This is a genomic window from Gemmobacter denitrificans (assembly GCF_036964905.1).
GTDB classification, from domain to species: Bacteria; Pseudomonadota; Alphaproteobacteria; order Rhodobacterales; family Rhodobacteraceae; genus Gemmobacter; species Gemmobacter denitrificans.
Window position 1 is genome coordinate 568,198 of sequence record NZ_JBALHR010000001.1, and the last position, 57,236, is coordinate 625,433.

The 57,236-nt window shown below is 63.4% G+C and carries 49 protein-coding genes, 4 tRNA genes and 2 pseudogenes (2 of these 55 only partly in view); 24 read left to right on the forward strand and 31 right to left on the reverse strand.

All coding sequences use genetic code 11. The features are described 5' to 3' along the window. The 3 genes from V6590_RS02710 to V6590_RS02720 all read right to left on the reverse strand — a co-directional run. Positions 1-388: the beginning of a DUF6902 family protein gene (locus tag V6590_RS02710; RefSeq protein ID WP_335419130.1), read on the reverse strand. The gene continues 695 nt to the left of window position 1, outside the view; the window shows 388 of its 1,083 coding nt (coding positions 1-388); its start codon is at positions 386-388; its stop codon lies off the left edge, out of view. A 94-nt stretch (positions 389-482) separates the two neighbouring features. Beyond that, positions 483-737, reverse strand: a complete 255-nt coding sequence (locus tag V6590_RS02715) for a hypothetical protein (RefSeq protein WP_335419133.1) — start codon at positions 735-737, stop codon at positions 483-485. Positions 738-1,253: 516 nt separating this feature from the next. Beyond that, positions 1,254-1,327 (reverse strand) — tRNA-Cys (locus V6590_RS02720). 200 nt (positions 1,328-1,527) lie between these two features. On the opposite strand from V6590_RS02720, the gene cobS reads away from it, so the two are divergent. The 11 genes from cobS to V6590_RS02775 all read left to right on the forward strand — a co-directional run bounded on the left by cobS (position 1,528) and on the right by V6590_RS02775 (position 14,995). Continuing rightward, a complete protein-coding gene (gene cobS, locus V6590_RS02725) occupies positions 1,528-2,514 on the forward strand; it encodes a cobaltochelatase subunit CobS (RefSeq protein ID WP_335419381.1) in 987 nt (328 codons plus the stop codon). 186 nt (positions 2,515-2,700) lie between these two features. Then, positions 2,701-4,572: a cobaltochelatase subunit CobT gene (gene cobT / locus V6590_RS02730; RefSeq protein ID WP_335419135.1), complete on the forward strand. Its 1,872-nt coding sequence runs from the start codon at positions 2,701-2,703 to the stop codon at positions 4,570-4,572. Positions 4,573-4,678: 106 nt separating this feature from the next. Continuing rightward, a complete protein-coding gene (locus V6590_RS02735; protein WP_335419138.1) occupies positions 4,679-6,475 on the forward strand; it encodes an aminopeptidase P family protein in 1,797 nt (598 codons plus the stop codon). A 115-nt stretch (positions 6,476-6,590) separates the two neighbouring features. After that, complete coding sequence (locus tag V6590_RS02740) at positions 6,591-7,682, forward strand: AI-2E family transporter (RefSeq protein WP_335419141.1); 1,092 nt, start codon at positions 6,591-6,593, stop codon at positions 7,680-7,682. Further along, complete coding sequence (locus tag V6590_RS02745) at positions 7,679-8,344, forward strand: P-loop NTPase family protein (RefSeq protein WP_335419144.1); 666 nt, start codon at positions 7,679-7,681, stop codon at positions 8,342-8,344. The genes V6590_RS02740 and V6590_RS02745 overlap by 4 nt, the downstream gene beginning before the upstream one ends. A 52-nt stretch (positions 8,345-8,396) precedes the next feature. After that, on the forward strand, positions 8,397-10,583 hold the full coding sequence (locus V6590_RS02750) for an RNA degradosome polyphosphate kinase (RefSeq protein ID WP_335419148.1): 2,187 nt from the start codon (positions 8,397-8,399) through the stop codon (positions 10,581-10,583). Positions 10,584-10,656: 73 nt separating this feature from the next. After that, positions 10,657-12,207 carry a Ppx/GppA family phosphatase gene (locus tag V6590_RS02755; RefSeq protein ID WP_335419383.1) on the forward strand — a complete coding sequence of 517 codons (1,551 nt, stop codon included), beginning with the start codon at positions 10,657-10,659 and terminating at the stop codon, positions 12,205-12,207. 15 nt (positions 12,208-12,222) lie between these two features. After that, entirely contained in the window at positions 12,223-12,834 is a 612-nt protein-coding gene (locus V6590_RS02760; protein ID WP_335419151.1) for a VOC family protein, read from the forward strand. Positions 12,835-12,914: 80 nt separating this feature from the next. Further along, on the forward strand, positions 12,915-13,610 hold the full coding sequence (locus V6590_RS02765) for a TerB family tellurite resistance protein (protein WP_335419154.1): 696 nt from the start codon (positions 12,915-12,917) through the stop codon (positions 13,608-13,610). After that, a complete protein-coding gene (locus V6590_RS02770; protein ID WP_335419157.1) occupies positions 13,607-14,626 on the forward strand; it encodes an endonuclease/exonuclease/phosphatase family protein in 1,020 nt (339 codons plus the stop codon). Before V6590_RS02765 ends, V6590_RS02770 begins: the two co-directional genes overlap by 4 nt. A 135-nt stretch (positions 14,627-14,761) precedes the next feature. Next, a complete protein-coding gene (locus V6590_RS02775; RefSeq protein ID WP_335419159.1) occupies positions 14,762-14,995 on the forward strand; it encodes a hypothetical protein in 234 nt (77 codons plus the stop codon). A 67-nt stretch (positions 14,996-15,062) separates the two neighbouring features. On the opposite strand, the gene scpA is transcribed toward V6590_RS02775, so the two are convergent. From scpA to V6590_RS02820, 9 genes are all read right to left on the reverse strand, one after another. Beyond that, positions 15,063-17,192: a methylmalonyl-CoA mutase gene (scpA, locus tag V6590_RS02780; RefSeq protein ID WP_335419162.1), complete on the reverse strand. Its 2,130-nt coding sequence runs from the start codon at positions 17,190-17,192 to the stop codon at positions 15,063-15,065. A gap of 108 nt (positions 17,193-17,300) precedes the next feature. After that, positions 17,301-18,545 carry a Y-family DNA polymerase gene (locus V6590_RS02785; protein WP_335419165.1) on the reverse strand — a complete coding sequence of 415 codons (1,245 nt, stop codon included), beginning with the start codon at positions 18,543-18,545 and terminating at the stop codon, positions 17,301-17,303. A gap of 74 nt (positions 18,546-18,619) precedes the next feature. Then, a complete protein-coding gene (locus tag V6590_RS02790; protein ID WP_335419168.1) occupies positions 18,620-20,623 on the reverse strand; it encodes an acetyl-CoA carboxylase biotin carboxylase subunit in 2,004 nt (667 codons plus the stop codon). 122 nt (positions 20,624-20,745) lie between these two features. Beyond that, positions 20,746-21,036, reverse strand: coding sequence for a hypothetical protein (locus tag V6590_RS02795; protein WP_335419171.1), 291 nt, complete (start codon positions 21,034-21,036; stop codon positions 20,746-20,748). A gap of 355 nt (positions 21,037-21,391) precedes the next feature. Next, the gene (locus V6590_RS02800; protein ID WP_335419174.1) at positions 21,392-21,790 is read right to left on the reverse strand and encodes a hypothetical protein; all 399 of its coding nucleotides are present in this window, start codon (positions 21,788-21,790) and stop codon (positions 21,392-21,394) included. A 72-nt stretch (positions 21,791-21,862) separates the two neighbouring features. Further along, on the reverse strand, positions 21,863-21,991 hold the full coding sequence (locus tag V6590_RS02805; protein ID WP_335419177.1) for a hypothetical protein: 129 nt from the start codon (positions 21,989-21,991) through the stop codon (positions 21,863-21,865). 226 nt (positions 21,992-22,217) lie between these two features. After that, positions 22,218-22,619 carry a DUF6497 family protein gene (locus tag V6590_RS02810; RefSeq protein ID WP_335419182.1) on the reverse strand — a complete coding sequence of 134 codons (402 nt, stop codon included), beginning with the start codon at positions 22,617-22,619 and terminating at the stop codon, positions 22,218-22,220. Next, on the reverse strand, positions 22,609-23,376 hold the full coding sequence (locus V6590_RS02815) for a class I SAM-dependent methyltransferase (protein ID WP_335419185.1): 768 nt from the start codon (positions 23,374-23,376) through the stop codon (positions 22,609-22,611). Before V6590_RS02815 ends, V6590_RS02810 begins: the two co-directional genes overlap by 11 nt. Before the next feature lie 27 nt (positions 23,377-23,403). Further along, positions 23,404-24,936: an acyl-CoA carboxylase subunit beta gene (locus tag V6590_RS02820; RefSeq protein WP_335419187.1), complete on the reverse strand. Its 1,533-nt coding sequence runs from the start codon at positions 24,934-24,936 to the stop codon at positions 23,404-23,406. A 191-nt stretch (positions 24,937-25,127) separates the two neighbouring features. Here V6590_RS02820 and V6590_RS02825 point away from each other — a divergent pair, with 191 nt between their 5' ends. The 3 genes from V6590_RS02825 (at position 25,128) to V6590_RS02835 (ending at position 28,224) form a co-directional block, all read left to right on the forward strand. After that, on the forward strand, positions 25,128-25,478 hold the full coding sequence (locus V6590_RS02825; protein WP_335419190.1) for a DMT family protein: 351 nt from the start codon (positions 25,128-25,130) through the stop codon (positions 25,476-25,478). A 62-nt stretch (positions 25,479-25,540) separates the two neighbouring features. Next, the gene (locus tag V6590_RS02830; RefSeq protein ID WP_335419193.1) at positions 25,541-26,755 is read left to right on the forward strand and encodes a multidrug effflux MFS transporter; all 1,215 of its coding nucleotides are present in this window, start codon (positions 25,541-25,543) and stop codon (positions 26,753-26,755) included. A 71-nt stretch (positions 26,756-26,826) separates the two neighbouring features. Further along, positions 26,827-28,224, forward strand: coding sequence for a helix-turn-helix domain-containing protein (locus tag V6590_RS02835; RefSeq protein WP_335419196.1), 1,398 nt, complete (start codon positions 26,827-26,829; stop codon positions 28,222-28,224). A 36-nt stretch (positions 28,225-28,260) separates the two neighbouring features. On the opposite strand, the gene V6590_RS02840 is transcribed toward V6590_RS02835, so the two are convergent. The 4 genes from V6590_RS02840 to betI all read right to left on the reverse strand — a co-directional run bounded on the left by V6590_RS02840 (position 28,261) and on the right by betI (position 32,315). Beyond that, positions 28,261-28,497, reverse strand: a complete 237-nt coding sequence (locus V6590_RS02840) for an HP1242/YdcH family protein (RefSeq protein WP_335419199.1) — start codon at positions 28,495-28,497, stop codon at positions 28,261-28,263. A gap of 130 nt (positions 28,498-28,627) precedes the next feature. Then, positions 28,628-30,280 carry a choline dehydrogenase gene (gene betA, locus V6590_RS02845; protein ID WP_335419202.1) on the reverse strand — a complete coding sequence of 551 codons (1,653 nt, stop codon included), beginning with the start codon at positions 30,278-30,280 and terminating at the stop codon, positions 28,628-28,630. Further along, a complete protein-coding gene (gene betB, locus V6590_RS02850; protein ID WP_335419205.1) occupies positions 30,280-31,734 on the reverse strand; it encodes a betaine-aldehyde dehydrogenase in 1,455 nt (484 codons plus the stop codon). Before betB ends, betA begins: the two co-directional genes overlap by 1 nt. Next, on the reverse strand, positions 31,731-32,315 hold the full coding sequence (gene betI, locus V6590_RS02855; RefSeq protein ID WP_335419208.1) for a choline-binding transcriptional repressor BetI: 585 nt from the start codon (positions 32,313-32,315) through the stop codon (positions 31,731-31,733). Before betI ends, betB begins: the two co-directional genes overlap by 4 nt. A gap of 104 nt (positions 32,316-32,419) precedes the next feature. Between betI and V6590_RS02860 the strand changes: the two genes are divergently transcribed. The 3 genes from V6590_RS02860 to choV all read left to right on the forward strand — a co-directional run bounded on the left by V6590_RS02860 (position 32,420) and on the right by choV (position 35,319). Next, entirely contained in the window at positions 32,420-33,355 is a 936-nt protein-coding gene (locus V6590_RS02860; protein WP_335419211.1) for a choline ABC transporter substrate-binding protein, read from the forward strand. Positions 33,356-33,430: 75 nt separating this feature from the next. Beyond that, on the forward strand, positions 33,431-34,264 hold the full coding sequence (gene choW / locus V6590_RS02865) for a choline ABC transporter permease subunit (protein WP_335419387.1): 834 nt from the start codon (positions 33,431-33,433) through the stop codon (positions 34,262-34,264). Then, positions 34,261-35,319, forward strand: a complete 1,059-nt coding sequence (gene choV, locus V6590_RS02870; protein ID WP_335419215.1) for a choline ABC transporter ATP-binding protein — start codon at positions 34,261-34,263, stop codon at positions 35,317-35,319. The genes choW and choV overlap by 4 nt, the downstream gene beginning before the upstream one ends. Before the next feature lie 135 nt (positions 35,320-35,454). Here choV and V6590_RS02875 read toward each other — a convergent pair whose 3' ends face one another. The 3 genes from V6590_RS02875 to dprA all read right to left on the reverse strand — a co-directional run bounded on the left by V6590_RS02875 (position 35,455) and on the right by dprA (position 40,082). Next, entirely contained in the window at positions 35,455-36,054 is a 600-nt protein-coding gene (locus V6590_RS02875) for a hypothetical protein (protein WP_335419219.1), read from the reverse strand. Between the two features lie 59 nt (positions 36,055-36,113). Next, positions 36,114-38,738, reverse strand: a complete 2,625-nt coding sequence (gene topA, locus V6590_RS02880) for a type I DNA topoisomerase (protein WP_335419222.1) — start codon at positions 38,736-38,738, stop codon at positions 36,114-36,116. A gap of 171 nt (positions 38,739-38,909) precedes the next feature. Continuing rightward, the gene (gene dprA / locus V6590_RS02885) at positions 38,910-40,082 is read right to left on the reverse strand and encodes a DNA-processing protein DprA (protein ID WP_335419225.1); all 1,173 of its coding nucleotides are present in this window, start codon (positions 40,080-40,082) and stop codon (positions 38,910-38,912) included. A gap of 197 nt (positions 40,083-40,279) precedes the next feature. On the opposite strand from dprA, the gene V6590_RS02890 reads away from it, so the two are divergent. After that, a complete protein-coding gene (locus V6590_RS02890) occupies positions 40,280-41,266 on the forward strand; it encodes a GlxA family transcriptional regulator (protein WP_335419228.1) in 987 nt (328 codons plus the stop codon). A 26-nt stretch (positions 41,267-41,292) separates the two neighbouring features. Here V6590_RS02890 and V6590_RS02895 read toward each other — a convergent pair whose 3' ends face one another. Next, on the reverse strand, positions 41,293-42,159 hold the full coding sequence (locus V6590_RS02895; RefSeq protein WP_335419230.1) for a hypothetical protein: 867 nt from the start codon (positions 42,157-42,159) through the stop codon (positions 41,293-41,295). 209 nt (positions 42,160-42,368) lie between these two features. Between V6590_RS02895 and V6590_RS02900 the strand changes: the two genes are divergently transcribed. Then, positions 42,369-42,458 (forward strand) — tRNA-Ser (locus V6590_RS02900). Between the two features lie 523 nt (positions 42,459-42,981). On the opposite strand, the gene V6590_RS02905 is transcribed toward V6590_RS02900, so the two are convergent. The 3 genes from V6590_RS02905 to V6590_RS02915 form a co-directional block, all read right to left on the reverse strand. After that, positions 42,982-45,633, reverse strand: a complete 2,652-nt coding sequence (locus tag V6590_RS02905; RefSeq protein WP_335419233.1) for a hypothetical protein — start codon at positions 45,631-45,633, stop codon at positions 42,982-42,984. 68 nt (positions 45,634-45,701) lie between these two features. After that, a complete protein-coding gene (locus tag V6590_RS02910) occupies positions 45,702-46,790 on the reverse strand; it encodes a ParB/RepB/Spo0J family partition protein (protein WP_335419235.1) in 1,089 nt (362 codons plus the stop codon). A 10-nt stretch (positions 46,791-46,800) separates the two neighbouring features. Continuing rightward, positions 46,801-48,243, reverse strand: a complete 1,443-nt coding sequence (locus V6590_RS02915) for a hypothetical protein (protein WP_335419238.1) — start codon at positions 48,241-48,243, stop codon at positions 46,801-46,803. A 4-nt stretch (positions 48,244-48,247) separates the two neighbouring features. Here V6590_RS02915 and V6590_RS02920 point away from each other — a divergent pair, with 4 nt between their 5' ends. Beyond that, positions 48,248-48,658: a hypothetical protein gene (locus V6590_RS02920; protein WP_335419241.1), complete on the forward strand. Its 411-nt coding sequence runs from the start codon at positions 48,248-48,250 to the stop codon at positions 48,656-48,658. After that, positions 48,655-49,635 (forward strand): PD-(D/E)XK motif protein, encoded by a 981-nt coding sequence (locus V6590_RS02925; protein ID WP_335419243.1) that lies wholly within the window; start codon positions 48,655-48,657, stop codon positions 49,633-49,635. The genes V6590_RS02920 and V6590_RS02925 overlap by 4 nt, the downstream gene beginning before the upstream one ends. Positions 49,636-49,996: 361 nt before the next feature. Here the strand turns inward: V6590_RS02925 and V6590_RS02930 are convergent. Beyond that, positions 49,997-50,086, reverse strand: a tRNA-Ser gene (locus V6590_RS02930). 117 nt (positions 50,087-50,203) lie between these two features. Here V6590_RS02930 and V6590_RS02935 point away from each other — a divergent pair. The 3 genes and pseudogenes from V6590_RS02935 to V6590_RS02950 form a co-directional block, all read left to right on the forward strand. Continuing rightward, positions 50,204-50,350, forward strand: a pseudogene (locus V6590_RS02935) (transposase); the annotation flags it as partial. Positions 50,351-50,820: 470 nt separating this feature from the next. Then, positions 50,821-51,439, forward strand: a pseudogene (locus V6590_RS02945) (IS3 family transposase); the annotation flags it as partial. A gap of 122 nt (positions 51,440-51,561) precedes the next feature. After that, positions 51,562-51,637, forward strand: a tRNA-Val gene (locus tag V6590_RS02950). Between the two features lie 652 nt (positions 51,638-52,289). Here V6590_RS02950 and V6590_RS02955 read toward each other — a convergent pair. The 7 genes in view from V6590_RS02955 to V6590_RS02985 are tightly spaced (at most 12 nt apart) and all read right to left on the reverse strand, a layout consistent with a single transcriptional unit that may run on beyond the window. Then, positions 52,290-52,484 carry a hypothetical protein gene (locus V6590_RS02955; RefSeq protein WP_335419246.1) on the reverse strand — a complete coding sequence of 65 codons (195 nt, stop codon included), beginning with the start codon at positions 52,482-52,484 and terminating at the stop codon, positions 52,290-52,292. 12 nt (positions 52,485-52,496) lie between these two features. Next, on the reverse strand, positions 52,497-53,033 hold the full coding sequence (locus tag V6590_RS02960) for a M15 family metallopeptidase (RefSeq protein WP_335419250.1): 537 nt from the start codon (positions 53,031-53,033) through the stop codon (positions 52,497-52,499). 7 nt (positions 53,034-53,040) lie between these two features. Next, positions 53,041-53,184 (reverse strand): hypothetical protein, encoded by a 144-nt coding sequence (locus V6590_RS02965; protein ID WP_335419253.1) that lies wholly within the window; start codon positions 53,182-53,184, stop codon positions 53,041-53,043. Then, entirely contained in the window at positions 53,181-53,555 is a 375-nt protein-coding gene (locus V6590_RS02970) for a hypothetical protein (RefSeq protein ID WP_335419256.1), read from the reverse strand. The genes V6590_RS02965 and V6590_RS02970 overlap by 4 nt, the downstream gene beginning before the upstream one ends. Next, complete coding sequence (locus tag V6590_RS02975) at positions 53,552-54,019, reverse strand: hypothetical protein (protein WP_335419260.1); 468 nt, start codon at positions 54,017-54,019, stop codon at positions 53,552-53,554. Before V6590_RS02975 ends, V6590_RS02970 begins: the two co-directional genes overlap by 4 nt. Then, positions 54,019-54,309: a hypothetical protein gene (locus V6590_RS02980; protein WP_335419264.1), complete on the reverse strand. Its 291-nt coding sequence runs from the start codon at positions 54,307-54,309 to the stop codon at positions 54,019-54,021. The genes V6590_RS02975 and V6590_RS02980 overlap by 1 nt, the downstream gene beginning before the upstream one ends. A 9-nt stretch (positions 54,310-54,318) precedes the next feature. Then, positions 54,319-57,236, reverse strand: the 3' portion of a protein-coding gene (locus V6590_RS02985) for a hypothetical protein (RefSeq protein ID WP_335419267.1). It continues 598 nt past the right edge of the window; only the last 2,918 of its 3,516 coding nucleotides appear in the window; its start codon lies off the right edge, out of view — the gene reads right to left on this strand; the stop codon is at positions 54,319-54,321.

Here is a 57,236-nt window from a genome sequence, read left to right on the forward strand (position 1 = left end):
GAAGATGACGCGTTTCGGCGCGTTGCAGATCATTGACCTCGCTGTCGATCCAGCCCTGTGCGGCAATCCATTCCGCCAGCCGGCGGCCCTTGTCGCCTGGAAAGCCCAAGGTCTCCAACGACAGGGTCAGGCCAAGCAACATGCGGTAGTATTGCGGATGAAAGGCGATCTGCTCTTCCACACCCTCATGGAAGGGCTGATAGACGGCCAGCTGCAAATCGGGCAATCGCCGCCCGGTAGCGGCCAGAATGCCCAGAAGTTCGGCGTTCTCCTTCAACCAGAACGCATCCCCGGGGCGGCGGCGATGATGGGCGAAGGCGGCAAGCAAGGCGCCCAGCCCACCATCCGGGCGGGCAGAGCGACGCGCAAAGCTGAGCACATTGGTCATCGGATATTCCTGCAGATGGTCCCGGCCCGGCCTTGCCAGCAAGCCCCCCTTCCGCGCCGGGCAAAGGGCGATGAAGGGGGGTCTGTCAGTCAGATCAGTTGGAGCAGGGCATAAGCGCGGCAGCGGCGCCATCCAGCATCACCGACCCCTCGATGTTCGAGCAGGGCATCAGATCGGCGGCCATCCCGGTTTCGATGTTGGAACAGGGCATCAGCGCCACAGCACCGCCCGCCAGCATGTCGGACCCTTCGATATTCGAGCAGGGCATCAGGTCGGCCGAGAAGCCGCCAAACATATCTGCGGTTGTGGCGACGGTGGTTTCGGTAACGGCTTTACGAAGTGCGCTCATGGTTCTGTCCCCCTTGCGAGCAGTTTCAATGCCCTCAGGTTCACGCCAGATCGCGTTGATTTCAAATGAAATTACACCCACAGGTTGTTAGATGATTTCCCAACAACACGTTTCGCGTGTAACCCGCGCAAGTTGTTGAGACATTGTCACTCACGTCAACTTATCCACCCCTGAACCGGTCTGGCTTATCCCCAGATTCCCGCTGACGGAGAGTGATTCGCACGAGTTAACAAATTGTTAACGATGCCTGGTCGCCAGACCCATTGATGTTGCGGAAGCGGCCTGATTCATCTTTGGCAAATCGTCTGCTGTCTTCGGCGTCTCACAGGTTCCGGTCGGAAACCGATCCGCAAAGACGGCCCTGGGTGCACCTGAGGCCAGCCAATATCCAGGCACCTGGATGCGCGGCCATGCGATGGCGAGAGGAACGTTCAGTGCACAAAGCATGACAGGTGAAACCGATGGTAAACCATCCCGCGAGCGCGGCCCGGGTGTAGGCAAACATTTGGAGATGAATGGAGGCGGGTATCGGAATCGAACCGATCTTCACGGATTTGCAATCCGCTGCGTAACCTCTCCGCCAACCCGCCGGAGCCGATGGATCACTTAGGGGCTTCTGCCGGGGGCGTCAAGCGCATATCGGCAGCAACCCGGCCCGCTTTAGCGCGCCCACCCCGCAGGGCGCAAGCGCGGCAGATTGTGTCGGGCACACGCCTTCCCCTTGCGGCCCTGCGCGATATGTTCCACAAAACCTGTGAAAGAACCGCGCCCCTTTCGGGCGCCCGATGCGATGGCGGACGGAATGCTGGATCAAGTAGTGAAACCCACCGAAGAAATCTCGGTTCGCGAGGTCTTCGGGATCGACACCGACATGAAGGTCAAGGGGTTCGCTGACCGCGCAGACCGCGTGCCTGACATCGACCCGACCTACAAGTTCGACCCGGATACGACGCTGGCGATCCTGGCAGGCTTTGCCTATAACCGCCGCGTGATGATCCAAGGCTATCACGGTACCGGTAAATCCACCCATATCGAACAGGTGGCCGCTCGGCTGAACTGGCCCTGTGTCCGGGTGAACCTTGACAGCCATATCAGCCGGATCGACCTGATAGGAAAAGATGCAATCAAGCTGGAAGACGGCAAACAGGTGACGCGCTTCCACGAAGGCATCCTGCCTTGGGCACTGCGCAACCCGGTCGCCATCGTGTTTGATGAATATGATGCCGGGCGCGCCGATGTGATGTTCGTCATCCAGCGCGTGCTGGAACATGACGGCAAGCTGACCCTGCTGGATCAGAACGAAGTGATCACGCCGCACCCGTCGTTCCGGCTGTTCGCGACCGCCAACACCGTGGGTCTGGGCGATACGACCGGGCTCTATCACGGCGTCCAGCAGATCAACCAGGCCCAGATGGACCGCTGGAGCCTGGTGGCCACATTGAACTACCTGTCGCATGACGCCGAAACCACGATCGTGCTGGCCAAGAACGCCTTCTTCAATACCGACAAGGGCCGCAAGACAATCAGCCAGATGGTGACCGTGGCCGATCTGACCCGGACCGCCTTCATGAATGGTGATCTGTCCACCGTCATGTCGCCCCGCACAGTGCTGAACTGGGCCGAAAATGCCCGCATCTTCGGCAATGTGGGCTATGCGTTCCGGCTGTCCTTCCTGAACAAATGCGATGAACTGGAACGTCAGACCGTGGCCGAATTCTATCAGCGCTGCTTTGGCGAGGAACTGCCCGAAAGCGCCGCCTCGATGGCGATGAAGTGAACCGTCGCAGGGGGGCGCTCGCGCCCCCCTCGGCCTGCGGCCTCACCCCCCTGAGGATATTTAGGAACAGATGAAAGCCGCGCATCCGGGGGTCGATTCATCTGTTCCCAAATATCCTCGGGGGGTTCGGGGGGCAGACAGCCCCCCGTCTTTGAGGCAACACCACACCCGGAGCGTGCGCGCGAGATGACCAAACCCACCGACAACCCCGCCGATCCGTTCAAGAAGGCCTTGGCCGAAGCCACCAAGACCATGGCCGATGATCCGGACATGACTGTGACCTATTCCGTCGATCCGGCAGGGCTGACCAAGGATGGCATGCGCCTGCCGCAGGTCAGCCGCCGGATGACGCGCGACGAGGTGATGCTGGCGCGTGGCACGGCCGATGCCCTTGCGTTGCGCCGCCGTCACCATGACGAGGTGGTTTCAGCCCGCTATGCTCCGACCGGCAATCTTGCGCGGGAAATCTACGAGGCGATGGAAACCGCCCGCGCCGAGGCGCTTGGGGCCCGCGCCATGCCGGGCACTGCCGTGAACATTGCCCACAAGCTGGGGGTCGAGGCCGAGCGCAAGGGCTATGGCCAGATCACTGCGGCGTCCGAGGCGCCGCTGCCGGTAGCTGCGGGCTATCTAGTGCGGCATCTGGCGACCGGTGTTCCGCTACCCCGTGCGGCCGAAAATGTGATGAACCTCTGGCGCGGCTTCATCGAAGACCAGGCTGGTGGCACCCTGGATGGCATGGGCGACGCGCTGGCCGATCAGGCGGCCTTTGCCCGGCTGGCGCGCAAGGTGATTTCGGATCTCGGCTATGGCGATCAGCTGGGCGATGACCCGGATCAGGAGGATCTGGACGACCAGGCCGACGATCAGGCCGAGCAGGACGAAGACAGCCAGGACAGCGCGGGCGAAGACCAGTCGCAAGAAGATGAGGCCGAGGCCACGCCCGAACGCAGCCAGGAGGAACAGCAGGATCAGTCGCAGGCGCAGGTCACGATGGAAGACAGCGCCGATATGGAACAGGGCGACGAGACGGAGTTGCCCGAGGGCGAAGCCCCGCTCGACCCGCCGCCCCCGCCGCCCTATTCCGACGCCGATCCGAATTACACGGTTTACACCACCGGCTTTGACGAAGAGATCCGCGCCGAGGATCTGGCCGAACCGGCCGAGCTGGAGCGGTTGCGCGCCTATCTTGATCAGCAGCTTGAACCGCTGAAGGGGGCCGTCAGCCGTCTGGCGAACAAGTTGCAGCGCCGCCTGCAGGCCCAGCAGAACCGCAGTTGGCTGTTCGATCTGGAAGAGGGTACACTGGATGCCGGGCGGCTGGCGCGTGTGGTGGCCAATCCGACAACGCCGCTGTCCTTCAAGCAGGAAAAGGACACCGAATTCCGCGATACCTGTGTGACGCTTCTGCTGGACAATTCCGGGTCGATGCGCGGGCGCCCCATCAGCATTGCCGCGATCTGTGCCGATGTTCTGGCGCGCACGCTGGAACGCTGCAGTGTGAAGGTGGAAATCCTGGGCTTCACCACCCGGGCCTGGAAGGGCGGGCAGAGCCGCGAGAAATGGCTGGCCTCGGGCCGTCCGCAGCAGCCCGGACGGCTGAACGATCTGCGCCACATCATCTATAAATCCGCCGATGCCCCCTGGCGGCGCGCGCGGCCCAATCTGGGCCTGATGATGAAAGAGGGGCTGTTGAAGGAAAACATCGATGGCGAGGCGCTGGAATGGGCGCATCGCCGGATGATGGCCCGCAAGGAGGCCCGGCGCATCCTGATGGTGATTTCCGACGGTGCCCCGGTCGATGACAGCACCTTGTCGGTGAACGCGGCCAGCTTTCTGGAAAAGCACCTGCGCGACGTGATCGCGCTGATCGAACGCCGCCGCGCGGTGGAACTGATCGCCATCGGTATCGGCCATGATGTGACGCGCTATTACCAGCGCGCGGTGACGATCACCGATGTCGAACAGCTTGCCGGGGCCATGACCGAACAATTGGCCAGCCTGTTTGAAAGCGATCCGCGCAAACGGGCGCGCGGGGTCGTGAAAAAGGCGGGGTAACCTGCCGCCTGCCGGGGATCTGGTCCGCCTGCATGGGCGTTTCGCCTCTGGTGCCTTCTGGCGGTCTCGCCTAGCCTGCGGCCAAAGATTCCGCATGCGAGGACCGATGTTCCAGACCTTCACCACCACCGCCCGCCCCGAACTTGGCCCGCCCCGTCTGGCCGCGCTGCGGGCGCAGCTTGCGGGCGCGGGACTGGCGGGGTTTCTGGTACCGCGCGCCGATGCCCATCAGGGCGAATATGTCGCCGCACGGGATGAACGTCTGGCCTGGCTGACCGGATTTACCGGGTCTGCCGGTTTCGCCATCGTGTTGCCGGATGTGGCGGGTGTGTTCGTCGATGGGCGCTATCGGCTGCAGGTGCGCGATCAGGTGGACCTTGACGCCTTCACCCCGGTGGATTGGCCCGAGGTCAAACCCGGCGACTGGCTGCGCCAACACCTGACCGGGGGCGAGATCGGCTTTGATCCCTGGCTGCATACCGGTGACGAAATCGCCCGTCTGGAAGAGGCGCTGGCAGGCAGCGGCATCGGGCTGCGCCCGGTGTCGAACATGATTGACGCGATCTGGCCCGACCAGCCTGCCCCCCCTTTGGGCCGGGCCTTCGCCCATCCTGACGCTCTGGCCGGCGAAAGCAGCGCGGCCAAACGCGCCCGGCTGGCGGAGGATCTGCGCCGCGCTGGCCAGCGCGCGTCGGTGATCACCCTGCCCGACAGCCTGTGCTGGCTGCTCAATATCCGCGGGGCCGATGTGCCGCGCAACCCGGTGCTGCATGGCTTTGCCGTGCTGTTCGACGACGGGCGCGTCACGCTCTATGCCGATCCGGGCAAGTTCGATGCGGAGACCCGCAGCCACCTGGGCGATCATGTCACGCTGCGCCCCGAAACCGCCCTTGTCCCCGGGCTGCACAGCCTGCAGGGGCCGGTGCGGATCGACCGCAGCACAGCGCCCTTGGCCGTGCGGATGGAACTGGATGACGCCGGGGTTGACTGGGTCTGGGGCGATGATCCCTGCCGCCTGCCCAAGGCCTGCAAGACCGGGGCCGAGATTGCCGCCACACGGGCGGCGCATCTGCGCGACGGGGCGGCCATGGTGCGGTTTCTGCACTGGCTCGACGGGGCGGCGCCACAGGGCGGGTTGACCGAAATCGACGTGGTGACCGCGCTGGAAGGCTTTCGTCGGGCGACCAATGCGCTGCACGATCTCAGCTTTGATACGATCTGCGGGGCCGGGCCGAATGGCGCGATCATGCATTACCGGGTGACCGAAGGCACCAACCGGGCCATTGAACGCGACATGCTGCTTCTGGTGGACAGTGGCGCGCAGTATCAGGATGGCACGACCGATATCACCCGCACGATGGCCATAGGCGATCCGGGTGACGAGGCGGCGGACTGCTATACCCGCGTCTTGCAGGGGCTGATTGCCATCAGTCGGGCGCGCTTTCCCAAGGGCTTGGCCGGGCGCGATCTGGACCCGCTGGCGCGGGCACCGCTCTGGCTGGCCGGGCAGGATTATGACCATGGCACCGGGCACGGCGTGGGGGCTTTCCTTTCCGTGCATGAAGGGCCGCAGCGCCTGTCGCGGCTGGGCGAAGTGGCCCTGGCCCCCGGCATGATCCTGTCGAACGAGCCGGGGTATTACCGGCCCGGCGCCTTTGGCATCCGGCTGGAAAACCTGATCGTGGTGCAGGAGGCCCCGCCCCTGGGCGATATGCGCGCGCAATATGCCTTTGAAACCCTGACCTTCGTGCCCTTCGACCGTCGTCTGGTGACCCTTGCGATGCTGGCCCCGGGCGAACGCGACTGGTTGAACAGCTATCATGCCGAGGTGCTGGCAAAGATCGGACCGCTGGTCGAAGGCGCGGTGCTGGCCTGGCTGCAGGCGGCCTGCGCGCCGCTGTAATCCGCCCATTTCCGGCAGGACAGCCCGGCCAAGGGCTTGAAACCCCGGCCTTCATGGGCAAATTGGGGGCAGGACGGGCCGCGCAGGGTGGCCCCGGCTGCAAACGGGGTATGCCATGGCCTTGCCGGTGCGCGATCAGGTGAAATACTGGGGCTTCGCCAGCGCCGTGCTGGTGGCGGTGCTGTGGTTTCTGGGGGATGTGATCCTGCCCTTCATCGTGGGCGGCGCGGTTGCCTATTTCATGGACCCGGTTGCCGACCGGCTGGAGCGCGCCGGGCTAAGCCGGGCGGCGGCCACGGGCACCATATCGGTGCTGGCCCTGCTGACCACGGTACTGCTGATCCTTGCGGTGCTGCCCTTGCTGTTCAACCAGCTTACCTCGCTCATCAATGACGCGCCGGAAATCTTTCGCCGTCTGCAGACCTTCATGGTGGAACGCTTTCCCGACCTGTCGAACGAAACCTCCACCATGCGGCAGACACTGGAGAATATCGGCCGCCTGATCCAGTCGAAGGGGGGCGAACTGGCCCAGAGCCTGATCGGCTCGGCCATGGGGGTGCTGAACGCGATCCTGTTCATCGTGGTGGTGCCGGTCGTGGCCTTTTACATGCTGCTGGACTGGGATCACATGGTGGCGCGGATCGACGCGATCCTGCCGCGCGACCATGCGCCGGTCATTCGGCGGCTGGCCGGCGAAATCGACAAGGTGCTGGCGGCCTTTGTCCGCGGGCAGATTTCGGTCTGCATCGTGCTGGGCACCTTCTATGCCGTGGCGCTGATACTGGCCGGGCTGAATTACGGGCTGATCGTCGGGGCGATTGCCGGGGCAATCACCTTCATTCCCTATGTCGGGGCATTGATCGGCGGCGGGCTGGCCATCGGTTTGGCGCTGTTCCAGTTCTGGGGGGATTGGGTGTCGATCGGCATTGTCGCAGGCATTTTCGCGCTTGGGCAATTTCTGGAAGGTAATGTGATCACCCCCCGTCTGGTGGGCAATTCGGTCGGGCTGCATCCGGTCTGGCTGCTGTTTGCCCTGTCGGCCTTCGGGTCGCTGTTCGGCTTTGTCGGGATGCTGGTTGCCGTCCCGGTGGCGGCAGCCATCGGGGTGCTGGTCCGCTTTGCGCTGGAAAGCTATCAGCAAAGCCGACTTTACACCGGTCTGCACGGCCTGAACCGCGATACCGACCCCGAGGATCCGCCGGTGTGATGGCCCAGCTTGCCTTTGACCTGCCAGCCCGCGCTGCCCTGCGGCGCGAGGATTTCTTTGTGTCGCCCGCCAATGCCGCCGCGCTGGCAGTGCTGGAGGCCGGGCACTGGCCGCTGAACAAGCTGGTGCTGGTTGGCCCCCCCGGATCAGGCAAGACCCATCTGGCGCATATCTGGGCCGCCCGCAGCGGGGCGGCACTGATGCAGGCCGGATCGCTGGGTCAGGCCGATATCGCGGCGCGGGCCCATACCCCTGTCGCGCTGGAGGATGCGGATTCCGTCGCAGGCGATGCGCGGGCGGAAACGGCCCTGTTTCACCTGCACAACCTGCTGGCGGAACGCGGCCTGCCGCTGTTGCTGACGGCCACCACCCCGCCGCGCGATTGGGGGCTGCGGCTGCCCGACCTGCTCAGCCGGATGCAAGGCACCAGCCTCACGCGGATCGACCCGCCAGATGACGCGCTGCTGTCTGCGGTGCTGGTCAAGCAATTTGCCGACCGGCAGCTTTTGGTGCCGCCCACGCTGATCGGCTGGCTGCTGGGGCGGATGGATCGCAGCCTTGCCAGCGCGCGCGATCTGGTGGCCCGGCTGGATGCCGCCGCGCTGGCACGCGGGGGGCCGGTCACCCGCGCCTTGGCTGCCGAGGTGCTGGACAGTCTGTGATCGCGGGCCGATACTGGGGCATCGCCGTATCGAACAAACAGAAAAAGACCGCATGACACAGGCTGACTTTCTCAAAGCCCCTTTCGCCCCCCCGTCCGACATGCCCAATGTCGGCCCCGCCGACCCGCAACGGTTCTTCAACCGTGAACTGAGTTGGCTGGCCTTCAACTGGCGCGTGCTGGATGAAGCGGCAAATCCTGCGGTGCCCTTGCTGGAACGACTGCGCTTCCTGTCGATTTCGGCCACCAATCTGGATGAATTCTATACGGTGCGGGTGGCAGGCATCCGGGCGCTGGTGCGCAATGGCAGCCCTGCCCCGTCTGAAGATGGCCGCACGCCGCTGGAACAGCTTGAACTGATCCATGACGATGCGCGGCGTCTGATGAAGATGCAGCAGATCACCTACAAGAAGCTCAGGCGCGAGATGGAGGCGCAGGGGATCGAAATCCTGACCCGGTCAAAGCTGACGGCGCGCGACCAGAAACATCTGGAAGACCATTTCCTGCACAAGGTCTTTCCGGTTCTGTCGCCGCTCGCCATCGACCCGGCGCATCCCTTCCCCTTCATCCCCAATACCGGGTTCTGTCTGGCGCTGGAGCTGGAGCGCGAGGCCGATCACCGCACGCTGAAGGCGCTGCTGCCGATCCCGCAGCAGGTGGCGCGGTTCATAACCCTGCCCGGCAAGGCCGGCGAACATCGCTGCCTGCCGCTGGAAGACCTGTTGCTTCTGCATCTCGACATGCTGTTCCCGGGCTATGTGGACCGGGGGCATTGTGCCTTCCGCGTGCTGCGCGACAGCGATCTGGAAGTGGAGGACGAGGCCGAAGATCTGGTGCGCAGCTTTGAAACCGCGCTGAAGCGGCGGCGGCGCGGCGAGGTGATCCGGCTGAAGATCAGCGCCGGTGCCCCGCCCGGGCTGAAGGCGCTGATCATGGAAGAGCTGCACGTCACACCCGATGAGGTGGTCGAGGTGCGCGGCCTGCTGGGTGTGGCCGATCTGAAGGAACTGGTGCTGAATTCGCGCCCCGATCTGCTTTGGCCGCCCTTCACCCCGCGCGTGCCGGAACGGGTGCAGGACCATGATGGCGACATGTTCGCGGCGATCCGCCAGAAGGATATGCTGCTGCATCACCCCTATGAAACCTTCGATCTGGTGATCCGCTTTCTGGAACAGGCCGCGCGCGATCCCAATGTGGTGGCGATCAAGCAGACACTGTATCGCACCTCATGGGACAGCCCGATCGTTTCGGCCCTGTGCGAGGCGGCGGAATCGGGCAAATCGGTCACTGCGCTGGTCGAACTGAAGGCCCGCTTCGACGAGGCGGCGAATATCCGGCAGTCGCGGCGGCTGGAACGCGCGGGGGCGCATGTGGTGTACGGCTTCATGCACCTGAAAACCCACGCGAAAATCAGCACCGTGGTGCGCCGCGAAGGCGACAGCCTGGTGACCTATACCCATTATGGCACCGGAAATTACCACCCGATCACCGCGCGCATCTATACGGATCTGTCCTTCTTTACCTGCGACCCCGCGCTTGGCCGCGATGCGACCAAGGTGTTCAACTATCTGTCGGGCTATGCCCAGCCACAGGGGTTGGAAAACCTGGCCATTGCGCCCATCAGCCTGAAATCGCGGCTGCTCGATCTGATCCGGGCCGAGGCGGATCATGCCAAGGCCGGGCGTCCGGCGGAAATCTGGATCAAGCTGAACAGCCTGATCGAACCCGAGGTGATCGACGCACTTTATGCCGCAAGCCAATGCGGGGTGAAGATCAGCCTCGTGGTGCGGGGGATTTGCGGATTGCGACCGGGAATCAAAGGCTTGTCCGAGAATATTCGCGTGAAATCCGTGGTCGGGCGGTTTCTGGAACACAGTCGCATCGTCTGTTTCGGCAATGGTCATGGCCTGCCGTCGAAACAGGCGCGGGTCTTCCTGTCTTCGGCCGATTGGATGGGCCGCAACCTGAACCGGCGGGTGGAAACCCTGATCGAGGCGCATAATCCCACGGTGAAAAACCAGATCATGGGCCAGATCATGGCCGCCAATCTGGCGGATGAGGCGCAAAGCTGGGTATTGCATGCCGATGGGCATTACAGCCGTGAACTGGCACCTGCCGATGGCAAACTGTTCAATTGTCATCGTTTCTTCATGGAAAACCCGTCCCTGTCCGGGCGGGGCACGGCAGGCGCCAAGGATGTGCCGCGTCTGGCCCGGCCCCGCGACGAAACGCCCGGCTGACGGGACTGCCAAACCTTGACCCTTGCCGCCGCAGCGCGGCATGGTCGCCGCGAGATATCAGGAAGAAGACCCAATGGCCGAATCCAGCCTTTCCGACACCCATGCCGATGAAGGCGGTCTGTTTGGCCGTCCCCTGTTCGAAGACCCTTCCGCCCGTGCGCTCAGCAGGGTGGGGGTGGTGGATGTCGGGTCGAACTCGGTCCGCATGGTGGTGTTTGATGGCGCGGCCCGCAGCCCTGCTTATTTCTACAATGAAAAGGTGATGGCCGGTCTGGGCAAGGGGCTGGCCGAAACGGGCCGGCTGAACCCTGAAGGCGCGAAGCGCGCGCTGATGGCGTTGAAGCGCTTTGCCCTGCTGGCCGAAGGGATGAAGATTTTCCCCTTCACCGTCGTGGCCACTGCCGCCGTGCGCGAAGCCGAAGATGGCCCGGCCTTCCGCGAACAGGTGCTGCGCGAAACCGGGCTGCATTTGCATGTGATCGATGGCGACGAAGAGGCCCGGCTGTCTGCGCAAGGCGTGCTGCTGGGCTGGCCCGATGCCAAGGGCGTAGTCTGCGATATCGGCGGCAATTCGATGGAACTGGCCCGGATCGGCGATGGCAAGGTCGGTCGCCGCGCCACCTCGCCGCTGGGTCCGTTCCGGCTGCAGCAGGTGGAAGGTGGGCCGAAAAAGCGGCGCGACCATATCCGCCGCATCCTGCGCAACCTGCAAGGCATGCTCGACAGCAGCGGCGAGCGCATCTATCTGGTCGGCGGCAGCTGGCGGGTCATCGCGCGGCTGGACATGGAACGGCGCAACTATCCGCTGACCGTGCTGCACGAATATCGCATGACCCCGAAATCGGTGATGGATACGCTGGATTGGCTGGCCGCATCCGACCTCACGCTGCTGCGTGCCCGCACGGGCACTTCGGCGGAACGGATGGAACTGGTGCCGCTGGCCTGCGAAGTGCTGCGCGAAGTGGTGGACATCTTCAAACCCTCGGAAATCGACGTATCCTCTTATGGCATCCGTGAAGGGATGCTGTTCGAACAGATGCCCGAAAAACTGCGCGCCCGCGATCCGCTGATCGAGGCCGCCCGCATGGCCGAAGCGACACAGGCCCGCATCCCCGGTTTTGGCAAGAAGCTGTACAATTTCATCCAGCCGCTGTTCAAATCGGCCCCGCCCGAACGTCAGCGCCTGATCAAGGCGGCCTGCCTGCTGCACGATACCTCGTGGCGGGCCCATCCCGATTACCGTGCCGAAGCCTGTTTCGACAATGCGACCCGCGCCAATCTGGGCGGGCTGGATCATCCGGGCCGTGTTTTCCTGGGGCTTGCGCTGCTGCACCGCTACAAGAACAGCCGCAGCGGCAGCCGGATGGAGCCGATTTTCCGCCTGTTGACGGAAGACGAAATTCAAGAGGCCGAAGTGCTGGGCAAGGCCATGCGCTTTGGCGCGATGTTTTCGATCGATCACCCGGAAGAGGCCGGAGTTCTGCATTGGCAGCCCAAGAAACGGGTGCTGGAGCTGCAATTGACCGAACGCGGCATCGGCCTGATGGGCGAAGTGGCGCAGGCCCGCTTCAATGCGCTGGTGCTGGCCATGCGGGCCACCCCGGCCATCACCATGGCGCGCTAGGTCCGGGGCGCGGTGATGCTGGTGTTCGACCATCTGGCGCTGGCGGCGGAAAGCCTGGCCGAAGGCGTGGCCCATGTCGAAGCGGCGCTTGGCGTGTCGCTGGCGGGGGGCGGTGACCATGCGGTGATGGGCACCCATAACCGGTTGCTGGGACTGGGCGATCTGTATTTCGAGGTGATCGCGATCAACCCCGCCGCCCCTGCTCCGGCCCATCCGCGCTGGTTCGATCTGGATCGGTTTTCAGGCCGCCCACGCCTGACCAACTGGATCTGCCGCTGCGCCGATCTGGAGGCCGAAATCACGCCAAGCCCTGCGGGCATTGGCCAGCCGCTCGCCTTTGCGCGCGGCGATTTCCGTTGGCGCATGGCCGTGCCGGACAACGGGGTTCTGCCTTTTGACAACGCCTTTCCCGCGCTGATCGAATGGCAGGGCGCTGCGCACCCGGCACAGCACCTGCCCGAATGCGGCGTTCGGCTTTCGGTGCTGGAAATCGCCCATCCCGAGGCCGCAGCCCTGCGCATGGCGCTGCAGGGACGGCTGAGCGATCCGCGCGTGGTGGTGACCGAGGGAGCGCCAGCCTTTCAGGCCCGGTTCGAAACCCCGGGCGGGATGCGCTGGTTGATCTGAACCTGCTCTGCCAGCGTATTCCCTCCATCTGCAAGAAATCTTGACCTGACAACTTGGTTTTTGGCGATTATCCTGTGCCCATGTCGATCTGGACCCGCATCTTCGAGGCGATCACGGCGCTTGTGCAGGGCGAAAGCCTTGCCACGGTGTTTGATCGCCTGCGCAATCCCCCCGAATCCTGCCCGGAACGCACGGTGGCCTTTACCATTGCGGTGATCGCGCTTGGCGCGAAGATGGCCAAGGCCGATGGCGAGGTGACGCGCAACGAAGTGTCGGCCTTCCGTCAGGTCTTTCATGTGCCGCCCGAGGAAGAGGCCCATGCCGCCCGCGTCTTCAATCTGGCGCGGCAGGATGTGGCGGGCTTCGATGCCTATGCCCGCAAGATCCGCGCCATGTTTCAGGGTGACGCGGCAGTGTTGCAGGATCTGCTGGAAGGGCTGTTCCATATATCGGTGGCCGACGGGCATTATCACCCGCGTGAAGATGCCTTCCTGACCGAAGTGGCCGAAATATTCGGGATTTCCGATGCCTGTTTCCGTGCCATTCGCGCCCGCCATGTGCCCGATGCGCCGAAAAGCCCACATGATGTGCTGGGCATCCGGCCCGATGCGACGGTGGAAGAGGCCCGCAGTGCCTGGAAGGCGCTTGTGCGCGAAAACCACCCTGACCGGCTGGTTGCGCGCGGCGTTCCGCCCGAGGCCGTGGAACTGGCGCAGGATCGTCTGGTCGCCGTCAACGCCGCCTGGGAGGAAATCGCCGCCCGTGAGGCGGCATGACCGTGCGCCCGCTGCGCATTGCCTGCTGGAATGTCGAATGGTTCAACGCCCTGTTCGATGATACCGGGCAACCGCTGGAAGATGGCGAACCGGCACAGCGCCATGGCGTGACCCGCGCCCAACAGCTTGATGCGATTGCCATTGTGATGCTGGCGCTGGATGCAGACGGGATCATGGTGATCGAGGCCCCCGATACCAACGGGCATCGCCATTCGGTCACCGCGCTGGAACGCTTTGCCGCGCGACATGGGCTGCGCACCCGCCGCGCGGTGACCGGGTTCCGGTCGGAAACCGAACAGGAAATCAGCTTTCTGTTTGATCCGGACCGGCTGACCGCCCGGCACGATCCGCAGGGGCAGCCGCAATTTGATGGCACATGGCGGCATGATCTGAACGGCGACGGCATCCCGGAACCCATCCGTCCGTCAAAACCGCCGCTGGAGCTTGCGCTGCAGACGCGCGGACAAACCCTGCGGCTGATCGGCGTGCATGTGAAATCCAAGGCCCCGCATGGCGCGCGCACTGCGGCAGAGGCCACGCGGATCGCCATTGAAAACCGCCGCAAGCAACTGGCCGAATGTCTGTGGCTGCGCGAAAGGGTCGATCTGCACCTGACCAGGGGCGATGATCTGATTGTGCTGGGCGATTTCAACGATGGCCCTGGCCTTGATGAATACGAGGCCCTGTTCGGCCATTCCGGCATCGAGGTGGTGATGGGGCTGGGCTGCGGTGCGGCCTGCCCACCCGATCGCGCCCTGTTCGACCCCCATGCCGAAATGGCGCTGAAAAGCCGGTTGCAGCCCACCACCGCGCGGTTTTGGAACCCCGAAGGGCAACGCTACTTCGAGGCATTGCTGGATTTCATCATGGTATCGCCCGGGCTGCGCGCACGCGCCCCATACTGGCGCATCTGGCATCCGCTGAACGATCCGAAATGCTGGGCCATACCCGAATTGCGCGATGCCTTGTTGACCGCCTCGGATCATTTTCCGGTGACATTGGATTTGCCTCTTTGAACCGCGCGCAGCCTTGCCTATCTTGGGGGCATGATACGTTGGTGTGCTCCTTTACTTCTTGTCATCACGCTCGGCCCTGCCGCAGCGCAGGAAACGTCTGAACCTGCGCCACAAGAGGAAGAAGGCTTCAGCCTGATGCAGCGCGGGGCAGAGCTTTTGTTGCGCGGCTTGATGGAAGACGTTGAACCGCATCTGCGCGAGATGGAACAGGGCCTGAAAGAGATGGAGCCCGCCTTGCGCGAAATGCTGGCGCTGATCGACGACCTGCGCAATTACGAGATGCCGGAAAAGCTGCCCAATGGCGATATCATCATGCGCCGCAAACCGGACCTGCCGGCCCCGCCGAAATCTGGCGAAATAGACCTCTGACATGCGGCATCGGCCCCTGAGGGCCGACACCTTCCGGTAAGGGGGCCAGATGGCCCCCTTACCTGTGTCAGCCCCGCGCCTCGCGGATCAGTTTCAGGATATCGCGCGCCGCATTCGGGATATTGGTGCCGGGGCCAAAGATCGCCTTCACCCCGTTGCGATAGAGGAAGTCGTAATCCTGCTGCGGGATCACCCCGCCACAGATCACCAGAATATCCCCGGCCCCGGCAGCCTGCAGCGCCTGAACCAGCTTGGGCGCCAGGGTCTTGTGCCCCGCCGCCTGGCTGGAAATGCCGATCACATGCACATCATTGTCGATGGCATCCTGCGCGGCTTCCTCCGGCGTCTGGAACAGCGGCCCCACATCCACGTCAAAGCCGATATCGGCAAAGGCGGTGGCGATCACCTTGGCGCCACGGTCGTGCCCGTCCTGCCCCATCTTCACCACCAGCATGCGCGGGCGGCGGCCCTCGGCCTCGGCAAAGGCCTCCACATCCTGCTGGATCTGCGCAAAGCCGTCATCGCCCTCATAGGCGGCGCCGTAAACCCCAGCCAATGTCTTCACCTCCGCCCGGTGACGCCCGAAAACCTTCTCCATCGCGTCGCTGATCTCGCCCACCGAGGCCCGCGCGCGTGAGGCCTCCACGGCGGCCTCCAGCAGATTACCACCCTCGGCCGCGCGGCGCGTGACTTCGGCCAAGGCCGCCTGACAGGCCGCCTCATCGCGGGTGGCGCGCATGGTGTTCAGCCGGGCGATCTGGCTTTCGCGCACCGCCACATTGTCGATATCCAGAATGTCGATCGGGTCTTCCTTGGCGAGGCGGTATTTGTTCACCCCGACAATCACCTCCTCGCCCCGGTCGATCATCGCCTGCCGCCGCGCCGCCGATTCCTCGATGCGCAGCTTCGGCATGCCCGAGGCCACGGCCTTGGTCATGCCGCCCATGGCCTCGACCTCCTCGATCAGCGCCCAGGCCTTTTCGGCCAGTTCCGCCGTCAGGCTTTCCACGTAGTAAGACCCCGCCAGCGGATCGACCACCTTGGTCACCCCGGTTTCCTCTTGCAGGATCAACTGGGTGTTGCGCGCGATCCGGGCCGAGAATTCGGTGGGGAGCGCAATCGCCTCGTCCAGCGCATTGGTATGCAGCGATTGCGTGCCGCCAAGCGCCGCCGCCATCGCCTCATAGGCGGTGCGCACCACGTTGTTATAGGGGTCTTGCTCTTGCAAGGACACGCCCGAGGTCTGGCAATGGGTGCGCAGCATCAGGCTGCCGGGCTTCTTCGGGGCAAACTCGCTCATGATGCGGTGCCACAGCAGACGTGCCGCCCGCAGCTTCGCCGCCTCCATGAAGAAATTCATCCCGATGGCAAAGAAGAACGACAAGCGCCCGGCAAACTCATCCACATTCATGCCGCGGGCAATCGCCGCGCGCACATATTCGCGCCCATCGGCCAGCGTATAGGCCAGCTCCTGCACCAGATTGGCTCCCGCCTCTTGCATGTGATAGCCGGAGATCGAGATGGAGTTGAACTTGGGCATCTCCTTGGCGGTATACTCGATGATATCCGCGATGATCCGCATCGAGGGTTCGGGCGGATAGACATAGGTGTTACGCACCATGAACTCTTTCAGAATGTCATTCTGAATGGTGCCCGACAGCTCGGCGCGCGGCACGCCCTGTTCTTCGCCGGTGACGATGAAGTTGGCCAGAATCGGGATCACCGCACCATTCATCGTCATGGAAACGCTGATCTTTTCCAGCGGGATACCATCGAACAGGATCTTCATGTCCTCGACCGAGTCGATGGCCACGCCCGCCTTGCCCACATCGCCCACCACGCGCGGATGGTCGCTGTCATAGCCGCGATGCGTCGCCAGATCGAAGGCCACCGAAACCCCCTGCTGCCCGGCGGCCAGCGCCTTGCGGTAAAAGGCGTTCGAGGCCTCGGCAGTGGAAAACCCCGCATATTGCCGGATCGTCCAGGGGCGCCCCGCATACATCGTGGCACGCACGCCGCGGGTGAAGGGGCCAATGCCCGGCAGGCTGCCCATATGGGGCAGGTTTGCCGTGTCTTCTGCGGTGTAAAGCGGCTTGACCGGAATGCCTTCCAGCGTGTTCCAGATCAGGCTGTCGGGGCTTTTGCCCTTCAGCTCTTTTTCGGCAAGCTTGCGCCAGGTTTCAATGGGGTCGGTCATGGCTCTCGTCCTTCGTCAGGTCTGGCAGGGAGGGGGCCGGGTGGGCATCCGGCAGCGAAAGGGGGCGCGCATCCGGCGCGCGGCAAAATGGCCCGTCCATCAGGCCGGTTATTCCAGAAAATCCTCGACCGTCGGGATGCGCCCGAAGGCAATCTTGGCGCCGGTATAGGGCACATGATGCGGCGGCAGCAGGCCATAGCGCACGGTATCCTGCCCGAAACGCTGGTTCAGCCGATCCACCACGGCGCAAAGCGCGCGGCGATCCTGTATGGGCGCGAACAGGTCGGGCACCACCTCGGCATCCGGCACCAGCCCGCCCAGCGTGACCGAAACCGCCAGCGCCCGATGCGGCGGCAAGGCCTGCCAATAGCGCGCCAGCACCTCGAGCAGAAAGAACGTGTCCTGCGTAGCGCGAATTTCGCCTCCATGGCCGATATGCCCCGCCACGGCGCATTTCACCCCCAGATGCAGGCTGCTGGCATGAAAGCCCTCGCGCCGCAGCCGGGCCGCAGCCTTGACCAGCAGACGCCGCGCCACCAGACGCGCGCCCTCGGGTGTCTTGTTCCCGGCGGTCAGCACCTGACCATGGCCGATCATGCTGCGCTGCGTCTCGGGCCAGACCACGGTTTCGCCGCGCAATTCGCGCAGGAACCGCTCGCCCGCCACATTGCCCCAGATCGCCCGCGCGCGCTTGGGGTCCAGATGATAAAGCGTCACCACATCCGGCACGCCCGCCGCTTCCAGCCGCGCCCGCATCCGCCCGGAAATCCCCGGCAAACCATCCAGCCCCAGATGCGCAATCGCCTCGGGCAGCACATGCGGCAAGAGCCAGCGCAAGCCCCCCGGCTTCTTCAACCCTGCCGCGATCTTGGCCAGCAGCCGCGTCGGCGCCAGCCCAACCGAACATTGCAGCGCCGGGCTCACCCGCTCCAGCACCGCCCGCTGCAAATCCCGCCCGATCTGCAAGGCCCGCTCCAGCTCTTGCTGCGATCCGGTCAGCAGGCAGGAACATTCGTCGATCGAAAACACCCGATGCACCGGCAATACGGTTTCCACCGCCGCCAGAATGGCATGGTGATAGCGCACGCAGACATCGTGCTTCACCGGACGGAACACGATACCGGGGCAAAGCCTGCGCGCCTCCTCCTGCCGCGTGCCCATGCCCACGCCCCGGCGCTTGGCGTCGTAACTCGCCGCGATACAGGCCGCGCCCGGCGCATCTGTCGTCAAGACGCCTACCGGGCGCCCCATCAGCGCCGGTTCCTCGGCCTGCGCGACCGAGGCGTAAAAGCTGTTCATGTCGAAAAACAGGGTGGAAACGCGCAGCGTCATGGCCAGACTCGGGTTGGGCATCCGCCCCCATTTTAGAACAAAATGGGAACAAAAAGCCAGCCCAAAGCCCGTATGCCACGCCGCTGCGCGCCACCTTATTCGAACTCCATGATGATATCGTCCACCTTCAGGCTGGCGCCCGCGCTGGCATTGATCTTCTTAACCACGCCCTTGCGTTCGGCCTTGAGGATGTTTTCCATCTTCATGGCCTCCACCGTGGCCAAGGCCTGGCCTTCCTGCACTTCCTGGCCCTCCTCGACGCTGATCTTCACCACCAGCCCCGGCATCGGGCACAGCAGGAAGCGCGAGGTGTCGGGCGGCAGTTTTTCCGGCATCAACAGCGCCAGCTCATGCTGGCGCGGGCTGCGCACATGCACCTTGAGGTCCGCGCCCCGCACCCGGATGCGGAAGCCCATCGGCACCTTGCCCACCTTCATCACCAGCGGGCTGCCATCGACATCCACCCGCGCCAGCTGATCGCCCGGCGTCCAGTCGCTGCTGACGCGCAGCGCCTGCCCATCGGCAAAGGTGACGGTCGAGCCTGCCTTGTCGGCGGCGATGGTCACCGGATAGGCCTGCCCTTGCAGGCTCACCACCCAGTCATCGCCCACCCGGCGCTCGTGATTGTCCATGGTGCCGGAAATCTTGGTGCGGCGGATCTCGGCCACCCGGTTCATCGCCGCCGTCGCCGCCACCACGCGGCGCAGCATGGCGTCTTCCAGCGTAACGCCCTGGAACCCCTCGGGATATTCCTCGGCGATGAAGGCCGTGGTGATATTGCCGCTGGCAAAGCGCGGGTGATCCATCACCGCCGAGCAGAACGGCAGGTTATGCCCGATCCCCTCCACCTCGAACGTGTCCAGCGCCAGCCGCATCTCCTCGATCGCGGCCTCGCGCGTCGGGCCCCAGCTGCACAGCTTGGCGATCATCGGGTCGTAATACATGCTGATCTCGCCGCCCTCAAAGACGCCGGTATCATTGCGCACGATGCCGCCGCGCGCGGTCGGCCCTTCCACCGGCGGGCGGTAGCGGGTCAAGCGGCCAATCGAGGGCAGGAAGTTGCGATACGGGTCTTCGGCATAAAGGCGGCTTTCCATCGCCCAGCCGTTGATCTTCAGGTCTTCCTGTTTGAAGGGCAGCGGCTCGCCATTCGCCACGCGGATCATCTGCTCCACCAGATCGACCCCGGTGATCAACTCCGTCACCGGATGCTCCACCTGAAGCCGGGTGTTCATTTCCAGGAAATAGAAGTTCCGGCTGCCATCCACGATGAATTCCACCGTGCCTGCCGACGTGTAGCCCACCGCCTTGGCCAGCGCGACCGCCTGTTCGCCCATGGCCTTGCGCGTCGCCTCGTCCAGGAAGGGGCTGGGGGCCTCCTCGATCACCTTCTGGTTCCGGCGCTGGATCGAACATTCGCGCTCGTGCAGATAGACCGCATTGCCATGCTTGTCGGCCAGAACCTGAATTTCAATATGGCGCGGCTGGGTCACGAATTTCTCGATGAAAATCCGGTCATCGCCAAAGCTGTTGGCGGCCTCGTTCTTCGAGGATTCAAAGCCCTCGCGCGCCTCCTGGTCATTCCAGGCGATCCGCATGCCCTTGCCACCGCCCCCGGCGCTGGCCTTGATCATCACCGGATAGCCGATCTGACCCGAGATTTTCACCGCCTCCTCGGCATCCGCGATCAGGCCCATATAGCCCGGCACGGTGTTCACACCGGCCTCCATCGCGATCTTCTTGGAGGTGATCTTGTCCCCCATCGCCTCGATGGCGGGGCTCGGCGGGCCGACAAACACCACGCCCTCGGCCTCCAAGGCGGCGGCGAAGTTCATGTTTTCGCTCAGAAACCCATAGCCCGGATGCACGGCCTGCGCGCCCGTGGCGCGGATCGCCTCCATGATCTTGTCGATCACGATATAGGATTGGTTCGCGGGCGGCGGCCCGATGTGATAGGCCTCATCGGCCATTTTCACATGCAGCGCGTTGCGGTCGGCATCCGAATAGACGGCGACCGTCTTGATACCCATTTTCCGGGCGGTCTTGATCACACGGCAAGCAATCTCGCCCCGGTTGGCGATCAGGATTTTCTTGAACATCCGGCTTCCTTCCCTCAACGGCATGCGGGCCTGCATGCGCAGCTCAAAACGAAAGGCCAGCCGGGGTGTGCCCCCGGCTGGCCTTGGTGACAGGTTCGGCCGCCGCAACGGCGGCAGTCAGATCAATAGCAGGGTGGCAGGCCCGGCACGCCGCAAGACGCGCCACCGGCAAGAGCGCCAAGGGCCGCACCCGCGACCATGTTTTCATCGGTGGCATCGGCGATGGCCGCGCCGACAAGGGCGCCCGCAACGGCACGCCCGCTCTGGGTTTGCAGCGGGTTGGCCGGTTGTGGCTGATAGCCATAGCCCTGGGCGGGCTGGCCATAGCCGCCATTATAGGCCGGCTGCGAAGGCACGCAGCCTGCTGTGACAAGGGTAAGCGCGCCCAAAAGGGCGATGGGGAAAAGACGCATGCTCGGCCTCCGTTACAGGATGTTATGGATAGCAATTCTACCGGATTGGCGATCCGGCGAAAGCACCATTCCATCATGGTTCCGGCATGGGCAAAGCCTTGCCGATGCGAGCCGACAAGCCTGGCCGAGATGGCCCCGGCAGAAAGGCGCCCGGGCCGGGAAGGACCGGGCGCAAAGTCAGGGGAAGGGTCACACTCGCCAGCCCGAGGGGCCAGCAAGACAGGAACGCGCAAGGGGTTACGCGCCATGATCCCAAGATGGGGCAGCCCCCCGCCCGGCGCAACGGCCTGCCCCGCCACCCCAAGGGGTTGCGCGGATTCTTGCCAAAATTCCGGGGGGTTGCGCGACATCATGCTCAGTCCTCGTCGCCCCAGTCATCCTCGTCCATCGGAACGGGGGGGGCGTCGGCGGCAAAGACTTCGGGAAAGCTGGCCTGCGCCCGCTTGACGTCGATGCGCAGCAGCGCCTCGTAGGAACAGGGATCGAAGGGGTCTTCGGCTGGCACGACCTCGCGCCCGAACAGCCAGCTCAGCCGCCCGGCATCCAGATTGCCACGTTCAAACGGTTCTTCACCGAAATGCGCCCAAAGCGCGGCCATGAAGGCCGTATCGGCGGCACGGTCCACATGCTTGCGGTCCTTGAACCGCTCGCGGCGGATGATCTTCGCAGGGCCATCCTTGTGATTGGCGCGGCGAATGACGAACTGGAAATCGGTGCCGGTCAACCGGCCGGGGAAGCCACGATGCTTCAGCATGCGCCACCTCCGATCATCGGGGTGGCAGCAAGGGCAGCGGGCCGCGCCTGTGCGGCCCGCCGCGAGATTGGATCAGTACTTGGTGGTCGGCGCGTCGGTGGTGATCGGCGCGGGCTCGTCCACATAGACGACTTCATCCTGCTTGGCGCCACCGCAGGCAGCCAGGAAAGCCATCGTGCCAAGTGCAAGAACGATACGCATGCTGTTCGACATCCTCTTCTCCAGTTTTCTTGGGGGGTCGCGGACGCACAGGCAGTGCCAACCGGCCCCCGATACGAGGTCTGAAACGCTTGGGAACGCTTCCCGGAAACAATAGCCGGTTTCACCTGCGATTGACACAGATCGCCGCGCAAAGCCGCAACCTGTGACTGCGCTACATCAGAGGAGCGGGACAGACGGCCAGGAATTACAACATATTGTGGGTGCATCAGAACATCTCCCAGATGCAGGCGCCGTTTTCGATGCGGTAGGCCTCGAAGAACTGGGTGATCTCGGGCGCGGTTTCGCCAAAGGGCAGCGGTTGATCGGACAGCGAGATGATGATCTGCGTCGGTTGCGGGCCGAATTCGGCAATGCGCGGCAAGGCGAAATCCTCGCACAGCGCCAGCATGTCGGCGCTGGCGGTTTCAAAATCCACCTCGCCCCTGTCGCGCGCGATCTGCGGTGCAACGAAGCGGAAGCGCAGCGCAAGCCCCTGGGTGCCGGCTTCGTTCCAGATCACATCCTGCAAGGTCACCACCTGCCCGGATGGCACCGCGATCGTTTCGGCATTGCCCACCAGCACCACCTGACCATCGACAGGGGCAGCAAGCATGGTTTCACCTGTCATGCCTGCCCCCTTTGCGCAGCAGAACCCGCCGGGCCTTGGGGGGCGCGGGCAGATCGGTCAGCGTGCCAAAGGCCGCAAGCTTGGCCGCCTGTTCCTCTGCCGCGGCCTGCCGCAGATCGAAGATCGCCGCCCCGCCGGGGGCAAGCGCCTGATCCAGAAAGGGTAGATACAGATCGACCGGATAATGGAACCCGCAAGACAGGAAGCTGACCGCCAGATCCACCGGCCCCGCTGTTTCGGGGGCCTGTTCGCGGGGGTTCAGCGTCACGATGCGCTTCTTGGCAATCTTGTTCTTTTCCAGCAGCTTGCGCGCCACGGCCAAGCTGGAATAAGCGGCCCCTTCTTCGGCAAATCCGAAATGGCGGCGTTCATTGCTTTCCAGATCGATCAGCAGCAGGTCACATTTCAGCGCCTTGGCGGCAAACAGATCGAACAGCGCATAGCCGCAGCCAATATCGGCAATCCGCTTGGGGGCCAGCTCGCGCAGCACCGGCTCCAGCGCGCGGAATTCGGCCCGAATGACGCCCGCTGCACGACGGGCAATGGCTTCGCCCATCTCGTCGATCACGCCGTCGATCGGGCCCTGATCGCCCGCATTCCATGCCTTGATCACCCGGCCCGATTTGGGCCGGTCGAACATGACCTCTGACCTTTGCAGGATCAGATTGCGCAGGTCGTCACGGTTCAGGGCCGAAAGGTCCAGCGCTGCAATAGCACTGCTCCCGGCCTCTGCCGCGATGTCGATGTCAAGCCGCATGGTTGCCCCCTTGGTTGCGGTAACGCGTTACAGGGGGATGTTATCGTGTTTCTTCCAGGGGTTTGCCAGCTTCTTGCCACGCAAGCTTGCAAAGGCCCGTGTCACGCGGCGGCGGGTCGATCGGGGCTGGATCACCTCGTCGATAAAGCCGCGTTCCGCCGCCACAAACGGATTTGCGAACCGATCTTCATAATCCTTGGTCCGCGCCGCGATCTTTTCCTTGTCGCCCAGTTCGCTGCGATACAGGATTTCAGTCGCGCCCTTGGCCCCCATCACCGCGATTTCCGCCGTGGGCCAGGCATAGTTGAAATCGCCGCGCAGGTGTTTCGACGCCATCACGTCATAGGCGCCGCCATAGGCCTTGCGGGTGATCACCGTCACCTTCGGCACCGTCGCCTCGCCATAGGCGAACAGCAGTTTCGCGCCATGCTTGATGACGCCGCCATATTCCTGGCTCGTCCCCGGCAGGAAGCCCGGCACATCGACCAGCGTCAGGATCGGAATTTCAAAGGCATCGCAAAAGCGCACGAACCGCGCGGCCTTGCGCGAGCTGTCAATGTCCAGACAGCCCGCCAGCACCATCGGCTGATTGGCCACCACGCCCACAGTCTGGCCTTCCATGCGGATGAAGCCGGTGATGATATTCCCCGCATAATCCTTCTGAATCTCGTAGAAATCGCCCTCATCCGCGATTTTCAGGATCAGCTCCTTCATGTCATAGGGCTGGTTCGGATTGTCGGGGATCAGCGTATCCAGGCTGTCCTCCACGCGGCCCGGATCGTCAAAGAAGGGGCGAACGGGTGCCTTGTCGCGGTTGTTCAGCGGCAGGAAATCGACCAGACGCCGCACCTCGGCCAGCGCCTCCACATCGTTTTCAAAGGCACCATCGGCCACCGAGGATTTCTTGGTATGGGTGCTTGCGCCGCCCAGTTCCTCGGCGGTCACCACCTCATTCGTCACCGTCTTCACCACATCCGGGCCGGTCACGAACATATAGGAGGTGTCTTTCACCATGAAGATGAAGTCGGTCATCGCCGGGCTATAGACCGCCCCGCCCGCGCAGGGCCCCATGATGACGCTGATCTGCGGCACCACGCCGCTGGCCATGATGTTGCGCTGGAACACCTCGGCATAGCCCGCAAGGCTCGCCACGCCTTCCTGAATCCGCGCACCGCCAGAATCGTTCAACCCGATCACCGGCGCGCCATTCTGCATCGCCATATCCATGATCTTGCAGATCTTTTGCGCATGGGTTTCCGACAGCGAGCCGCCGAACACCGTGAAATCCTGGCTGAACACATAGACCTGACGGCCATTGATCGTGCCCCAGCCCGTCACCACGCCGTCGCCCGCCGGACGGTCTTGCTCCATGCCGAAATCGGTGCAGCGATGGCGCACGAACATGTCGAATTCTTCGAAAGACCCTTCGTCCAGCAGCAGCTCGATCCGTTCGCGGGCGGTCAGCTTGCCTTTGGCATGCTGGGCCTCCACCCGGCGCGCACCGCCACCGGCGCGGGCCACGGCGCGGCGGTCTTCAAGCTCTTGCAGGATGTCTTTCATGGCGGTCCTCTCCCCCTGAATCGGGCCCTTGATCCGGCGCAATCTACGCCGCATCGCGGCAGCACCAAAGGGGAAATGAGAAAATTTGCAAATTATTGGCAGATGCCGATGTGCAAATTGCAAATTCACCAAACTTGCCCCCTTGCCAACATCGCGGCATGACAGGCACGCCACCAAGGAGACCGCAGCATATGCCCAGCCTTCCCGTCCCCGTCATCACCATAGGCCTTTTGCTGGCCTCCAACATCTTCATGACCTTTGCCTGGTATGGCCATCTGAAGTTCAAGGCCGCGCCCTTGCTGGTGGTCATCTTCGTGTCCTGGGGCATTGCGCTATTTGAATACATGCTGATGGTGCCCGCCAATCGCATCGGGCATGGCTATTTTTCGGCGGCCGAGTTGAAGACCATTCAAGAGGTCATCACACTGGCGGTCTTTGGCGTGTTTTCGGTGTTTTTCCTGAAAGAGCCGCTGACATGGAACCATCTGGTCGGGTTTTCACTGATCGCGGCGGGGGCTTTCTTCATCTTCCACAAATGGTAGCGCACAGCGGGCTGTGCATTCGCGCAATGGACAGCCCGCAACCTTGGGCGTAGCGATAGCACATGACACGCCCTGCCCCACGGTTTCTGGACCCGACCAGCCCGCCCAGCATCCTGACCCTGACCTTGCTGGCAGGGCTTTCGGCACTGGCCATGAACATCTTCCTGCCGTCGCTTCCGGGCATGGCCGCCTGGTTCGGTGTGCCCTATGCCACGATGCAGCTTTCTGTTGCACTTTACCTTTTGCTCTCCGCAGGTTTGCAAATTGTGCTTGGCCCGATTTCCGACCGGTTCGGCCGCCGCAAAGTGGTGCTGGGGGCGCTGATCCTGTTTCTGCTGGCCACGATCGGCACATTGGTCGCGCCCACGGCCGAAATCTTCCTGATCTGCCGCATGGCACAGGCGGTGATCTCGGCGGGCATGGTGCTCAGCCGCGCCATCGTGCGCGACATGGTGTCAGATGCCGAAGCGGCCTCGATGATCGGCTATGTCACCATGGGGATGAGCCTTGTGCCGATGATCGGCCCGGTGATCGGCGGCGTGCTGGATGATCTGCTGGGCTGGCAGGCCAATTTCGGCCTGCTGCTGGTCATGGGGCTGGCCGTGCTGTGGCTGTGCTGGCGCGACCTGGGGGAAACCCATCCTGGCGGTCGCATGGGATTGGCCGATCAATTGCGCAGCTACCCTACCCTACTGATATCGCAGCGTTTCTGGGGTTATTGCCTGACGGCTGCCTTCGCCTCGGGGTGTTTTTTCGCCTATCTGGGCGGCGCCCCTTTCGTGGGAACCGAGGTCTTCGGGCTGAGTTCCTCGCAAATCGGGGTGCTGTTTGCCCTGACGGCGGTGGGCTATGCGGCGGGCAATTTCATTGCCGGGCGGTTTTCTGTGCGGGTGGGCATGAACCGGATGATGCTGGCCGGAACCATCGTCACCACGGCAGGGCTTGCGGTGATGGCGCTCTTGTCGCTGGCCGGGATGATTGGCGCGCTTGGCTTTTTCGGCCTGACCATCGCCATGGGAATGGGCAATGGCATGGCGCTGCCCAATGCCAATGCCGGGATCCTGTCCGTCCGCCCCGAGCTTGCCGGAACGGCCTCGGGTCTGGGCGGGGCCTTCAATATTGGCGGCGGGGCGGCACTGGCAGCCCTGGCCGGGGCATTGCTGGTGCCCGGATCATCGGAAAAGCCGCTGGTTCTGTTGATGCTGGCCTGTTCGGTTGCCTCTGTGCTGACCACATTCTGGGTCATCGCCCGCGCCCGGCAGATCAGCCGCAGTTGAAACTGCCAAATACGCTTGACAAACTGCATTTGCAAATTTGAATATTCAATTTGCAGATTGCAGGAGGCCGCATGTCCACGCAAAAGCTCTATGCCGGGGTGAAGCTGCGCGAATTGCGGGCCAGATTGGGGCTGACGCAAAAGGCGTTTTCCGACAAGCTTGGCGTTTCGCTGCCCTATCTGAACCAGATGGAAAACAACCATCGCCCGGTTTCGGCCTCGGTCGTGTTGTCGCTGGTGCAGGAATTCGGCTTTGATGTCACCGAACTGACAGCAGGCGATGCCGAACGGATCGTGTCGGACATGCGCGAGGCGCTGGCCGATCCGGTGTTTCAAAGCACGACGCCACCTTTGGCCGACCTGCGCCTGGCTGCATCCAATGCGCCGGCCCTGGCGCGCGCTTTTCTGGACCTGCACCGCGCCTATCGTCAGACCCATGAACGGCTGGCCTCGCTGGATGAGGCACTTGGGCGCGAAGATGCGTCGCTGCGACCCAGCCCATGGGAAGAAGTGCGCGACTTCTTTCACTATTGCGACAATTATCTGGATGCGATCGACCGGGCAGCAGAACACTATGCCATGCCGTCAGGTGCCCGAAAAGACCCGCTTTTCATCGCCACAGAGACATTGGCCAAGGCCGGGATCGACTTGTCATTTTCTGACTCCGCGCAGCTTCGCCGCTTTGATCCGGCCACACGGCATCTGCAGGTGTCAGGCCGGGTTTCCGGGGCCACGCAGCGCTTCCAACTGCTCTATCAGGTCGCATTGACCACGCAGAATGACCTGCTGGAAGCCACGCTTGACCTTGCCCGCTTTGCCACGCCCGAGGCCCGCGACATCGCCAAGATCGGCCTTGCCAATTACTTTGCCGGTGCCGCCCTTCTGCCCTATCGGGCCTTTCAACAGGCCGCCCTGGATGAAAGACACGATCTGGAACGGTTGGCCGATATTTTCGGTGCCAGCATCGAACAGGTCGCGCACAGGCTTTCCACCCTGCAGCGCCCCGGTGCGAAGGGCATCCCGTTCTTCTTTGTGCGGGTCGATCAGGCGGGCACGATCACCAAGCGCCATTCTGCGACGCGGCTGCAATTCGCACGGTTTGGCGGGGCCTGCCCCTTATGGAATGTGCATCGCGCATTTGAAACCCCGGGCCGTTTCCTGCGCCAATTGGCCGAAACGCCGGATGGTGTGCGCTATTTCTGCCTGGCCCGTGATGCCAGCAAACCGGCTGGAAGCTTCAATACCCCGGTCCGGCGTTATGCCATCGGGCTGGGCTGCGAGGTGCAGCATGCCGATGCGCTGGTCTATGCCGACGGGCTGGATCTGCGCGGCAAGTTCGAACCCATCGGCATCAGTTGCCGCATCTGCGAAAGGCGCGATTGCCACCAGCGATCCGTACCCCCGCTGGAACGCCGGTTGAAGGTCGATCCCGATCGGCGCGGCCTGCTCCCTTATGAAATTGCGGAATAGGCCCGGATCAGCTCCGGGCCTCCAAGATTTACGGGATCAGGCTGTCAGTCGGGCCCAGATCTGGTCTTTCAGCGCGCCGCGCTTCTTGCGCAGTTCGGTTTCATGGTCCGGCGACACCGGTTCAACCCGGGTTTCGGCCCGATGCACGGCCCGGTTCACCTCGTGATACTCTTCCACCAGCCGGGCGAAATGGGCATCGGCCTCTTTCAGCGCAGAAATCTTGCCAGCCTCGGCGGGGAATTCAGCGATCAGCTCATGCGGCGTGTTCGACATCGGTGTCTCCTTCCTTCTTGATGGGATCACGATAGCGCGCCGGGCAGCGCCGCGGTTTGATACGGATCAAACCATTGCAGATTCATCATTTCGGGAAGCAAAAAGCCCGCCATTGGCGGGCTTTACAAAGTCATCTCTGGCTGGTTTGCCAATTCGGGTTGATCCAGGGCTCCTGATTTGACGGTGCCAGCGGCACCCGCCCCAGAATGTGATCCGCCGCCTTTTCCCCCGTCATGATCGACGGCCCGTTCAGGTTGCCATTGGTCACCCGCGGGAAGATGGAACTGTCGGCCAGACGCAGCCCTTCCACCCCGATCACCCGCGTTTCCGGGTCCACCACGGCCATGCGGTCATCGGCCCGGCCCATCCGGCAGGTGCCGCAGGGGTGATAGGCGCTTTCGACATGTTCGCGAATGAACCCGTTCAACTCATCATCGGATTGCAGGTTCACGCCCGGCTGGATTTCCGATTTGTAATAGGGCTTGAACGCATCCTGCCCGATGATTTCGCGCGTCAACCGGATGCAGCGGCGGAAATCATCCCAGTCCTGTTCATGGCTCATGTAGTTGAACAGGATCTTCGGCGGCGCCTTGGGATCGCCTGACCGCAAGGACACTGATCCACGCGACGGTGATCGCATCGGGCCGGTATGGGTCTGGAACCCATGCCCTTCTGCTGCCGCCTTGCCGTCATAGCGCACGGCAATCGGCAGGAAGTGATACTGGATATCCGGGTAATCCACGCCCGCCTTGGAGCGGATAAAGGCGCAGGCCTCGAACTGGTTGGACGCGCCAATGCCCTTGCGCGTCAGGAGCCATTGCGCCCCGACCATGGCCTTGCCCCAGAGGTTCCAGTATTTGTACAGCGTGACCGGCTGGCTGGCTGCGAATTGCAAATACAGTTCCAGATGGTCCTGCAGGTTCTGCCCCACCCCGGGCCGATCGGCCACCAGCGGTATGCCATGTTCGGCCAGATGCGCCGCAGGCCCGATGCCGGACAGCAGCAGAAGCTTCGGCGAATTGATCGACGAGGCGGCAAGGATGACCTCGCGCGTGGCGGGGATCACCACCACCTGGCCGCGCTGTTCGATCTCGACCCCGGTGGCGCGGCCGTTTTCGATCACGATGCGGCGGGCAAAGCCCTTTTCTACCTTGACCCGGCCGGTCTTGATCGCCGGTTTCAGATAGGCATTGGCAGCGGACCAGCGGGTCCCTTGCCAGATCGTCGCCTCCATCGCGCCGAAGCCTTCCTGCTGCTGGCCGTTGTAGTCAGCCGTTACAGGATAGCCGGCCTGACGGCCCGCCTCGACAAAGGCATTGAACAGCGGATTGCTGCGCGGGCCGCGGGTGATGTGCAGCGGGCCATCAGAGCCGCGGAACGATTTGTCCCCCGTCTCGCCATGCCAGTTTTCCATGCGCCGGAAATAGGGCAGCACATCGGCGTAAGCCCAACCTTGCGCGCCCTGTTCGGACCAATGGTCGAAATCCCTGGCATGGCCCCGGACATAGACCATGCCATTGATCGAAGATGACCCGCCGATCACCTTGCCGCGCGGAGTGGCCAGCACGCGGCCCCCCAGATGCGGCTCCGGTTCGGTCTGGAACCCCCAGTCATACATCGGCATGTTCATCGGATAGGACAAGGCACCCGGCATCTGGATGAAGGGGCCAGCATCCGTGCCGCCGAATTCGATCACGGTGACGCTGCGCCCGGCCTCGGCCAGACGATAGGCCATGGCGCAACCGGCAGAGCCTGCGCCGACAATGACGTATTCGGTGGCCATCAGTAGGGTGCCTCCACCGGGCCCATGCCGACATAGACCGATTTCACCTGGGTATAATGTTCGACAGCGGCCTTGGAGTTTTCGCGGCCCACGCCAGAGGCTTTCACCCCGCCAAACGGGCCTTCCACGGGCGTCAGGTTATAGGCGTTGATCCAGCAGGTTCCGGCCTGAAGCTGCGCCACAACCCGGTGGCCGCGCGCCAGATCGGCGGTGAAAACACCTGCCGCCAGCCCGAATTCGGTGGCATTGGCGCGGGCAATCACGTCGGCCTCGTCTTCGAAATCAAGCACGGCCATAACCGGGCCAAAGACCTCTTCGCAGGCCAGTGTCATATCATCGGTGATATTTGCAAAAACGGTGGGTTGCACATAAAACCCGCCCGCAATATCGGCCCGGGCGCCCCCGACGACCAGTTTGCCGCCTTCGGTGCGGGCCTTTGCAATATAGTCCAGCACCTTTTGCAACTGCACCTCTGACACCATCGGCCCCAATTGGGTATCGGGGTCCAACGGATCGCCCAGCCGGATTGCCGCCGTGCGTTCGGCCAGACGCGACAGAAAGCGATCCTTGATCGCCTTATGGACAAAGACCCGGGTGCCATTCGAACAGATCTGACCGGTGGAATAGAAATTCCCCAGCATGGCCGCACCGATGGCGCTTTCGATATCGGCATCTTCGAACACGATCAGCGGTGATTTGCCGCCCAGTTCCATGGTCACATGGCGGATGCCTTCCGCCGCCGCCGCATAGACCTTGCGCCCCGTCGGCACCGACCCTGTCAGCGACACCTTGGCCACGCGGGCATCCGTCACCAGTGCGGCCCCGACAGCGCCGTGCCCTTGCACCACGTTGAACAGACCGGCAGGCAGGCCCGCCTCGGTGAAGATTTCCGCCAGTTTCAACGCGCCCAGCGGCGTTACCTCGGACGGTTTGAAGATCATCGCATTGCCAAGCGCCAGCGCGGGTGCCGATTTCCAGCAGGCGATCTGGCTGGGGTAGTTCCAGGCGCCGATCCCCACGCAAACCCCCAGCGGCTCGCGAATCGTATAAACGAAATCGCCGCCCAGCGGCATGGTTTCGCCCGTGACCGTGGGGGCAAGCCCCGCGAAATATTCCAGCGCATCCGCCCCCGAAGGCCAATCGGCAACGGTGGTTTCCTGAATGGGCTTGCCGGTATCCAGCGTTTCCAGTTCCGACAATTCGGCATTCCGGGCGCGGATCAGATCGACAGCGCGGCGCAGGATGCGTGCCCGTTCCACCGGACGGGTGGCTGCCCAGGCCTTCTGCGCGGCCTCGGCCCCTGCCAGGGCCGCCTCGATCACCGCAGGCGTGGCTTCGTGCAGACGCGCGATGACTTCGCCGGTGGCGGGATAGATCACCTCGATCACCGTGCCGGCCGTATCTTCCAGATAGGCCCCGTTCACGAAATGGCTGGCTTTGGGTTGCGCCTTCATGCCGTTTTCTCCTTCAGTTCCGCCGCCACGAAATCCAGCACCGTGGCCACTGCCGAGGCCGAGTCAGGCGCCTCTCCCTTCAAAGCTTCCCGCAGATAGACACCGTCGATCAGCGCACCGATTCCACTCGCCACACGCCCTGCGTGCGCACCCACCAGCGGGCGCAAGCAATGCACGAGATTCGATTGCAGCCGCCGCTGATACAACCGCAGCAAGCGCCGCGCTTCGGGCACGGTCTGCGCCAGAACATAGAAGTTCAGCCAGGCGCTGACGGTTTCCTTGCGGAAGTTCCCGGCGCTGAAACTCGCCCGGATGATCGCCTGCAGGCGCGGCTTGGGTCCATCGACCGCCGCCAGCGCACCGCGCACTTCCGCGCCATAAATCGCAAGGATATGACGCATGGCCGCAAGGAAAATATCTTCCTTTGACCCGAAATAGTGATGGGCAAGCGCAGCCGACATCCCTGCCCGCTTGGCAATCTGGCTGACCGTCACATCCAGCGATCCGGCACGGCCGATCTCCACGATGGTCGCTTTGACCAGCGCCGCCTTTCGGATAGGCTCCATTCCAAGCTTGGGCATGGCAGGTTCCTGAAAAAAACTCTTGCCAAACCGAGCTAGCGCGAAGTTTATTGACTCGTCAATCAACAAAAAGCGCAAAAGCCGCGAACCTCAGGGAGTAACCCATGACCAAAGTGAAATCGGCCCTTCTGGCCACCACCGTCGCCTTCGCCTTTGCGGGCACCGCCTATGCCGAAGGCTGCGACAAGGTGACCTTCTCGGATGTGGGCTGGACCGACATCACCGCCACCACCGCCGCCACCAGCGTGGTTCTGGAAGCCCTTGGCTATGAAACCGAAACCAAGCTTCTGTCGGTGCCGGTGACCTATACCGCCCTGGCCGAAGGCGATGTGGACGTATTCCTTGGCAACTGGATGCCCACGATGGAGGCCGATATCGCGCCCTATCGCGATGCGGGCACGGTTGAAACCGTCCGCACCAATCTGGAAGGCGCGAAATACACGCTGGCCACCAACGAAGCCGGCGCCGCCCTTGGCATTGCCGATTTCAAGGATATCGCCACCCACAAGGATGCGCTGGAAGGCAAGATCTACGGGATCGAACCCGGCAATGACGGCAACCGTCTGATCCTCGACATGATCGAAAAGGACGCCTTCGGCCTGAAGGGGTTCGAGGTGGTCGAATCCTCGGAACAGGGCATGCTGGCAGAAGTCGCCCGCACCACGGGCGAGGCCAAGCCGATCATCTTCCTCGGCTGGGAACCCCATCCGATGAATGCCAATTTCAAGATGACCTATCTAACCGGCGGCGATGATTTCTTCGGTCCGAACCTGGGTGGCGCCATCGTGGCCACCAATGTCCGCAAGGGCTATGTCACCGAATGCCCGAATACCGGCAAGCTGTTGTCGAACCTGTCCTTCTCGCTGGCCATGGAAAACGAGATCATGGGTGCGATCCTGAATGACGGCACCGATGCGAAAGAGGCGGCGACCGCCTGGCTGAAGGCCAATGCCGATGCGCTTGGCCCCTGGCTCGATGGCGTGACCACCAAGGATGGCGGCGATGGCATGGCCGCCGTCAAGGCTGCCCTGGGTCTCTGATCCGGCCTTGTCCGTCCCTCCCCCGCCCGCGCGGGGGAGGGTTTTTTGTTCCCGCAGGAAGGAAGCGCCGGGATGCTGGATTGGCTGACCGAAAACAAGTTGCCGCTGGGCAAGTTTTCCAAGCACGCCTTCGACTGGATGAAAGTCGAACTGAAACCGCTGTTCGATGCCTTGGGCAGCGTGATGGAGGCCCTGATCGACGGCATCCTCTGGCTGCTGATCGCCCCACATCCGCTGGTGATCGTGGCGGTGTTCCTGGCCCTGACCTGGTATCTGCAGCGCAGCTGGAAAATCACGCTGTTCGTGGCACTGGCGTTCGCCTTCATCCTGAATCAGGGCTACTGGAAGCCCACGATGGAAAGCCTGACACTGGTCCTGTCTTCCTGTGTGGTCTGCCTTGGTCTGGGTGTGCCGATCGGCATCTGGGCGGCCCACCGCCCCCGCGCCTATGCGGCCATGACCCCGGTGCTGGATCTGATGCAGACCCTGCCAACCTTTGTCTATCTGATCCCGGCCATCGTCTTTTTCGGTATCGGCATGGTGCCGGGGCTGATTGCCACGGTGATCTTCGTGCTGCCCGCCCCGATCCGCATGACGCATCTGGGCGTGTCCTCCACCCCCACGGCCCTGCTGGAGGCCGCGACCGCCTTTGGCGCCACCAAGCGTCAGGTTCTGTTCAAGGTGGAACTGCCCTATGCCTTTCCGCAGATCATGGTCGGGCTGAACCAGACCATCATGCTGTCGCTGTCGATGGTGGTGATCGCGGCGCTGGTGGGTGCGAACGGGCTGGGCGTGCCGGTCGTGCGGGCGCTGAACTCGGTCAATACCGCGCTTGGATTTGAAAGCGGCCTCGTCATCGTTGTCGTGGCCATCATGCTGGACCGCATGCTGAGGGTGACCCGCAAATGACCCGCACTGTCGCGCCGTCGAAAACTGCAGATATTGCGGTGAAATTCGACAATGTTTCCATTGTCTTCGGTGATCATCCCGATCGCGCCCTGCCCCTGATGGATCAGGGGCAGCACCGGGCCGAGATTCAGCAAGCCACCGGCCAGGTGCTGGGCGTGCACAACTGTTCGCTCACCGTGGCCGAAGGCGAAATTCTGGTGCTGATGGGCCTATCGGGCTCTGGAAAATCCACGCTGCTGCGGGCGGTCAATGCGCTGAACCCGGTCTGTCGCGGGGCCGTGCATGTCAGCGATGGCAATGGTCTGGTCGATGTCACCCATGCCGATGCAGAAACCCTGCGCCGCATCCGGCTCAGCCGGGTTGCCATGGTGTTCCAGCAGTTCGGGCTGCTGCCCTGGCGCACGGTGCGCGAAAATGTCGGGCTGGGGCTGGAACTGGGTGGCATGTCCAAGGCCGAACGCAAGGCGCGGGTGGATCAGCAACTGGAGCTTGTGAACCTGACGCAATGGGCCGAACGCAAGGTGGGCGATCTGTCAGGCGGCATGCAGCAACGTGTGGGTCTGGCGCGCGCTTTCGCCACCGAAGCGCCGATTCTTCTGATGGATGAACCGTTCTCTGCGCTTGATCCGCTGATCCGGGCCAAGCTGCAGGATGAACTGCTGGATCTGCAGGCCAAGCTGCAACGCACCATCGTCTTTGTCAGCCATGATCTGGACGAGGCCTTCAAGATCGGCAATCGCATCGCCCTGATGAATGGCGGGCGGATCGTGCAATGCGGCACTGCGCGCGAGATCATCGCCAATCCGGTCGATGATTATGTGCAGGATTTCGTGGCGCATATGAACCCGCTCAGCGTTCTGACCGCCCGAGATGTGATGCGCGCAGGCCCCGGCACCTCCGCCCCCGTCGTGGAGGCTGAAACCCCGGTCAAAACGGTGATGGAACTTATTCGCGACGGTGCCGAAGCGCTGGATGTGACCGAGGCCGACGCCGTGATCGGTTCGATCTGCGCCGCCGATGTGATGGCACGGCTGATCAATCCGCGCGGCGCATGACTGGCCCCCGCTTGCCGGTTTGATCACAAACCGGTCTGCACCTTTATCTTGGCCAGAATATCCTCGGGGGAAGGCTGCATCTGCAGCCCGGGGGGCAAACAGCCCCCCGTCCCCGGAGCCCGTCGCGAAACCCGGTCAATCCAGCAGGCGTTCAAACTCCACCGCGCCCTGATCGCCCATGAAATCGCGCAGCACCAGCGTCCTGTCATCCAGATATTCGATCTGCCAGCAGGCGATTGCCTCAGGATCGCCCCCGTAGGGGTAGAGGCTGATCGCCGTTCCGCCGGGTTCCACGCCGCTGGCGCAGGCCGGGCCCAGAACCATCATCGCGCGCGACAGTTCCTCTTCCATCGACATTTCCGACCAATCCACCCCAAGAATTTCGATGTGGAAAGGCGTGGCTTCGCCCAAGGGGCGCCAGCGCCCCTGAATCTCGCGCAGGTTGCCTTCATCGGGTGTGTCGATCAGCACAACATCCCGCAGGGCCAGCGTTGCGCTGGAATCGCCGATATCGGACAGATCGCCGGACACTTCGACCGCGCTCAGCGGCTCCAGCTCCCGCAAACTGGCTTCTGCGGCCGAGCCGTCCGCCGGCACCCAAAGATTGGTACCTGCCGCATTCACAAAGCAGCCTTCCTCGCCACAGACCAAGAGCCAGCCGCGACCGGTAAAGTCTTCGGCCTGTACAGGCAGGGCCAGCAGCCCCGCCACCCCGATCATTGCCAACCGCTTCATCCCTGCCCCCGCTCGGCCCACGGCGTCAGGATGCCCGGGCCGGGCCAAAGGTCAAGCGATCATTCGATCAGGTCGGCCTTGGCCGCAGCCTTGGGTTTCGGGGCGGCCTTTGCCTTGGCGGCGGCTTTCGGCTTTGGCGCAGCCTTGGCTTTGGGTGCCGCTTTTGCCTTGGCTTCCGCCTTGGGCTTTGCCGCGGCCCTGGTCTTTTTCGCCGGGGTCTTGCTGGCCTTTTCCGCAATCAACGCAAGGGCTTCGTCCAGCGAAATCGTCTCGGGCGTCAGTTCCTTGGGGATGGTGGCGTTCACCTTTTCCCATTTCACATAGGCCCCATAGCGGCCCGGCATCACGCTGATCACGCCGCCATCAGGGTGATTGCCCAATTCGCGCAGCGGCTGGGCCGCCGCGCCGCGCCCGGCGCCACGGCTGGCCTTTTGCGCCAACACTTCCACCGCGCGATTCATGCCGATGGTGAACACCTCATCCACCTCGGGCAGATTGGCATAGGTGCTGTTATGCTTCACATAGGGGCCAAACCGGCCAATTCCGGCCTCGACCATGGCGCCGTCTTCGGGATGCGGGCCGATCCCGCGCGGCAGGTTCAGCAGCATCAGGGCGCGGTCCAGATCGATGCTTTCGGGCGACCAGCCTTTCGGCAGGCTGGCGCGCGGCGGTTTGGGCTGGGCCTCGGTCGCGTCGCCCTTCTGGACATAGGGGCCAAAACGCCCGGCGCGCAGGCTGATCTGCTGGCCATCGGCTTCACCCAGGATCTTGCCATCCGGGCTGATCGCGCCGCTGTCATCGCCCACCGAAATCGGCCGGGTATAGCGGCATTCGGGGTAATTGCCGCAGCCGATGAAAGCCCCGCCCGAGCGCGCGGTTTTCAGATGCAGGCGACCGGTGCCGCAGGTCGGGCAGCTGCGCGGATCACCGCCATCGGCACGGGGCGGATAAAGATGCGGGCTGAGGAAATCGTCCAGCTTTTCCAGAACTTCGCCAATCCGCAAATCGGCGGTTTCGGCCACCGCCGCCGAAAAGTCGCGCCAGAACCGAGCCAGCACTTCCTTGTAATCACGCTCGCCCGCCGAAACATCGTCCAACTGGCCTTCCAGATCAGCGGTGAAATCATATTCCACATATTTGTGGAAGAAATTCGCCAGAAAGGCCGTGACCAGCCGCCCCTTGTCTTCCGGGATCAGGCGATTCTTGTCCTTGCGGACATATTCGCGGTCCTGAATGGTGGAGACGATGGACGTATAGGTCGAAGGGCGACCGATCCCCAGCTCTTCCATCCGCTTGATCAGCGTAGCTTCGGTATAGCGCGGCGGCGGCTGGGTGAAATGCTGTTCGGGGGCGATGCGGCGCTTGTCCACGGCCTCGCCCTGCATGATCTGCGGCAGGCGGCCTTCATCCTCGGCATCGTCATCGCGGCCTTCGTCATAGACCTTGAGGAAGCCGTCAAACATCACCACCTGCCCGGTGGCACGCAGGCCGACCTGGCCATCGGCGCTGGCAATATCGACCGTGGTGCGTTCCATCCGTGCCGCCGCCATCTGGCTGGCAATGGTGCGTTTCCAGATCAGATCGTACAAGCGGCGTTGATCGGCATCGACCAGACGCAGCTTTTCGGGTGCGGCGCGCATGTCGGTGGGGCGGATACATTCATGCGCTTCCTGCGCATTCTTGGCCTTGTTCTTGTACATGCGCGGGCTGTCGGGCACATAGGCCACCCCGAAACGATCCTTGATCGCATCGCGCGCGGCCATCACGGCTTCGGGTGCCATGTCGATGCCATCGGTTCGCATATAGGTGATGTGCCCGGCCTCATAGAGCCGCTGCGCCGCCGCCATGGTGGCCTTGGACCCCATGCCGAATTTGCGGCTGGCCTCTTGCTGCAGGGTCGAGGTCATGAAGGGCGGAAAGGGGTTGCGGGTGGCGGGCTTGGCCTCGACCGACGCGATCTTGAGCGGCCGCGAGGTCACTGCCTGAACCGCGATTTCTGCCGCTTCGGCGGTGGGGATATCGAACTTGTCCAGCTTGCGCCCGCCAAGAACCGTCAGACGCGCTTCGAATTCCTGCCCGCGCGGGGTGGCCAGCGTGGCCCCCACTGTCCAGTATTCGCGGGCGCGGAAGGCCTCGATCTCCATTTCGCGTTCCACGACCAGGCGCAGCACCACCGATTGCACCCGGCCCGCCGATTTGGCCCCGGGCAATTTGCGCCACAGCACCGGCGACAGGGTAAAGCCCACCAGATAATCCAGCGCACGGCGGGCCAGATAGGCCTCGACCAGCGGGCCATCCACCTGGCGCGGGTTCTTCATCGCCTCGGTCACTGCCGATTTGGTGATGGCGTTGAAGGTCACGCGGCTGACCTTCTTGCCCTTCTTCAGGCTGGAGGCGAGCGCCTCTTGCAGGTGCCAGCTGATCGCCTCGCCCTCGCGATCGGGGTCGGTGGCCAGGATCAGTTCGTCATCGGTTTTCAGGGCTTCGGCGATGGCGCGGACATGCTTCTTGCTGTCGGCGGCCACCTCCCATTTCATGTCGAACCCGTTTTCGGGATCGACCGATCCATCCTTCGGCGGCAGATCGCGGACATGGCCGTATGAGGCCAGCACCGTATAGTCGGAGCCGAGATATTTGTTGATGGTCTTGGCCTTGGCCGGAGACTCGACGACGACGACTGCCATGAAATCCTCTTTATCACGCCCGGAAACGGGGGCCGGACATCCTTGGGGAACAACCCTGCCGGGACCGGGGCGCGGAACCATGTGTTTCTGGGGCCGTGCTTGTCAAGCCACAGGCGTGCCGTCAAGCCCGGATCGGTGGCGGGTCCGGGGCTTTCCGCCGGTCATGCAGCATCAGGGGCGGCTGATCATGCCGCCCGGCTGGCGACAAAGCTGGCCTTCCAGTTCCAGCATGAGCAGATGCGGCGTCACTTCGGCGGCTGACACTTGCAGATCGCGGATCAACTGATCTTCCGGCACGGGGCTGGGCGACAGCCGGTCAAGGATGAGACGGTGCAGTGCGGCAATATCGCGCAGCGGACGGGCACGCGGCGCTGCAGGCGGAACAGCGGTTGCCCCGCCGCGAAGCGCCATTTCGTGAAAACCCAGATGGCCCTGCGCCGCCGGGCTGGCCACCGCGCCCAGAGCCTCCACCACATCGGCGGCAGAGCGTACCAGCGTGGCGCCATCGCGGATCAGCTGGTTACAGCCTGCAGCCCGGGCGTCAAACGGATGGCCCGGCACGGCAAAGACCTCGCGTCCAAGATCAGCCGCATCCTTCGCGGTGATGAGCGAGCCGGAGCGCGCCGCAGCCTCGACCACCACCACCGCACGGCTAAGCCCGGCGATGATCCGGTTGCGCAGCGGAAAGTGCCGGGCCTGCGGTTCAAGCCCCGGCGGTTGTTCCGACAGCACACAGCCAAGCCGGGCCATATCGGCCATCAGCCCGGCATTTTCCGGCGGATAGGCGATATCGACCCCGCCCGCCACCACGCCCAGGGTGCCATGATCCAGCGCCGCACGATGGGCTTCGGCATCAATGCCACGCGCCAGACCGGACACGATGACGAAGCCCGCCTCGGCCAGCGTTTCGGCCAGACGCCGGGCCATGCGCAGACCAAGGCTTGAGGCATTGCGCGCGCCCACCAGCGCCACCATGGGCCGCGCCAACAGGCCCGCATCGCCCCGCAACCAGATGACAGGCGGCGCATCGGCAAGCGTCGCCAGAGCCGCCGGATAGGCCGGATCGCCATGGCACAGCATCTGCGCCCCCGCCGCGCGCGCCGCGCGCATTTCGGCCAGCGCGACGGCAGGCGGGCAGACGGCATAGTTTTCCACCCCGGCCCCTGCGGCAATGCCGGGCAATGCTGCCAAAGCTGCCGCCGCCGATCCGTGTTCCGCCATCAGGCGATGAAAGGTCACCGCACCGACACGGCGCGACCGGATCAACTGCAGGATTGCCAACCGTTCTTCGGATGACCGCGCAGATGCGGGCAGGCCGGATGCAGAATGTTGGGCCGAGGCCATGCGATTCCCCCTGATTGACCGGCAAAGTCTGCGTGAAAATCAGTTAATGTGCCGTAAACCGCGGCGCAGGCCGGGCACCCTGCCAGCCCGCTTGCGGCGCTGCGGTCTTCGCGTTACGCACAGGCATGCCCAACAGCCCTGCCCCCTCTTCCGGCCCTTCCCCTTCCGCCAGTACTGCGGATGACTCTCGCCGTTTCGTGGCGCGCGGGGTGGCGCATGTCACCCTGCCCCGGGTGACGGAACCGGTGGCCGTTACCTTCGTTCTGGCGCAAAAATTCACCATGCTGGCCTTCACCGCCGCGATCGAACCGTTGCGGGTGGCCAATCAGCTGACCGGGCAGATCCTGTTTCGCTGGCGCACGCTGTCGGAAGACGGCAAGCCGGTGCCCTGTTCCAATGGCGTGCCGGTCATGCCCGACGGGCCGCTGACCGATACCACCGCCCCGGGCTATGTTCTGGTCTGCGGCGGGGTGGAGCCGGAGAACACCATGGGCGCCAGCCTTGGCGATTGGGTGCGCAATCAATGGCGCCGCGGCCGGACAGTCGGCGGGCTGTGCACCGGGGCCTATGCGCTGGCCCGCGCCGGCATCCTGAAGGGGCGCCGCTTCACCCTGCATTGGGAAAACATCTCGGGCTTTTCCGAAAGCTGGCCCGATCTGGCCCCGGCCCGGCAGGTTTTCTGTCTGGATGACCGCATCGTCACCTGTGCCGGCGGGGTTGCCGCTGCCGACCTGATGCTGAAACTGATCCATGATCGCTTTGGCGCGCAGCTGAGCCAGGAGGTCATGAACATGTGCCTGCTGATCCAGCGCCGCACCGAAGAGGATGAGCAGACCACCTCGCTTGCCGCCCGTCTGGGCACGCGCAATGAAAAGCTGCTGAAAGCGGTCGCCTTTCTGGAGGCCCGGATCGAGGAGGAATTCGATCTCGACGCCTGCGCCGCCCATTTGGGGGTCTCGCGGCGCCAGATCGAACGGCTGTTCAACCGCTATCTGGGTGTGACCCCGGTACGCTACATGAATGATCTGCGCCTGCAGCATGGCCGCGCTCTGCTGGCCGAAACCGATCTGAGCGTGACCGAAGTGGCGGTGGCCTGCGGCTATGCCTCATCGAGCCATTTCTCAAAGAGCTTCCGCAAGAAATACGGTGTCTCGCCCTACCGCTTCTCGAATTTCGGCGCTTGATCCAGGCATGTGGCGCAGGCTGGCGATCAGATATCTTCGCCCTGCATCATGCGCGCAGCCGCGCGGCCCAGATCTTCGCTGATGCGCACGAATACCGCATCAAAGGCCGCGAAAACCGCATGGTTCAGCGCCCGCCCGGCCTCGCTGCGCGAGAAATCGTAATAGGCCTGCAGATCCTCGTCCGAAAGCGGCTGATAGGCCAGCCCCAGATAGGACCACAGCCAGCTTTCGGTTTCGGCGCGCACATCGGCCTCCTGGCCCCAGACTTCGGCCAGCATGTCGGATTCAGTCATCGCATCGCCGAAGGCCCCGCCAGCCGCCAGCCCACGATAGAAGGCCAGATTGGCATTCAGCGCGCCCATCACGTTCAACTCGATCAGGTCATTGGCCGCGACAAACTGCTTCAGCGCCTCGTGCCGCGCGGCCTGTTCGGTGGGCAGACGATCCGCAGCTTCGCGCGCCAGCGCCTCGGTCGCCTCATCCATCAAGGCACGCCGGGCCTCGATTTCCAGCATGATGATCCGCTGGCCCCTGTCATCGCCAAAGAACCTGTCAGCTTCGGCAAAGGCCTCGGGCGTACGCGCCATTTCGCGCGCCAATGCCGTTTCAAATTCCGCCGTCATCCGCTGCGGATCATAGATGGTTGCCACCGCAGCGGACCAGCCCGCCCCGGCTTTTTCAGGGAACATCTCGGTCCGCAGGGTGGCACCATAATCGAGCCCCTCGGCCTGCATGACTTCGATGACCTGATCCATCTGCAATATGCGCATCAGGTTCTGCACCTGATCCCTGGTATCGTTGCCGATGCCGGGCGGCGTGACCTGCGCCGCAGCGGGCAGCCCGGGAATCGCGGCAAGGCTGGCCAGAACCGCGAATATCAGCCGTGAAACCATGATCTTCCCCCAAGGGTGCGAAATGCGGCACTGTGCCAGAGCTAGCCTGTCGCCGGGCGCTTGCCAAGCAGGCGCGGCTGTCGCAGGCCGGAACTTGCGACACAGCTTTGTGAGAAGAGTTTCACATCCCTGCGAATTTCCTGCCTCAAGGGGGTTGCGCCCCCCCGAATCCTTCGCTAAATCCCCGCCTCAAGACGACCCCTGAGCGCGGAGAGGTGGCAGAGTGGTCGAATGCGGCGGTCTCGAAAACCGTTGTCGGTTTGCGCCGACCCAGGGTTCGAATCCCTGTCTCTCCGCCATTCACCATTGAAATCATTCAATAATTCAGCGCTACCGCGCTCATACCCGCCATAGAACCCGCCAATGAAAATGCGCTTGGATGTTCCGGGGTGCGACGTGAAGTTGTAACCGGTCAAAAACATGGGGTACGCCGGGCATATCCGGGAAGAGCTGGGAACAGCCGAAAAAGATCAATAAAAACAGGCTTTAACCGAAGTTGATGCGGTGAGCTGGCGGACGCGGTGTAAATCAGAAAAACATGGGGTACGCTCCGAAGCCGCAAGCATGAACCGGGATGTGTGCCGTCACCAGTTCTCTGAGGGTTCAACAAAATCAATGTGTTAGCGAAAATTCGCACATTGCCTTTTGCGCCTAACTTTCCACTTTGACAGTGATCTGCAGCGCCAGTGGAAGGTTACATGATTTCAATGCTTTAGATGGCTCTACGCGCGATTCCACTCCGGACGAGGCATGAGCGGAGACCAAGCCGAGCTTTGCGCCACCCGCATGGCTCTGCGGATGGCGCGGTCAAGTCGGAAGAAATCACCGCGTCCCTCTGAGTTCCAGCGCGGTCCAAGTGGCGGGCAGGCCCGCGTCCACGCGGACGACCTGAAGGATGCCATCGGTATAGGCGGTCGGTGCCGAGTTTGCGTCCAGCATCCCGCTGCTGCCATAGGGCACATACCATTCGCCATAGGCCACGGCGGGTGCGCCGTTTTCGACCCCGGCGTCGATCAGATCCTGTCGGCTGACCCAGCCCCGGCACTTCACACGGCCATGCTCCCCCGGCCAGATGCCCTCGGGTTCCCAGCAGAGGCCCGCGAAGGCTGTGAATGGATCGGCGGCCGTCATGATCCTGACCTTGCGGCGGTTCCCGTCAAAGGCCAGCGGGGCCATCCAGCGGATATGGGTACCGCTGTCATTCAGCAGCACGGCTTCCTCATCTGCAAAGGTCGGGCGGATGCGCAGGCCCGCCGCATATTCGCTGGCAATCCCGAGACCACTGATCACGGCATTGATCTGGCTGATGATCGTGGCGTTCGATGATGCGGAGTGGTTGCCATTGAAGGTCACGGTGCGCATCGTCCCGTCGAGCGTGATCTCGAGATAGACCGGGGCGGCGGTGCGGTTGCCGAGCCGTGCCCCCAGCGAGACACTGACATTCGCCGCTGGGCCGACCGGTGTGCTGCCAATATCGATATCGCCATAGCGGAACCCGGCCACGCCCGTAGCCCCGTTCCGCCCATGCTGGCGCGCGCCGAACAGGATTGCCGCAGCGGAGCCGCCGATCTGGACGGTGGAACCAGCGCCGGTCGTCAGGCTGTCGATCCTCAGCGCGCGGCTTGGGTCGATGACCTGAACCACGGCGGGCGAATTGCCGCTACCGCTGACCTTGATTTCCGCCGATCGGTGGGCGGGCTGGTGGCTATCGCTCCGGTGCCATTGGCTGGCATCGATCAGGATATTGCCGGTGATCGAGCAGCCCAGGAGGCGCATGTAATCCTGTACCCCGGACCCCAGCGGCTGGACCAGCACCGCAAAGGCGTTGGCATTGCGCGCGACGAGCTGGCAGCGCTGCACCTCGACCCCTGAGGGATGGGTCTGCCCTGCGCCCGAGCCGACATTGTTGTGGAACTGCAGGGCCGCGCGAGGGCCGATCAGATGGCAATCCTCCAGCTGCAGCTGCGTCCCCGACCAGGAGCCGTGCCCCAGGGCATGCTGGCTGACCCATCCCGCCGCCACGTTGCCATCGTGCCGGAGCGTGACATTCTTCAGCACCACGCGGGCATCGGCCACATGATCGTCCAGATGCAGCACATAGCGACCGTTGCGCATGATTGCGGTGAAGTCGCGGTAGACCACCAGATCCTTGTGCAGATCGAGCGTGCTGTTGGCCTCGACATCCCCTGCCGGGGCATTGTCGGGCTGGCTGCCATCGATGATGGTGCGATGCTGGCCCTGGCCCCGGATCTCGACATGACCCGCTGCCGCCTGGATCGACCGTTCGAAGAAGGTGCCTGCCCCCAGCTGGATCAGCGCCAGCGCATTGGGCCGCCCCTTCGCTGCGGTTAGGGCCGACTGGACTGAACCAGCACCGGGCGACACTGTCGCAGGGGCCTGCAGGCCAAGGGATGACAGCGTGGAGACCCCGACAACACGCCCGGCTTCGCGCTCGGCCGCCAGCACCGCCGCAAGATCGGCCGCCGAGACTGTGGTGTCGGTGGCGTCCTGGGCAACCTGATAGGTCAGAGAGCGAAGATTGATCTGATGCGACACGGATCCCGGCGCAGACCCCGTCGCGATCTGCAGAACAAGGCCAATCTGTGCCTCGGTCCCGGTCATCTTGTAGAGTACCGATCTGCGATAGACGGTGCCCTCGACCGACTCGGACTCCAGTTCGCCAGCCGAGAGCAGGACCGCGCCCCCCTGCATGTCGATCCGGGCCGCACCCCAGACCGGATGTTCTGTCAGGAAATCGGCGGTCAGGTCGGCGGTCGCCACGAGCCTGACAGTGTATCCGGCCAATCGTGCTGCCACATCGGCGGAGAGCGGGATCCGGGGCGTGACGAATGAACTTGCCCCGGTCTGCCCTGCCGGGATCGCGATCCCGGTCACCCGTCCCCCGGGTGCTACGATCGAGGTCGCCCCTGCCAGCATCTGGAACACATTTGACGTCAGGCTGACCTGTTCACCGGCCCCGCGCATAGCACTGCGCGCACGGCGGTCTGCCCCGGCCACTTCGCCTTTGACAAAGGCCGCATTGGCGATCTGGGTCGTTGCGGTTCCGACTGCCGCCGTGGGCGCGGTGGGCACCCCGGTCAGCGCGGGCGAGGCCAGCGGGGCCTTGGCGGCAAGGGCGTTGGTCACGGTTGCGGCAAAGGCCGGGTCATCGCCCAACGCGGCGGCCAGTTCGTTGAGGGTGTCGAGCGCCCCCGGCGCGGCCGAGATCAGCGCATCGATGGCGGCGCGCACGAAGGCCGTGTTCGCGATCTGGGTCGAGACGGTTCCCGGGGCGGCAGTCGGCGCGGTGGGCGTTCCGGTCAGCGCAGGCGAGGCCAGCGGGGCCTTGGCGGCAAGGGCGCTGGTCACGGTTGCGGCAAAGGCCGGGTCATCACCCAACGCAGCGGCCAGTTCGTTGAGGGTATCGAGTGCCCCCGGCGCGGCCGATATGAGCGCATCGATGGCCGCGGGCACGAAGGCCGTGTTCGCGATCTGGATCGAGTTGGTTCCGGGGGCGGCAGTCGGCGCAGTGGGCGTTCCGGTCAGCGCAGGCGAGACCAGCGGCGCCTTGGCGGCAAGGTCTGCGGCTGCAAAGCTGGCAATTGGCAGGTCGCCAATCCTTGACCATGATCCCGCCCCGCTGGCCCCTGACTTCTGGTAGACCCCGCGATATCCGGCTGTCGCATCGCCCCAGACGCTGCCAAGGGCACCTGCCGGGGGGCTGCGCGCAGCTGGGCCACTTCATCGGGGCCAAGGCGCGTTCCCGCCGCTACCATGCGTTCCACATGGCGCTTCGAAACTCCGAACTTCTCGGCGGTGGCGGATGCGAACGACACGATGTCGCTCGCATCGACACTCCACCGTTTTGCCGCCAATGCGGCTCCGGCCATCTGCTTCGATTCCGGGTGCAGGCGTTCGTAAACCTGCTTGCGGGTGGCCAGGAACACCGCCGTATCGAGCGGGTTCATCTCGGCCCCGGCCAGATTGTCGTCGATCTCCATGATCGCCGCCCAATCATCCGTCACATCGGTCCAGATTTTCGCCTCGATCTCCTCCCAGCCCAGCCGCCGCGCGGCCTCCAACCGGTGGCCGCCTGCGATCAGCACAAGGCTGCCGTCCTTCTTCTTGCGCAGATGGATCGCATCCTTCATCACCCCGGTCTCGCGGATCGAGGCGATCAGGCTGTCCACCCCCGCCTCGGAAATCGGGCGCAGGCGGCGGCGGCAGTCGATCTCTGCCACCTTCACCCGGGTTTGCTGCATCAAGGTCGGTTGTTTCACGGTTTGGCCCCTTGGTCTGTCTCCCGTCACGCCCGCGCGGCGTGCCGGATTTTTGCGGTCGATCTGGCGGGTAGCCCCAGCGATCCGACATCGCCGCGATGCCTGCACAACCCGCACAGCCGGTGGTGAATGCCCTCGCTGAAGAAGGTCGTGCCGCAGCACAGCACCCGCACTCCAGGCAAGATCGGCGAACAGTTCGGCCCGGTTCTGATAGTTCGGCCCGGCGAGTTCGGCCCCCAGCAGCACTTTCAGCAGGTTGATCGGGATCTGCACGGTACTGCCATCGAAATTGCCCAGGAGGGTCGCGACGGAGCTTGCAGTTTCGACATTGATCGTACGGACGCCAGACATGGGCTGCTCCTCAGGTAACGGTGATGGTGAAAGGCCCTGTGGCCGGGCCGGGAACGCCATCAGCGTTCTGCGGCTCGACCCAAAGGTAATGGGTGCCTTGCGCAAGGCAGGCGGCGGTCTCTTGATAGAAAGTCACATTGTCGATCGAGGCGACGAGGTCGGCAGAGGCATCGAACCCGATCCCGGTATTGCCACTGACCGCCTGAATGCGGTCCAGATAGGTGCCATTGGCCATGCGGGCGGTGCCGAAGCGCTTGGTGCCCCCCTGCAGGGCCGGAGTGACCGTGCCAGCAGAGCGCGCCGAGACGGTGTAGCGCATCCGGTACCACTTGCCCGAGACCAGCGTCTGCGACTGGACCAGAGACCCCGTTGAGCCTTTTGCATGACTGGCCACACCGCCCGCCACGGACCAGCCACCGCCCAGGAACCAGCCTGTAGCGCTGTCAAAGGTGCCGTTGGTGATGGTGCTGGACTTGCCAGTCTCGCCGACCGTGACCGTCACGACCTGAGGCGCTGCAACTGCCACAGGTGCCCCCACGGCATCGGTGGCCCTGTTCAACGTCGCGGACCCGGATCTGTAGATCTGGATCTGGGCTGCCCGGGCATCGCCCACCGAAACGCGTACCGATGCACCGCCCAGCGTGGTCGTCACGGTCACGTCATCGGTGCTGATCGCCTCAGGGATATCTGCATCGCCAGCCCCGATCGTGACCGTGACCACGCTGCTACAGGGGCCATCGATACCGGCATAGCTCTGGCCCCCGACCCGCATCTCGATCACGGCCCCGGCCGCATATCCTGACAGGCTGCCCCCGCCCGATGCCACAGGCAGCGTGAGGGTGACCCAATCCGGAGCGCCGGACAGCCGGTGATCCACCTTGTAGATCGAGGGCTGGACGGCACCCGGCCCGGGTTCGATCTGGAACTGCACCCCATCCGCCGATCCGGTCGGGCGGTCGATCACCACACCCCATTTCAGGCCATCATGGCGCGGCGATGCACGGCCTGCAGCGGCGACCTCGGTCAACACATCGCGCAGGGTGCTTCCGGCCTGATCCTGGACGCGATTGTAATGCAGGCCCCGGGTCCGGCAGAACTCATGCCAGTCTGCCAGCAGATCGAGATCGATGCCGCTATCCGGCACCGGCTTGGGATTGGACGGGCATTGCAGCACGAAGCGGAACAGGCTGGCCGGGTTTGACGTGGCCCGGATGATCCAGCTGCCCGACACATGGTCCCAGTCTAGGCAGACGCGGGTGGCCATCGCGCTGAAATTGTCCAGCGCCCCCGACAGCTGGTGGGTTGCCTTGACCCGAACCGCGACCAGCGCCAACGGGCGCGGATAGGCAATCGGGTAGGCGTTCAATTTCGCCGAGGATATCGTGACATACCAGTCGATTGAGGACAGCCAAAGGCACTTCGTCGCGCGGGAGGTGCCAATTGCTGCAGCCATCGACATGCTTGCGGATTACAAATTAGAGGATCCTCGAGATACCGCTCAGTTTACTGGAATGCTTGTGACGCTGGGAGAAGCTCTACGCCAGGCCCCGGAGACGATGGTTGCAGTCTATCGGATGCGACCCAACGCAAGCGGCTCTCGGCGAACTGTCTCCACGTCGGGTACTCTCGAAAAGGGCTTCCAGCAGGGTCCAACCCGTCTTGCAGGCGGCGGCCGAAACTATCCGGGCGCCTCGGCCTTTGCGATGGATGACCGGCCGACCATCCAGCTCCATCGCTTCGACCTGTCTTACACAGATCGAGGGCCGATTGAGGCTGCTGCAGTTCCACTTCTGGCGATCCACATTCCCCCACATCTTGCGAAGGAATGGCTAGTGCAACTGCAAGCCGGTCAGGAAGTCGAAGATTGATCAGTCAATTGCCTGCTCAGCTTGAACGGCTTCCTAGGCCAGATCAGGCTGGTACGTTCAGCGTCGCCGCGGCACCAAAGGAAGTAGCCTACTATGTGGGGCGGGACAACTCCGGCTGCGCAGCGCTGCTGATCCGGACCACTGGGGCCTCAAATCGGGTGCCGCTGGTCCTTGCGGGTATCGAGGCGCGCTTCGGCGTCGCCTGTCGCATTGAAGAGCGCGACCGCGAAGTCCGGACTGAGAATCTGACGGTCGTCTCTTGCAGGTCTCAGGAACGTGCCGCCGAGCGATACTTTCTCACCACGATGGAGTTCCTCGCCGCGACACTCGGCCCCAATCCAACGGTGGCCGCAGTTGCCGAGGTTGTGGACCGCCTAGTGGACCTTTTTCAGCGGCTCGCCAAAACGCCAAGGAAGAACATGGTCGGATTGGCTGGCGAGTTGCTCGTTATCCGGGCCGCAACTGACCCCGCATCAGCTGTCCGCGCCTGGCGCGTAGACCAAGACGAGCGCTATGACTTCGCCGTGGGCTCCCTTCGCTTGGACGCGAAGGCTACAACCACGGACCGCCGGGTACATGAGGTCTCCTTCGTGCAGGCAAATCCACCACCAGGTACAACAGGGGTTCTATCCTCTTTGGTCGTTCAGCCGGCCGCAGGCGGTTTCTCACTTGCAGAGCTTGTTTCCGATATCGAGGCGCGGATCGAGCGTCACGACCTCATACTGAAGCTTCGCACCGCGGTGGCCGACACACTCGGGCGAGATATGCAGTCGGCGCTGGGCTGGTCGTTCGACCTAGCCCGTGCGACCTCTTCTCTGCGGATGCACGATATGAGCGTGATCCCAGCCATCAGGCCACCACTCCCCGCAGGCGTGTCAGGGGTGCGTTTTCTGACTGAACTTGCCGGTTGTCGACAACTCGGCAAGGCCCGGATCGATGCCCTCGCACCAGCAGAACGGGCGCTGTTGCCGCCATAGGACCCTAACTGGCGACCGGGCTGAGGCGCAACCCGTCGAAGGCCGACGGCTGACGGCGCCACAATTCCAAGACATCAACGCCTAGTGGTGCGCCGGATATGTTCGATTTCTGTTCCAATTCGCGAATGGCACAGAAAGCGAAGTGTTCAGGGCAACCTCAGGAAGCTCAAATGAAATCAATTAGATAAGAGCTCAGCACTGGAACTTGGCAGTCATGAGGTCCAGAGAATGTCGGCCCTGAGAGACCACTTCCGGGCCTCCTGGCGCAGGGGCCAGTGCTCAGGCCCTCCCGCATAACATTCGAAAACAACGGAAAAATCTGGCCGCAGCCGGATCGGGAGAACGCTTTCGCGGGGGCAAGTGGCGGAGACGAAGGGATTCGAACCCTCGAGACGGTTCCCCGTCTGCACCCTTAGCAGGGGTGTGCCTTCGACCACTCGGCCACATCTCCGCTGCCCCGTATATTGACCCTCTCTTGTGAGGACAAGCGCAAAGTTGAGTCGCCTGAGCTGCTGCCGGTTTCGTGGACACGAAGATAAGATCGTGAGCAAGGAACTGGAGAGTGGATATGACGAGACGGAAGTTCCGCCGTGAGTTCAAGATCGAGGCTGTAAGGGTAGTGACGGATCGGGGTGTCGCGGTGGCACAGGCTGCCCGTGACCTGGATGTGGCCGAGAGCGTCCTTCGTCGCTGGATGCGGGATGGAGGGCTTGACTGCCATTGGTCCGAAGGAAGGCCCGACGCCGCGACACCGGCGCGGGCGCTGGTCGGGCGGTTGAACCAAGCGTGGAAGCCCGACCGCGAAACCTCCAGCGCATCGCACAGCCAGCTGACGAGCCAGATGTGGCGATGCTTGGCGATGAAGGCGAACCTCATGTCGCCTCTCGCGCGAAAAAAGCTGCCGCTTTCTTCAGGATGTCACGCTCCGCACGAAGACGCGCGACCTCTTTCTTCAGCGTTGCAATCTCGGCCATATCGGCACGCATCTGCCGGTTCCAGGTATTTCCGTCAAGGGACGGCTTGGGTGTGCGGGTTCCATTTTGTCCCCACGTTCTCAGCCATCCAGTCAAACTCATTGGCTTTGAGTCACCATCCATCTTCAGGCTCGAAACGATCCGGAAAGAGCTGGTGCAGGTTGAAAACATGCGTTCGCCCCCCAGGACAATCCGGGTCATCAATCTCGAACACCTGATCGAGCGGCTGATGCGCCAGAATGCATTGAAAGCACGCCCAAAGCGGCGCGGAAAGCCCGGGAACGATGGCAAAGGATCGGTCATCGCCGACAATATCCTCGACCAGGATTTCGAAGCGGATCGCGAACCAGAAGTGGTTGGCTGACATTACTTGCATCTGGACCGCCCAGGGCTGGCTGTATGTGGCGGTCGTGCTGGATCTGTTTTCCCGTAGAGGGTCGTGGGATGGTCGATGAAGGCCGAGCGGGACGCCACGCTGGTCAAGGATGCCCTGATGATGACCGTCTGGCGGCGCGGCAAGGCGGACGCGCTGCTCCATCACTCGGACCAGGGACGCAATACACCAGCGAGCAGCTCCAGCGCCTGCTGGCCGACAACGGCACCACCTGTTCCATGAGCCGGACGGCAATGTCTGGGACAATTCCGCGATGGAAAGCTTCTTCTCGTCGCTGAAAGTCGAAGGGACCAACCATAAGGTCAATCGCACCAGAGACGAAGCCCGTGCCGACATGTTCGACTACATCGAGCGCTTCTACAATCCGTGCAGACGTCATTCGAAACTGGGCTACATCAGCCTCATGGAGTTCGAAGCCCGCGCTATGCTAGCTTAACCTGCTGTCCGAAAAACCGGCAGCAGGCCACTTTATGTTATTTGACAATGCGTTAAATTCCGATCTTATCGCATCTTGCAAGCTCTTGCAGTGTGCTGCCGCATGGAGTAGGGAAGGCACGGGGGCTGTTAGCTCAGTTGGTAGAGCGTCTCGTTTACACCGAGAATGTCGGCGGTTCGAGTCCGTCACGGCCCACCATTACCGCAAAAAATCCAGCAAAATCAAAGACAGCATGTCCCGCACTGGTTCGACAGGCGCTAATGCGGATCAATGGGTTAGCTGCAATGTGTCCCGCAGATTCGCGTTAACACGTCGCCCCGGTCATGTTCGAAAAGCCGCGATCCGTTGACATGACAAAGCCCGCCGGGGTGAGCCAGCGGGCTTGCAATCGGTCGGCCCACTTCCACGTCATGCGTGGCCCTCGCCGTTTAGGTGCCGATACACCTGCCACAGTATCCCTGTGGCCGCCGGGGCGTATGGCTGCCCCACTGAGCCAGAGCGCGGAGGTGGGCCATGACCCAACTCCTACCTTTGACGGATGCCGCGCTCTGGTGGTTGATGGCTTGGTGGAGTGTGTTGTACCGCAAGCGCGCTCACCCCTTCGCCAGCGTGATCAGCGCGGCATCTCCATCAACCGCCAGAAAGCGGTGCCGGTGATAAAGCCCACCGGCAAGGCTGATGCGGGTTGCGCGAATTGATTTGAGCCATTGCCTAGGGCCATGCCGCCCCTGCTCTAACCAGACTGAGCTACGCGCCGACGAGGCATGTCGCCGTTCCCGCAACCCTTCATATCACACCCGCTTTGGCCTGTGAATCCCCCACCAGCGCCGCAAGGGCCAGCGGCGACGCATCACCGCCCCCAGCGTTTGAAGATCCCCACGCTCATCGCCAGCCCGGCTCCAGCCGCAGCCGCAAGCCCCTCGATGCTGACCGTCACCGTCCCGGCAACCGCGTCATAGCTGGCCCAGCCTGCCCACGCAGCGGGAATCATCCCGGCAAGCATCGACAGCGCATAGGCGATCAGGCGAATGTAAACCAAGTCCATGTCAGGCTCCTTTCAGCCAGGGTATTTCGTGCGGTCAAGTTCGAAGTGCGGCCCATCCTTGAAGGATCGCCAGTCGCCACCCCAGACCAGCGCCACGCCTAATTCGGCGGCGGCTTGCTTCATGGCCGGGGCCAGCTTGTGATACAGGGGCCAGTCAAACGCGATCTTGCCGTCCGGGCGGTGCGGCACCAGATCGACAGCATGGCCGGTGATGTGGCGGCTGTTCATGGTCTTGGACGCCCCGGCCTTCACCAGTTTCGCTTGCCGCTCTTTGGTGCGCAGCCCCTCGATCACCGTGAATGGCACGGGCGAAAGCGCGGCGGCCCGGCGAACAACGCGGACCAGATCGGGGTGAACCCCGCGCAAGCTTGCCTCGCTGCGGTCATTCAGCACAGGCACCCCGACCGGGGCGGCCAGCGGGTTGTCTGCCGTCACTGACAGCCGCCCAAGCTTTGCCGCTTCGATGATGGCTTGCGTGGTAATAGGCCCCAATACTCCGTCATCCCGCAAGCCAAGCGCGGCCTGCAGCTCCCTGATGGCTTCATTCATGTGTGGATCACTCCCGTTCGGATTGCTCGGTCTTGACCGGTGGCGCGATGTGCGGCCATGCCAGCCAGTAAAGCGCGGCGAAAACCAGCGGTGCCAGGATCAGCGCATTGCGGAATTGGTGCCGCAGGTCACATGCTTCACGGCGGATCATTTGCCACCCCGCTTGCTTTTCAGAAACGCCACCGCAAAATCCTGCAGGAATGCGACAACGAAGTCTTGCAGGAAGCCCAGCAGATAGGCCGAAGCTGCGAGAATTGACACTGTGCTGCCCTCGACATTAACCCCCAAGGCTTTTGGGGCAAGCGCACCTATCCCGAATGCCAAGGACGCACCGATTACTCCGCCTCGAACCACCTCGCGCCACGGCAGCCGGTTTGCCAGCCCCCGGGTGATGCCCCCGCCCGCGCCCATGATGGCAAGGGCCAAGGCAAGCTCGTTGAATACGTCTGTGAGAGGCCCACCGGCAACAGCAGCCAGTGCAGCCCCGCCCGCGCCGATCAGCGCGGTATTGGCTCCGCTCATTGGGTTATCTCGCTCTGCGCAGAAACTCGCGCCACGCCGACAGTAGCGTGACCCCCTTGCGTCTCAGGACCAGCAGACAAAGCACCGCGTCGAGCAAAAGCCCGAACGCGACGCCGTATTCCGCTATCCAGCCCACTGATGACCCCGAGTTGCACATAAGCGATGAGGTCAATTATCGTGTAAGTTGTCGAATTTTTCCAGCTAAACGCCCATGCTGACACATAAATCAGGATCATGACGCTAAATAGCGTCGCCAGAATCAGTGCCCGGCGATTGCCGAGAAGCAGCACAGAAGCGCAGGCGGCATCCATGACGCCGACCGACAGCGGATCACCTGCCAGCGCCATTGTCGCGCCGAGGTTTGCCACCATGACCAGCGCGATCATGGCCGACCAGTCACGACGCCAGCTAGATGCCAGCGCCGCGATCAGCAGCCCGATGTAAACCGCCTGCGTCCAGTGCATCAGCGCCCGCCGCCCCCGCCGAGGACAACAATTTCGCCGTCCTCTGCGTGATACGCCAGCAGCGCGTCAGAGGCATCGGCATGGGCCTGCGTGATCTTGCCAAGGCACTCCAGCGCCGCGCCTTCCAGCCGCATGGAAGCATTGGCCGCCTGCAGTTCGCCCGCCTCGCGGTCCATACGGCTCAGCTTGCGCATGTTCTGGCCGATCTGCCGCAGCGCATCCTTGGTCTGTGCCAGCAGCGCCTGGGTTTCGTCAACCAGCGCGCGCCCGTTGTCGGGAAGTTTGGTCATGTTCGCTCCTTACTTTGCGATTTCAAGGGTGGTCAGGGATGCGCCGAGCGAAGGCGTGACGCATTTCAGGATGCCAGCATCGCCAGAAATGCGGGTGATCCGGCCCGGCGCTTCGGCGTCAATGTTGAACGAGTCGCCGAGGTTGATCGTGCTGCCCTCGCCAGATTTGCGCAGCACCCAGCCAAGGGCGATCCAGCCGCGATGCTGCACCCGGCCATACTCGCCCGGTCGAATGTCCTCCAGCGCGATACCGGCAAACAGGTCCATTGCATCGGCGCTTGTCATCAGCCTGACCTGACGGTCGGACGCGCCACGGGCCAGCGCATGGCCCTGCAGTATCGTGGTCGTATCGGTGTTTTTCAGCCGCCGTTCCTGATCCGTGAACATGGGGCGATAGGTGCCCCCCACGTTGAACTCGGACGCGGTTGCAGCCGATCCCAGGGCCGTGTTGATGATGCCGAGGATTGTCGAGTTGCTGGAAGCCGAATAGTCGCCAGACAGAACCACATTGATCGGGCTGCCACCGTCAACCGTCACCGTCAGCGTCACCGACCCAAGAGAGGCCCGGTTGCCCAAGCGCTTGCCAAGCCCGGTGATGAACGTGTCAGACGATGGCCCGACCCCGGTGGCGTCCTGAATGTCCAGATAGCCATAGGCGGCCCCTGCCCGGCCCACGTCACCCGCGATGGTGGTCACGTCGCCAAAAATCAGCGCCGCCGCCGATCCGCCGATTTCGACAGATGACGACAGGCCAGTGGTCGCGCTGGTGATCCGCAAGGCGCGCCCGAAATCGACCACATCGACAGCGCACGGGCTGTTGCCCGAACCGGTCAAGGTGAACTCCATGTGATTGGCGGGCTGATAGCTCAGGTCAGCCGGGAACCACGGCACGGCATCCATGCGGATACGCCCCGACAGCGCGGTATTGCGCACGGTTACCTTGTCAGGCGTGCCAGAGCCATTCGACTGGATCAGCAGCGGCCAATAGGCCACCCACTCCGCCGACAGGTCGCAGCCATCCAGAACGCCCTCGCACGGCTTGTCAAAGCCAAGCTGGTTGTGGATTTGCACCCCGGCCCGAGGGCCGCGCGCAATGCAGTCGATCAACTCCGCACGCTGGCCAGACGACAGGCCACAGCCAACCGCGTGCATGCTGCCCCATGTCACCCGGCCCGTGGTCGTTTCGCCGGTCACGCCGCCGTTGTAGCTTTCCGCGTCATCGTTGCCGCGATGGATGAACTCACAGCCGAAGGCGCGGATCAGGGTATCCGGCTTGGTCTTCACCGCGTCCAAGTGCCACGCATAGCGCTGGTTTTGGGCGATGACCGTGATCCCGCGCATTTCCTGCGCGCCATCGAAATCGACTGTACTGGTGGCCTGGATGGTCGCAATCGCGGTATCCTCGGGCAGCGTGCCGTCAATGATGGTTTTGCCGATGCCCGCGCCGATCAGCGCCACATGGTCAGCGCCGTTCAGCCCGTCCAAAGACCGCTCGGCATAGGTGGTGGCCTCAAGATTGACCGCGGCAACCTGCCCCGGTGCCCCCATGGCCGATGCCGCGTCAAGCGCATCTTGCACGCTGGCATAATCCGCCGCGTCCAGAACGATGCCAACCCCGCGCCCATAGCCCACAGCGCCGCCGATCCCGTCCGCCGCCGCCACGCGCCGGGCGATGGCGTCGCCCCATGCGGCAGTCTCGGCCCCGCGCCGGATCAGATCGCCGCTTTGCCGGTCAACAGAATAGGCGCAATCGGTCAGCGTGATATGCTCATCGGCAACCGCCGCGCTGCTGCTGGTGAATTGCAGCCACGGGCGCAGGTCTGCCGCATCGCTCGGCATGACAAAGGTGAACTCGACCTGCCGCCGCGTGCTGCTGATCTGCACATTCTGGACGTTCGAAGCCGTCAAGGCGTCATAGCTGCCATCCAGCCCGCGCGCCTGCATGTTCACCGTGAACGTGCGTGCGAAAGCCGCGCTCGTGGTGTAACCCAGCGTCACGCGGATGGTGGCCCCTGCGAGATTGTCGCGCTCATGCGGGCCGATCTGCAAGGCATGCTGCAGAATCGTAGTCTGGCCCGTCTGCCCGGTCGGGATGGTCACGCCCATTTCGCGGCCACGGGCGTCGTAGCGCTTGGTCGCCCCGTTGAACGTCTGGGGGATCCCGGTCAGCAGATCGAACGCACCGGCCAGAGGCGTGACGGCCAGCGCCTGCCGCGCCTCCAGCATGGTATCGCCAGCCGTGGGTGCATCGGCACCAGAGGCCAGCACCTCCCAGGAAACGCTGGTGATCTGGAACGAATGATCCGTGCCCACCGCCGTTGCCGCGCCGCCGATCTGCATGGTCGCGCCGATGGTGCGTTCCGTGCCAACCATGACATAGGTCATGTCACGGGTGATGGTGGTTCCGGCCTGGGTCGGGGTGATGGCGGTGCCCGCATTGGTCAGCGTCGTGCCGTCCTGCATTTCAACGCGAACAGCATTGCCGCCAAAGCCCTTTTCCGACACGAAGTCCTCGGTCGCGGTCATCACCGTGCGAATGCGCACTGTCTTGCCAGCCAGCCGCGCGGCGTCATCCGGGTGAATGGTCAGGCGCGGCACCACATAGCTGCCCGCTGCCGTCACCGACCCGCCAATGGTCATCCCAACGCGGCGGCCCGACACGCTGATTTCAACAGCGCCGTTCAGCATTTCATAGGCGACCGAGGATTGCGCAAGCATGTCGCCAGATGACAGGCCGACCTCGCGGTCATTCGCAGCCTGCGCCGTGCTGACCGGCTTATTCACGTCGCTGGTGTTGTCCACATTGCCCAGCCCGACGTCAGCCTTAACCAGCGTCACTGCGCCAGTGCGACCGGCCACAGATGTAACAGCGTTGACCTGCGCCCCGGCTTCGATGCCTGCCAGCTTCGTGCGTTCGCTTGCGGTCA

What these genes read in the sequence shown, in the direction of transcription:
- V6590_RS02800 (WP_335419174.1), bottom strand. Translation starts at nt 21,790, where the DNA reads ATGCTGAAGCATCGTGGCTTCCCCGGCCGGTTGACCGGCACCGATTTC.
- cobS (WP_335419381.1), top strand. Translation starts at nt 1,528, where the DNA reads ATGGCGGACGGAATGCTGGATCAAGTAGTGAAACCCACCGAAGAAATC.
- choV (WP_335419215.1), top strand. Translation starts at nt 34,261, where the DNA reads ATGACCCGCACTGTCGCGCCGTCGAAAACTGCAGATATTGCGGTGAAA.
- dprA (WP_335419225.1), bottom strand. Translation starts at nt 40,082, where the DNA reads ATGGCCTCGGCCCAACATTCTGCATCCGGCCTGCCCGCATCTGCGCGG.
- V6590_RS02785 (WP_335419165.1), bottom strand. Translation starts at nt 18,545, where the DNA reads ATGCCCAACCCGAGTCTGGCCATGACGCTGCGCGTTTCCACCCTGTTT.
- V6590_RS02895 (WP_335419230.1), bottom strand. Translation starts at nt 42,159, where the DNA reads ATGGTTTCACGGCTGATATTCGCGGTTCTGGCCAGCCTTGCCGCGATT.
- V6590_RS02915 (WP_335419238.1), bottom strand. Translation starts at nt 48,243, where the DNA reads ATGGCTGCAGCAATTGGCACCTCCCGCGCGACGAAGTGCCTTTGGCTG.
- V6590_RS02740 (WP_335419141.1), top strand. Translation starts at nt 6,591, where the DNA reads ATGGCCTTGCCGGTGCGCGATCAGGTGAAATACTGGGGCTTCGCCAGC.
- betB (WP_335419205.1), bottom strand. Translation starts at nt 31,734, where the DNA reads ATGAAGGCGCAACCCAAAGCCAGCCATTTCGTGAACGGGGCCTATCTG.
- V6590_RS02810 (WP_335419182.1), bottom strand. Translation starts at nt 22,619, where the DNA reads ATGACAGGTGAAACCATGCTTGCTGCCCCTGTCGATGGTCAGGTGGTG.
- V6590_RS02965 (WP_335419253.1), bottom strand. Translation starts at nt 53,184, where the DNA reads ATGATCCGCCGTGAAGCATGTGACCTGCGGCACCAATTCCGCAATGCG.
- scpA (WP_335419162.1), bottom strand. Translation starts at nt 17,192, where the DNA reads ATGACCGACCCCATTGAAACCTGGCGCAAGCTTGCCGAAAAAGAGCTG.
- topA (WP_335419222.1), bottom strand. Translation starts at nt 38,738, where the DNA reads ATGGCAGTCGTCGTCGTCGAGTCTCCGGCCAAGGCCAAGACCATCAAC.
- V6590_RS02960 (WP_335419250.1), bottom strand. Translation starts at nt 53,033, where the DNA reads ATGAATGAAGCCATCAGGGAGCTGCAGGCCGCGCTTGGCTTGCGGGAT.
- betI (WP_335419208.1), bottom strand. Translation starts at nt 32,315, where the DNA reads ATGCCCAAGCTTGGAATGGAGCCTATCCGAAAGGCGGCGCTGGTCAAA.
- V6590_RS02975 (WP_335419260.1), bottom strand. Translation starts at nt 54,019, where the DNA reads ATGCACTGGACGCAGGCGGTTTACATCGGGCTGCTGATCGCGGCGCTG.
- V6590_RS02820 (WP_335419187.1), bottom strand. Translation starts at nt 24,936, where the DNA reads ATGAAAGACATCCTGCAAGAGCTTGAAGACCGCCGCGCCGTGGCCCGC.
- V6590_RS02750 (WP_335419148.1), top strand. Translation starts at nt 8,397, where the DNA reads ATGACACAGGCTGACTTTCTCAAAGCCCCTTTCGCCCCCCCGTCCGAC.
- V6590_RS02755 (WP_335419383.1), top strand. Translation starts at nt 10,657, where the DNA reads ATGGCCGAATCCAGCCTTTCCGACACCCATGCCGATGAAGGCGGTCTG.
- V6590_RS02910 (WP_335419235.1), bottom strand. Translation starts at nt 46,790, where the DNA reads ATGTCTGGCGTCCGTACGATCAATGTCGAAACTGCAAGCTCCGTCGCG.
- V6590_RS02770 (WP_335419157.1), top strand. Translation starts at nt 13,607, where the DNA reads ATGACCGTGCGCCCGCTGCGCATTGCCTGCTGGAATGTCGAATGGTTC.
- V6590_RS02795 (WP_335419171.1), bottom strand. Translation starts at nt 21,036, where the DNA reads ATGCGTCTTTTCCCCATCGCCCTTTTGGGCGCGCTTACCCTTGTCACA.
- V6590_RS02980 (WP_335419264.1), bottom strand. Translation starts at nt 54,309, where the DNA reads ATGACCAAACTTCCCGACAACGGGCGCGCGCTGGTTGACGAAACCCAG.
- V6590_RS02765 (WP_335419154.1), top strand. Translation starts at nt 12,915, where the DNA reads ATGTCGATCTGGACCCGCATCTTCGAGGCGATCACGGCGCTTGTGCAG.
- V6590_RS02815 (WP_335419185.1), bottom strand. Translation starts at nt 23,376, where the DNA reads ATGCGGCTTGACATCGACATCGCGGCAGAGGCCGGGAGCAGTGCTATT.
- V6590_RS02920 (WP_335419241.1), top strand. Translation starts at nt 48,248, where the DNA reads ATGCTTGCGGATTACAAATTAGAGGATCCTCGAGATACCGCTCAGTTT.
- betA (WP_335419202.1), bottom strand. Translation starts at nt 30,280, where the DNA reads ATGGCCACCGAATACGTCATTGTCGGCGCAGGCTCTGCCGGTTGCGCC.
- V6590_RS02825 (WP_335419190.1), top strand. Translation starts at nt 25,128, where the DNA reads ATGCCCAGCCTTCCCGTCCCCGTCATCACCATAGGCCTTTTGCTGGCC.
- V6590_RS02955 (WP_335419246.1), bottom strand. Translation starts at nt 52,484, where the DNA reads ATGGACTTGGTTTACATTCGCCTGATCGCCTATGCGCTGTCGATGCTT.
- V6590_RS02790 (WP_335419168.1), bottom strand. Translation starts at nt 20,623, where the DNA reads ATGTTCAAGAAAATCCTGATCGCCAACCGGGGCGAGATTGCTTGCCGT.
- V6590_RS02970 (WP_335419256.1), bottom strand. Translation starts at nt 53,555, where the DNA reads ATGAGCGGAGCCAATACCGCGCTGATCGGCGCGGGCGGGGCTGCACTG.
- V6590_RS02875 (WP_335419219.1), bottom strand. Translation starts at nt 36,054, where the DNA reads ATGAAGCGGTTGGCAATGATCGGGGTGGCGGGGCTGCTGGCCCTGCCT.
- V6590_RS02735 (WP_335419138.1), top strand. Translation starts at nt 4,679, where the DNA reads ATGTTCCAGACCTTCACCACCACCGCCCGCCCCGAACTTGGCCCGCCC.
- V6590_RS02760 (WP_335419151.1), top strand. Translation starts at nt 12,223, where the DNA reads ATGCTGGTGTTCGACCATCTGGCGCTGGCGGCGGAAAGCCTGGCCGAA.
- V6590_RS02775 (WP_335419159.1), top strand. Translation starts at nt 14,762, where the DNA reads ATGCAGCGCGGGGCAGAGCTTTTGTTGCGCGGCTTGATGGAAGACGTT.
- V6590_RS02805 (WP_335419177.1), bottom strand. Translation starts at nt 21,991, where the DNA reads ATGCGTATCGTTCTTGCACTTGGCACGATGGCTTTCCTGGCTGCCTGC.
- cobT (WP_335419135.1), top strand. Translation starts at nt 2,701, where the DNA reads ATGACCAAACCCACCGACAACCCCGCCGATCCGTTCAAGAAGGCCTTG.
- V6590_RS02860 (WP_335419211.1), top strand. Translation starts at nt 32,420, where the DNA reads ATGACCAAAGTGAAATCGGCCCTTCTGGCCACCACCGTCGCCTTCGCC.
- V6590_RS02715 (WP_335419133.1), bottom strand. Translation starts at nt 737, where the DNA reads ATGAGCGCACTTCGTAAAGCCGTTACCGAAACCACCGTCGCCACAACC.
- V6590_RS02840 (WP_335419199.1), bottom strand. Translation starts at nt 28,497, where the DNA reads ATGTCGAACACGCCGCATGAGCTGATCGCTGAATTCCCCGCCGAGGCT.
- V6590_RS02830 (WP_335419193.1), top strand. Translation starts at nt 25,541, where the DNA reads ATGACACGCCCTGCCCCACGGTTTCTGGACCCGACCAGCCCGCCCAGC.
- V6590_RS02835 (WP_335419196.1), top strand. Translation starts at nt 26,827, where the DNA reads ATGTCCACGCAAAAGCTCTATGCCGGGGTGAAGCTGCGCGAATTGCGG.